We start from the raw sequence: 55,133 nt of genomic DNA, 5'->3' as shown, positions 1-55,133 counted from the left end.
GTCGCAGATCGAGCACATGTCCCAGGCCGCGCAGTGCGCGATGGCCGAGGGCTTCGATGACGAAGTGGTGCTTGCCGCTTTTTTCCATGACATCGGGCACATCTGCGCCGAAGGCGCCGAGAATATGGGCGGCTTTGGCGTGGTCAGCCATGAACGGCTGGGCGCCAATTACTTGCGCAGCGTCGGCTTCAGCGAGCGCATGGCGCGGCTGGTGGAGTACCACGTGCAAGCCAAGCGGTATCTGACGCTGAAAGAGCCGGGGTACTACGAGCGCTTGAGCGAAGCCAGTCGCCGGACCTTGGAGTATCAGGGTGGGGTGATGTCGGCTGCCGAGGCAGAGGCGTTCGAACAAGACCCGCTGTGCACGGTGAGTTTGCGCATGCGGCAGTGGGATGAGATGGCCAAGGAGATGAACGTACCGCTTCTGGATCTCGATATTTTGAAGCGCAAGGCTCTGGGCCTTTTGCCCAAGGTGGCTTGAACGACAAGTACTGCTGAAAAAACCTACACGAGGTAGAGATTATTCGCGCAGAGGGTTTCAGCGGTACGGGATAGCTTGATCACCCTATTTTGATCTGAGCTATCCCCATGCGTTATTTGAAAATCACTGCCCAGGACCGCAGCGCAAACGGCAGGGCTGACACCGTGCTCCTGCATTTCTTCGAAGAGACTAACGGTGCCGAAGATCGGCTCGTTCACAAGGCATATGCACTGGATATCACTGCCGATGGCAAAGTTGATTTTCAGGTTGGCGATGTGAATAACGACGGTAAGGAAAACACTAAGGACGAACGGTTACTCAAATCGTTTTCAGACGCGTTCCTGCGGCTCAATTGGTTCAATCGTGGAACTACCTGGGAGCGTTATCTCAAGATATTTACAGAGGACTTTGCCAGGGACGGCTCGCCAGACACCGTACGCCTGCACTTTCATGAGGGTGTCGGCAAACCTTCAGATCAAAGCATCGCTTACACCGCCTCGGCCTACGACACCAATAACGACGGCAAGCTGGACTGGCTGGTCAATTACGACATGAATAACGACGGCAATCAGGATGCGGTGGACCAACAGCTTGTCATGGTGTTGAGCACCACCTATGTGAAGTTCAACTGGCGCTGATCAACCGCATCAAAGCTGCTGCGCCAACTCCTCAATCTGCTCCTGACGCTCCGCCTGATTCAACTTTGGATGCGCATTGAGCGACGACCACTGCGGGTGCGCCCGTGCCTTGTTCAGCGCTTCCGGCAGTGTGCCCTCGCGCCAGGTCTTGTCCTGGGGCGTGGCGACCTGGATGCTGTCCATCGCCGCATGCCCACGGGCATCCAGCGCTTGCAGCAGTTGCCGTTGGCGCAGCGCCAACAGCCGCAGCACGTTGTCATCGACCGTCAGCTCACGCTGGCCCTTGATCTTGCCCAGCAACCGACTGCCATAACTGCGCACGGTTTGCAGGGCGCCGCCGGCAATCGCACCGGCCAGAGCCGCCGCGCCGAGGGTAATACCGCCGACCAGCAAGTCGACTCCGGCGCCGGCTGCTGCACCGGCCGCGATCCCGCCGCCGACCCGCACGCCCAGTTGCTTGAGGGTTTCCGGGTTGAACAAGTCGTCGCCCCAGCGCCCATCAAGCAGCGGCAAGTCGCTGGCCGCCGCGTCCTGTGGGCGGAAGGCATAGAGCTTGAGCAGGGCTTCGACGCAGCGTTGTTCGCGCTGGCGAACGGCTTTGCGCAATTCGTTGATGGCTTGCTGTTCCTGTTCGGCCTCGCTGACCACGCTGCGCCGGCAGGCGGCGCAATCGATCAACAATTCGGCAATCAAGCGCGCCGCACTTTGCTGGCGCGCCAGGCGTTGTGCCTGTTGATCGGCAATCAACCGCTCAAGCTGTGGACGTGCATGTTCCAACAGCAGCGCGAGGCTTTCATAGAGCCGGCGTTCGCCATCCTCCGGCGGTGCGACGCTGTCGAAGCGCACCAGCGCATGCAAACCCAAACGCGCCAACGCTTCACGCCACGCCGGCTCGCGGTGGTTGGTGCTGCTGACAAAATTCAGCACCGGCAGCAGCGGTTTGCCACAACTGGCCAGCACTTCCAGCTCATCGCGATATTTGGCAAGGACCGGTTCCCGGGCGTCGATCACATAGAGCCCGGCGTCCGACGCCAGCAACTGGCGCAACACCTTGGCTTCCTGTTCGAAGCGCTGCCGGGCTTCGCTGCCCTCAAGAAAACGTGCCAGCCGTGCCGGGCCGTCCAGCCGCTCGCCGGGGCGCTCCAGGCGTTCGAGGTAATCGAGCAGGGCGATGGCGTCTTCCAGTCCGGGCGTGTCATAGAGATCAAGCAAAGGTTCGCCATCTACCGACAACCTCGCACCTTCGACATGCCGCGTGGTGCTGGGACGGTGGGACACTTCGCCGAAACCGACATCGCGAGTCAGGGTGCGCAACAATGAGGTTTTACCGACGTTGGTGTGGCCGACGACCGCGAGTTTCAGAGGCTGCTTCCTGGTGTCAGTCATGGCCCGTCTCCAGCCAGTTCATCGGTGCGCAATCGGCGAACGGCAGCTCAAGCTGTTGCAGCGCCACGTGCCAATCGCCGAGGCGTTCGGCATCCAGCGCTTTACCCGGCGGCGCTTGCAGCAACCAGATGCGGGTCGCGCTGGCGCTGCGGGCCAGTTCGGCAATCAGTGCCAGGCTGCCGCGATCCGGCGAGCGCCGTGGATCGCAAGCGATCGCCAGGCGAGCAGGCGGAAAGCGGCTCAGTTGTTCGAGGAGTTTGTGCCGCGATTCGCGGCTGTCGAGGATGCCGGCATTGCTGACGCTCTTGGGCAGTTGTGGCGGCCACGGGCGGTCGTCGTCCAGTTCGATCGCGACCAATAGCGCGCCATCGCTTTGTTGTTCACTGACGCCGCTTTCCACTCGATGAAGTTGAGCCGGTGCGGCATCGCTGACACCCAGGCGTTCACTGGTAGGCATCAGGCGTTCGCGCAGTTGCGCATAACCGGGCAGGTTCAAATCCAGGCGTAAGGCAGACTTGCCGGTTTTCCAGCGCCACAGGCAAAACACTGCAAGCAGCAGGCGCGGCACGACGCCGTAGACCAGCAGCACGCCCACCAGCCAAGCCGCCCAGGCCTGACGGGCGCTTTCGATATTCAGTGCGGCGTCGCCACTGGCGCGGATCATCTGTTCAGTCGGCACACTGAAACCAAGCAAGGCTGGGAGCGCACCCAGGGCCTGGGTCATGGCAATGAATGTGTCGGCACTGAGGATGGTGGTTTCCCAAACGAAGCCGTAGCGCCGGGTTGCCATCAACGTCAGCAGAATCACCAAAGCACTGAGCATCGCCAACAACCACAGGCCATTGGCCACAACACCGATGGCCCAGCGATTGAGTTTCTGGCGTTGCAGCAACAGCAGCAGGGCCGGCGCCAGTTGTGCGGCCTTGGCGTCCCGGGCGAGTTTTTCGCTTAGCCACAACCACAAGCGGCCGAGGCTGGCGCCGTGTTCGCCAGCAAACACCAGGCCCAAGGCCCAGCTCAACAGCAGGATCAGGTTAATCCCGAGCAGACTGCCCAGCGCCCAGAACACATTCACCGGGTGCAGGCCGTCGCCCATCGCGGCAAAGGCCAAGCCGGTGCCGCTGACCACGGCCAGCACCGCCAATACGATCAGCGCCAGTCGAGCGCCCTGCAGCCAGTGTTTGAGTGCCTCGCTCAAGCCATCGCGTTCCGCCAGCCACAGGGCGCGGCGTTGTATGCGTGCCGGCAGATCGCCGCCGGCGCTGCGGGCCAGCCGATTGGCTTCCAGATCTTCCAGGGGGCCGGCGTGTTCTTCGCGCAGGCGGATGGTTTCTGTCAGCCAGAGATTATTCAGTTCAGTCACGCGGCATCCCGTCGCTTAATTGAACTGTGAGCATAACCGCTGTGGCGCTTATCCGGGTAAGCGCGGCTCTGGTATCCTCGCCGGCATGACTAAATCACTCCCCCTCAGCCTGATCGCAGCCCTCGGTGAAAACCGCGTGATCGGCATCGACAACAGCATGCCCTGGCACCTGCCGGGGGACTTCAAATACTTCAAGGCCACCACCCTGGGCAAGCCGATCATCATGGGGCGCAAGACCTGGGACTCCCTCGGTCGCCCATTGCCAGGTCGCTTGAACATCGTGGTCAGTCGTCAGGCGGGTCTGGTACTCGAAGGCGCGGAGGTCTACCCCTCACTGGAGGCGGCCGTGGTTCGCGCTGAAGAGTGGGCCAAAGAGCAGGGCGTCGATGAGCTGATGCTGATCGGCGGGGCGCAGCTGTATGCGCAGGGGTTGGTGCAGGCAGATCGGTTGTACTTGACCCGTGTGGCACTGAGCCCGGAAGGGGATGCGTGGTTTCCGGAGTTTGATTCGGGGCAGTGGAAGCTGGTGTCCAACATCGAAAACCCGGCTGTGGATGACAAGCCGGCATACAACTTCGAAGTTTGGGAAAAAGCCTAAGAGCTTCGCGAGCAAGCCCGCTCCCACATTTGATCTCGGGTGTTCACAAATGCTGTGCACACCGCAGGAATAATGTGGGAGCGGGCTTGCTCGCGAAGAGGCCCACTCAGCCGCTGAAAGACTTAAGCGTGAGCCAACTCAGAATGCTCATCCGCATCCAACAATTCTTTATCCGTCTGCTGCATCACCTGGCTGGTAATCGCCCCGGCCGTGATCGAACCGCTGACGTTCAACGCCGTGCGCCCCATATCAATCAACGGCTCGACCGAAATCAGCAGCGCCACCAGTGACACCGGCAAGCCCATCGCCGGCAGCACGATCAACGCGGCAAACGTCGCGCCCCCGCCAACCCCAGCCACACCCGCCGAACTCAACGTAACAATCGCCACCAGCGTCGCGATCCACAGCGGGTCTAGCGGGTTGATGCCAACGGTCGGCGCTACCATCACCGCCAACATCGCCGGATACAGGCCGGCGCAGCCGTTCTGGCCAATGGTCGCGCCGAACGAGGCGGCGAAGCTGGCGATGGATTGCGGGATGCCCAGGCGGCTGGTTTGCGCTTCGATGCTCAACGGGATCGTTGCAGCGCTCGAACGGCTGGTGAAAGCAAACGTCAGCACCGGCCAGATCTTGCGGAAGAATCTCAACGGGTTGATCCCGGCGGCCGACACCAGCACGCCATGCACCACAAACATCAAGCCCAGGCCGATATAGGACACCACCACGAAACTGCCGAGCTTGATGATGTCTTGCAGGTTGGAGCCAGCGACCACTTTGGTCATCAGCGCCAACACACCGTATGGGGTCAGCTTCATCACCAGGCGCACCAGACGCATCACCCAGGCTTGCAGTGTGTCGATGGCGTTGATCACTTTCCGACCTTTTTCCACGTCATCCTTCAACAGTTGCAGCGCTGCAACCCCGAGGAATGCGGCAAAGATCACCACGCTGATGATCGACGTCGGCTTGGCCCGCGCCAGGTCGGCGAACGGGTTTTGCGGAATGAACGACAGCAGCAACTGCGGCACATTGAGGTCGGCGACCTTGCCGGCATAGTCGCTCTGGATGGTCTGCAGGCGCGCCATTTCCTGGGTGCCGGCCACCAGGCCCTCGGCGGTCAGGCCGAACAGGTTGGTCAGGCCGATACCGATCAACGCCGCGATGGCGGTGGTGAACAGCAGCGTGCCAATGGTCAGGAAGCTGATTTTTCCCAACGACGAGGCATTGTGCAGACGGGCCACGGCGCTGAGGATCGAAGCGAACACCAGCGGGATCACGATCATTTGCAGCAGTTGCACGTAACCGTTGCCCACCAGATCGAACCAGCCGATCGAGGCTTTCAACACCGGGTTGCCGGCACCGTAGACAGTGTGCAACGCCACACCGAACAGCACGCCAAGCACCAGTGCAAGCAGGACTTTTTTCGCCAGGCTAAATGTTGTGTGGCGGGTTTGTGCCAAGCCCAGCAGCAGGGCGAGGAACACCAGCAGATTGAGAATCAGCGGCAGATTCATTGGAACTCCCATTAGACAGGTGCGAACTGCCTTCCGGGGCAGTTGCGAACCGGCAAGCCTAACAGCTTGAAATCTAATGATTTAATATCAAAAACGTCTTGAAAGTGTCGTTTTTGGAATAAGCGCATGTCGCTTTTGAGAATGTGACTGGCGCGAAAGGTACGTTGACGGTCGCTGACGGATGAGGACTGTCACAGGTATTTGTTAGCGTCGATGTCTTTCAATCAGGGAGATATGAGGATGAAGTTCGCACCGAAATTACTGGCTGCAGCTCTTTGCCTTGGCCTCGTCGGCCAGGTGTTCGCCACGGATCTGAAACACTGGCCCGCCGATCAGGCCAAGGCACTGGATGCGATGATCGCGGCCAATGCCAACAAAGGTAACTACGCGGTGTTCGACATGGACAACACCAGTTACCGCTACGACCTCGAAGAGTCGTTGCTGCCGTTCATGGAAAACAAAGGCCTGATCACCCGCGACAAACTCGACCCCTCCCTGAAACTGATGCCGTTCAAGGACACCGCCGACCACAAGGAAAGCCTGTTCAGTTACTACTACCGCCTCTGTGAACTCGACGACATGGTCTGCTATCCATGGGTCGCCCAAGTGTTTTCAGGCTTCACGCTCCAGGAACTCAAGGGCTACGTCGATGAGTTGATGGCCTCTGGCAAACCGGTGCCCGCCACCTATTACGAAGGCGACGTGGTCAAGAAACTCGACGTCAACCCACCGAAAATCTTCACCGGCCAGCAAGAGCTCTACAACAAGCTGATGGAGAACGGTATCGAGGTCTATGTGATGACCGCCGCCTCGGAAGAGCTGGTGCGCATGGTCGCGGCCGATCCGAAGTACGGCTACAACGTCAAACCGCAGAACGTGATCGGCGTGTCGATGCTGCTCAAGGACCAGAAGACCGGCGAACTGACCACTGCGCGCAAGCAGATCACCGCTGGCAAATATGACGAGAAGGCCAACCTCGGCCTGGAACTGACGCCATACCTGTGGACCCCGGCGACCTGGATGGCCGGCAAGCACGCAGCGATCCTGACCTACATCGATGAGTGGAAAAAACCGGTACTGGTCGGTGGCGATACCCCGACCAGCGACGGCTACATGCTGTTCCACGGCGTTGACGTGGCCAAGGGCGGCATCCACCTGTGGGTCAACCGCAAGGACAAGTACATGACCCAGATCCAGGGCATGATGGCCAAGAACGCCGCGGCCCAGGCCAAGGAAGGGCTGCCGGTGACGGCGGACAAAAATTGGGTGGTCGTCACACCTGCAGAAATCCAGTAAGACCTTTGATTCACTGTAGGAGCGAGCCTGCTCGCGATGGTCGTTAACGATGACGCTGGCTGCCTGATACCCCGCGGCGCTCTGTCGTCCATCGCGAGCAGGCTCGCTCCTACAATTTGATCGGTGTTATTCCCAATCCAGTGTGCAAAGCTGATCCATTGTGGGAGCGAGCCTGCTCGCGATGAGGTCAGTCGGGGCAATGAAAGCCTCTGTTCGATCAACTTCTTCCTACAGTCGCAACCTGCGCATTCTTGCGCAACGGACTACGACTACTTCAGAATCCGCCGACTTGTGCGTCTGGGTGCCGGATTCTATCGTTTCCGCGTCACTGAAAATCAGTGATCGGGTTTGGTAGCCCGTGTTCACCTCGGCGCATTGCGCCACCCGTTGCAGGGTTCGTTTCTGTCTCTGCTCATATGGTGGCCATGCGCAGGGCATCTTCGGACGCGCCGGGTTCCTGGTGACCGGTCTACCAACCTGCGTATGGCCGCCACCCTTCGTTTGGTAGCGAGGGTGATGGCTCCTTTTTTTCACCCGGAGTTCCATCAATGCTCAAAATTACCCCCGACCCACCGGACACTGACAACCTGTCCGCCCGCATCAACGCCACCCCGCACAAACCCAGCCGAACATTCATCATCGCCCCCGGCCTCGACACCGAAACCCTGTTGGCCCACGCCTGCGAATCCCTCGCCTCGGCCAACGTCATGGCCAGCGATTTCGCCGGCCTGCTGGAAGGCTCTCAACGCAGCACGATGCTGGGAATTACCCAGCTCATCATGTTGGGCGAACTGGCAGTAAACCAGGCGCTGGATAACCTCGACCCACAGCAATAACGCGGGCAAAAAAATGCCCCGCACCTGGCCGAGTTGATCGTTCCCACGCTCTGCGTGGGAATGCAGCCCGTGACGCTCCGCGTCACTGGACGCAGAGCGTCCCTTGAGGCATTACCACGCAGAGCGTGGGAACGATCAGCCCCGCACCTGGCGGGGCATTCCCTCGCATTATCTCCAGCATACCGACAACCACATCCAGCCCCATTTCAGAAATGCCCTACATCAATCAAAGAAGCGTCTGATTCTTCCTCCACTTCGACTCTTCTAGCTTTCGTCCTTTCGATCTGACAAGGACACATTTCGCATGAAGCGCTACAACATCACAGTCGGGGCCAAAACCACCGTCGGCGGCACAGTCGTAAGCGGTTGGCATCGAGGCAGCATCAATGGCCAGAATCTGGCCCGCGAAGGCGATCAAGTCAAATGTCCAGAATGCGACAGCACCGGGACAATCATCTGCGTCGGCCCACGCCTGTCGGAGGAGTGGGAAGGGCGCAAGCCCGCCCTCGACGGCGACCTGTGCAAGTGCAAGTGCGATCCATCGCCCAAGTTGATTGCCAATCAGACCATCAGATGCCAAACAATCGAAGGCGGCAACATTGCATCGCCTGCCCGAGCCGCGGCTCAATCCGCCACACCGGTCGAAGCTCGCCAGCCGACAACCGAACCAATTCCCTCCAGCGTCCGTCCTGCAGCGAGCTACGGCGAACAATCGGGACAGGTCTGCCAGAACCTTTGGCGCAGCTATCAGCAAATAGCCGAATCCATCGTGGCACCGGGCGGCATCCTGATCGCCGACCCAAAAGCGCGCAATCGCGCGATCAATGCGGCGTACGCCCGATTGTGGCTGGAGGATAAGCGTTTCCAATGGGCTGGACTCGCGGCCTTCGCCTCCAAGCAGGTGGGTTGTGGCTTGTTGCATGCCACTGATTCGATTGACAAGATCCAGGTTGAACATGACGCGCAATTACGCTGGAAGGATGCAATCAGGAGAGGATTCTCCGGGTTGTTCGACAAGCGAAGCGAGCGTGAACGGCAGCAGAGCGCTCAACGAAGTGAGCAAGCGCGGCAAGAGTACGAACAAGCCCGCCGCAACAACCCGCTTCCTGGCGGTAAGAGGAATGAGGGTGAGTCATTGTCGTTTGTGCAGAAGCAACTCCAGTTCGTACACGACATGCTGGCGCTGGGCAATACCACGCTGTTTTTGGATGTGTTTCCGCTACATGCTTTTTACAAAGAGCGAGGGTTGTGGGCGCTCAAGACTTGCCTGGGCTCTCGTCAAAAAATTTATGGTCATGATCAGGACCCAGTCCTGTGGCCGATCGAGCAGAAGAATGTGAAATTTGGTTATGCTCACAATGAAATCCTGCAAGCCTTCGAGGCTATTGATGCAGGCAACATCGTCGAAAGTGTTGTTTTTCTTGCAGAACATGAACAAAGGAACATCCTGCAGCCAGCAATGTACAGTGACCTGAATCTGGTGGCTTTGCTGCTTGGCAATCAGTTTTCTTATGTTACGAACTTACCGTCCGGCGGCGCTGCAGCCGTCGAACTGACCCTGGCCAGCCAGTGCCGTCCCAGCGAAGACGGACGTACAGTTGGTTTCAGCAGCGGTTACTTTGCCAACCTGGCCGACATCCATCAGCGCATGCCCTTCGTACTCAAGGCCGCGGAGCAATTTGATGAGCTTCTACGGCGCTCTGATCGCCAACTGATCGAGCAGGCGATTCTCGATATAGCCGCAGGCCGGGGCGTGCGATGAATCTGCTGCGACGTATGAAATGGCGACGGAAGGTTTTGGCCATTGCAGTCGCGGCTCTATTGACAATGGCGGTTATGCGAGCGCTATCGGATGACCCGGAAATTGCGCTAGTGATCGGCGAACCTTGGGAAGCCATGCGCCTGCGCTCCAGCGCGGCCATTGATCCGGCTTTTCCAGGGTACTCCTGGTTCAACACTCCCAAGTCCGACGCACGCCTGCGTTTTATCGACGATCAATTCGGATTTTTGACCCCGTTGGCTCGCTTTTTCACGGTTAGTTTCGATCGTGATGGGTTAGTCAGAAGTCTGCGCATGTCCCCGCAAATCGAGCCGCTGTTACTCGACGATACCCTCAAGGTCGTGCTGGATTTGCAGGCGCAATGGCGCCACGGTGGCTGGATACCCATTCGGATCGACGACGACCCACCCTTTGCTGACACTTCCGAATGGCGGGCCCGATTGCGAGACGTGAACAAAGGCGGCACGTCTACCTGGCAAGCGGGTAATCAGTATCAGGTGATGTTGGTGGTCAATCGCTTTAGAGACGACAAGCGTCCCACAGAGGAGCGTTATCTCATCAAGCTACAAGTTGCCAGGCCGTGGGTAAATCCTTGACTCGCGCATCGAGGAACTCAGGAAGGCGGAAACCTATCAGGTCGAGACTTTATTCAGCTCGATGATTTTTTAATGGAGTAAATATACGTGGTGTTACGTATCCTTTGGCCAGTTATGTATCTAATCGGAGGTGTCTTACCTGCTTTTGGATTGGCCCTGCTAAGCTCGTACTTAATGATGTTTGGTGAAGCCCTCGGAATAATAATAGGCATACTTGCCTGGTCGGGAACTACGGGGCTTGCTCTGGCTGCGCTGAATAGACCTAGTGCTGCGGTGTATTACCGCAGACGCATTATATCGCTAATGCTAATGATGGGGCTAATAGCTATCTCCATTCCGCTAATAGGTTCACTGACCCAGCCCGGTAGTAATATCTGGTTTAACGTGGCATTGATTAGCCCCACATTACTGGCGCTCCTCTATCTGGGAGAGATGTTGCGGACATCTAGCTCTTGCGAATAGCGAATCTGACTTATGACTCGGTTCTGAATATTCCTTCGGAATACGCTGGTAAGTTAGAGGCACTGAATAGTTGCTGGAAAAAATACCCCGCACATGGCGGGGCTTTCCATCGCTTTATCGCCGGCCTACCGACGACCGCATCCAGGCCGGGGCGTGCGATGAGGTCAGAATATTTAACTTGGCGAGTTACTTTAATGGAGTAGATGTACATGATGGTACGCATTCTTTGGTCAGCGATATATTTGGTTGGAGGTGTTCTGCCTGCTGTTGGGTTAGCTCTGCTCAGTCTGTTTTTTACGATGTTTGGTGACGTGTTTGGCATATTGCTAAGCACACTCGCATGGCTGGGAACTATCGGGCTTGTTTTGGCGTCGTTCAACTGGCCTAGTGGCCTCAGGCCGTGTCGCAGGTTGGTTATATCAGTAATGTTAATAATAGGTTTGGTTGTAATATTTCCCGTGCTGATATATTCATTAACCCACCATAGTAGCAAGATGTGGTTTGATGCGGTAGTTCTTGGGCCGACATTGTTAGCGCTTCACTACCTGTGGCAAGTTGCGCGGAGCTCTCGCACCGGCGAATGAGGATCTTTGCTTTATAGGTTGTTTTGATATGAAAAGTTAGAAGTGCCAAGGGAGATATGATCGGCTAATAATTGATCCAAAAAAATACCCCGCACATGGCGGGGTATTTTTCGTTCAACGCTTAAGCCTTACAGCCCATCAAGCATCGCCTTGTTACGCACAGCACCCTTGTCGGCACTGGTCGCCAGCAGGGCATAAGCCTTCAACGCCGTGGTCACTTTACGTGGACGCACTTCAACCGGTTTCCAGCCTTTCTTGTCCTGCTCGACGCGGCGCGCGGCCAGTTCTTCATCGCTGACCAACAGGTTGATCGAGCGGTTTGGAATGTCGATCAGCACTTTGTCGCCGTCCTGCACCAGGCCGATCGCGCCGCCGGCAGCCGCTTCAGGCGATGCGTGGCCGATGGACAGGCCCGAGGTGCCGCCGGAGAAACGGCCGTCGGTGAGCAGGGCGCAGGCTTTGCCCAGGCCTTTGGATTTCAGGTACGACGTCGGGTAGAGCATTTCCTGCATGCCCGGGCCGCCTTTCGGGCCTTCGTAGCGAATGATGACGATGTCGCCTTCCTTCACTTCGTCAGCGAGGATGCCGCGTACGGCACTGTCCTGGCTTTCGAAGATCTTCGCGTTGCCTTCGAACACGTGGATCGACTCGTCGACGCCAGCGGTTTTCACCACGCAGCCGTCCAGGGCGATGTTGCCGTACAGCACGGCCAGGCCGCCTTCTTGCGAGTAGGCGTGCTCGACGCTGCGGATGCAGCCGTTTTCACGGTCGTCGTCCAGGGTGTCCCAACGGGTCGATTGGCTGAACGCGGTTTGCGTCGGGATGCCCGCAGGACCCGCCTTGAAGAAGTGATGCACGGCTTCGTCGTTGGTCTGGGTGATGTCCCACTTGGCGATGGCTTCTTCCATGCTGCCGCTGTGCACGGTCGGCAGCTGGGTGTGCAGCAGGCCGCCACGGGCCAGCGAGCCGAGGATGCTGAAGATCCCGCCCGCACGGTGCACGTCTTCCATGTGGTACTTCTGGATGTTCGGCGCGACCTTGCACAGTTGCGGCACGTGACGGGACAGGCGGTCGATGTCGCGCAGGTCGAAATCGATCTCGGCTTCCTGGGCGGCGGCCAGCAAGTGCAGGATGGTGTTGGTGGAACCGCCCATGGCGATGTCCAGCGTCATGGCGTTTTCGAACGCCTGGAAGTTGGCGATGTTGCGCGGCAACACCGACTCATCGTTCTCGCCGTAGTAACGCTTGCACAGCTCGACGATGGTGCGGCCGGCCTGCAGGAACAACTGCTCGCGGTCGCTGTGGGTGGCCAGGGTCGAACCGTTGCCCGGCAGTGCCAGGCCCAGGGCTTCGACCAGGCAGTTCATCGAGTTGGCGGTGAACATGCCGGAGCACGAACCGCAGGTAGGGCAGGCGCTACGCTCGTACTCGGCAACCTTCTCGTCAGAAGCGCTGGAGTCGGCGGCGATCACCATGGCGTCGACCAGGTCGAGACCGTGGCTGGCCAGTTTGGTCTTGCCGGCTTCCATCGGGCCGCCGGACACGAAGATCACCGGGATGTTCAGGCGCAGGGAGGCCATCAACATGCCAGGGGTGATCTTGTCGCAGTTCGAGATGCAGACGATGGCGTCAGCGCAGTGGGCATTGACCATGTACTCGACGGAGTCGGCGATGATCTCGCGGCTCGGCAGCGAATACAGCATGCCGTCGTGGCCCATGGCGATGCCGTCGTCGACGGCGATGGTGTTGAATTCTTTTGCCACGCCGCCAGCGCGTTCGATTTCGCGGGCGACCAGTTGCCCCAGATCTTTCAGGTGCACGTGGCCCGGCACGAACTGGGTAAATGAGTTGGCAATGGCGATGATCGGTTTTTTGAAGTCGTCATCTTTCATCCCCGTTGCGCGCCACAGTGCGCGGGCGCCGGCCATGTTGCGGCCGTGGGTGGATGTTTTCGAGCGGTAATCAGGCATGAAGCACTCCGGGCGGCTAATCAGGTATCAAAAGGGAAGTGAGCTTCTATTGACGTCTGGAACACTCAGAAATGGCCGGGTGTCCGGAAGTTGCCGATAACTTTGCGGGATCGCCGCGCGCTTCAGCTTGAGCTCATAAACCCGCCGGGGATGACTGGCGATGAATGTCGCGATTCTACACGGCTGGCGGCTGGAGGGAATGCCTGCACGTATGCAGTCAGCATCCACAAGACGCACGGACAGCCCCTTGTAGGAGCGAGCATGCTCGCGAAAAACCTGAGAGCGCTGCGGGGTGTCAGGTCTCCAGCATTATCATTGACGACTATCGCGACGGTGCGACGATTCGACAAGCTCGCTCCTACAGGACGGCGGCCGCCCGATCAACGTGTTCAGCCCCAGTCCTGCAATGCTCAAGATCAGGAAACACGAGGCGAGGGCCGTCGTCAGGTCTTCAGACGCGAGATTGATCACCAGGCTGATCACGCCGCCGCACAAGAAGATCATCACACCGCCGACCGAAGTGGATGTGCCTGCATCCTGCGGGTGGAGGGTCATGGCTTTGGAGTTGGCAATGGGGCGGGCAATAGTAGTGCCGGCAGTACAAATCAGCATCGGTATCAGCACGGCTGCGGCCGCCAGCCCGAATTGGCTGGCCAGCAACAGCATGACCAACCCCGACAGCGCGATCAGTCCCAGGCCGACGATGATCTGCGTATTGGCCTGCAGGCGCCGATGCAGCGCACTGGCGACTATCCCGCCAACTATGTAGGCAGCGCCGTACAGCAGCATTACCCAGGCGAATTCGTAGGGCGTGAGTGCCAGGCGCTCCATGAAAATGATCGGCGAGATGACGATGAACGAGAAATGGCAGGCGAAGGCGAGGGCGGAAATCAGCCAATAACCCATGAAGCGTGGGTCGGAACACAGGCGCCAGTAGGCGGCGAAAAAGCGGCCGGGAGACGCACGATTACGTGGGGTTTCCTTGAGCAAAACGCCAGCCTTTATCCAGACAATGACCGCCAGCCCGATAAAGACAAAGAAGCTGCCCTCCCAGCCCAGATGCATTTGCAGCCATGTTCCCAGTAGTGGTGATAGGGAAATGAAGACGCCGCCTGCGGTGGTCATCCAGATTCTGAGGCGCTCCTGTTCCCTGCCGACGAACAGGTCCTGAATCAGCGCCTGCGATAGCACGAAGGAACCACAGCCAATTGCCTGGACAACGCGAAACACCAGGAACCAGCCGTAATCCGGAGTCATCACGCAGCCCGCTGCACCGATTACCGAGATGGCGATACCGATCAGTAGAAGCTGCCTGCGCCCCCATAAATCCGACAGCGGTCCGACCAGCACCACGGATATCCCCAAGCCGATGGCGAACAGGCTGACAGACAGGGCAATGTCGGACGCTGAGGTCTGGAAGTAGTCAGACAGGGCGGGAAAAGACGGCAGGACGACGTCCAGCGGAAATACGCCCAATAGCGTCATGGTCATCAACAGCAGGATGAGCGACGATTTTTTCGCGGTCTGCGGGGCAGGGGTCATCGACAGCGCACTCGGTCCGTGAGGGGTGGTCGAGAGTTGGCTTGATGTGGGGGGAAGTCAATGCATCGAGGCGTAGGACAGTTCTGAATCTACTGTAGGAGCGAGCATGCTCGCGATGAACCCGAGTACGCCGCGGGGCAACAGGTTCCCCGCGTTATCGTTGGCGACCATCGTCGGAACGCCGCCCGGAGCATGCTCGCTCCTACAGTGGTTTGGTGTTGTTAGCTGTTTGGCAGCAACCGGCAGGTGATGCTCTTGATGTAGCGGGTTTCCGGGATGGCCGGGTGCACCGGATGATCCGGGCCTTGGCCGCCACGCTCCAGCATCTGGATATTACGATCCAGGTGGCGGGCGCTGGTCAGCAGGATGTTCTGCAGGTCGTCTTCCGGCAGGTGCATCGAGCAGGAGGCGCTGAACAGGATGCCGTCCTTGGTGAGCAGGCGCATGGCTTGTTCGTTCAGGCGGCGGTAGGCGCCTTCGCCGTTCTTCATGTCTTTCTTGCGTTTGATGAAGGCAGGCGGGTCGGCCACGATCACATCGAAGCGCTCTTCGCTGGCCTTGAGCTCTTTCAGGGCTTCGAACACGTCGCCTTCGATGCAGGTCATTTTCTCGGCGAAGCCATTCAGCGCGGCGTTGCGCTCGACACCGTCGAGGGCGAAGGCCGAGGCGTCGACGCAGAACACTTCACTGGCGCCGAATGCAGCCGCTTGAACGCCCCAGCCGCCAATGTAGCTGTACAGGTCGAGCACGCGCTTGCCCTTGGCGTATGGCGCCAGGCGTGCGCGGTTCATGCGGTGGTCGTAGAACCAACCGGTTTTCTGGCCCTGGATAACCGGCGCTTCGAATTTCACCCCGTTCTCTTCCAGCGCAACCCATTCCGGCACCAGGCCGAACACGGTTTCGACATAGCGGTTGAGGCCTTCGGCATCACGGGCGGCGGAGTCGTTCTTGAACAGGATGCCGCTTGGCTTGAGCACTTGGGTCAGCGCTGCGATCACGTCGTCTTTATGGGCTTCCATGGTCGCCGAGGCGATCTGCACCACCAGGATGTCGCCGAAACGGTCGACCACCAGGCCTGGCAGCAGGTCGGAATCACCGTAGACCAGGCGATAGAACGGCTTGTCGAACAGGCGATCGCGCAGCGACAGGGCCACATTCAGGCGATGCACCAGCAGTGACTTGTCGAGTGGCAACTTGATGTCGCGCGACAGCAGGCGCGCACAGATCAGGTTGTTCGGGCTCATGGCGACGATGCCCAGTGGCTTGCCGCCAGCGGCTTCGAGGATCGCCTGGTCGCCGGCCTTGAAACCGTGCAAAGGTGTAGCGGCTACATCGATTTCGTTGCTGTAGACCCACAAGTGGCCGTTGCGCAGGCGACGGTCGGCGTTGGCTTTGAGGCGCAGGCTAGGCAGGGACATGACGTCGCTCCGGAAAAAAGAGCGGGAGTATACCGTGTTGCGCAAGCCCACGGCGCGGTGGGTGGACATGCGGTGAGTCAGGCCTGGACCAGATGAAACTGCAATCGGCGCACTGGCCCAGGTGTCGGATCCAATCCAGAAAAGTTAGAATCCGCGCCTGACCCAGAGTGTGTACTTATGTCCCAAGAGCTTACCGCCGAACAAATCCAGCAATCCTTGCAAGGCATCAGTGTGCCGGCCCAACCGCAGATCATGGTGGATCTGCAGATGGAGCAGTACATGCCCGACCCGGATCTGGATGTGATCGCGAAGCTGATTTCCCAGGACCCGGGCCTCTCTGGCTCCCTGCTGAAAATCGTCAACTCGCCGTATTACGGCCTGAGCAACAAGATCGCCTCGATCCAGCGCGCGGTGAATCTGCTGGGCAGCCGTTCGATCATCAACCTGATCAACGCGCAGTCGATCAAGGGCGAGATGAACGACGACACCATCGTTACCTTGAACCGGTTCTGGGATACTGCCCAGGACGTGGCGATGACCTGCCTGACCCTGGCCAAGCGCATTGGCGCCCAGGCCGGCGATGAAGCCTATGCCCTGGGACTGTTCCACGACTGCGGCGTGCCGTTGATGCTGCAGCGGTTCCCAAACTATATGAGCGTGCTGGAACAGGCCTATGCCAACGCCGGCCCCGAATGCCGGGTGGTGGACACCGAGAACCAGGCATTCAACACCAACCATGCCGTGGTCGGGTACTACACGGCCAAATCCTGGCGCCTGCCGGATCACGTGTCTGCCGCGATCGCCAATCATCACAATGCCCTGGCGATATTCAGCGATGAGTCGTCGCGCAACAGCGCCCTGAAAAACCTGTTGGCGATCCTGAAAATGGCCGAGCACATTTGTGCGTCCTACCGGGTGCTGGGCAGCCAGCCCGAAGACCACGAGTGGAACAGCATCGGGCATTTGGTGCTCGATTACGTGGGCCTCTCGGATTACGATTTCGAAACCCTCAAGCAAACGATTCGCGACCTCGGCACTCACCGCTGAACGGCGAACCTCTTCTCACCGAGCGCCTGATCCGAGAGCACCATGCCTGAACTCCCAGAAGTCGAAACCACCCGCCGCGGGATTGCGCCGCACCTGGAAGGCCAGCGTGTCAGCCGGGTGATCGTGCGCGATCGCCGTCTGCGCTGGCCAATCCCCGAAGACCTCGATGTGCGCTTGTCCGGCCAGCGCATCGTACTGGTGGAGCGGCGAGCCAAGTATCTGTTGATCAATGCCGAGGTCGGTACCTTGATCAGCCATTTGGGGATGTCGGGGAATTTGCGCCTGGTCGAAGCCGGCCTGCCGGCGGCCAAGCATGAGCATGTGGATATCGAGCTGGAATCGGGCCTGGCCTTGCGCTACACCGACCCGCGACGGTTCGGTGCGATGCTGTGGAGCCTCGATCCGCTCAATCATGAGCTGCTGATTCGCCTGGGGCCGGAGCCATTGACCGACCTGTTCGATGGCGAGCGGCTGTTCCAGCAGTCCCGCGGGCGCTCGATGGCAGTCAAGCCGTTCATCATGGACAACGCGGTGGTGGTCGGCGTTGGCAATATCTATGCGACCGAAGCGCTGTTCGCCGCCGGTATCGACCCACGTCGCGAAGCCAAGAGTATTTCCCGGGCGCGGTACTTGAAACTGGCGATCGAGATCAAGCGCATCCTGGCGGCTGCCATCGAGCGCGGCGGCACCACATTGCGCGACTTTATCGGCGGGGACGGGCAGCCGGGCTACTTCCAGCAGGAGTTGTTCGTGTACGGTCGCGGCGGTGAGCACTGCAAAGTCTGTGGCACGGGCCTGCGGGAAGTGAAGCTCGGGCAGCGCGCCAGTGTGTTCTGCCCGCGGTGTCAGACCTGAAAAGCAAAAGATCGCAGCCTTCGGCAGCTCCTACAGGGGAATGCGATCTCTGTAGGAGCTGCCGAAGGCTGCGATCTTTCAAGCCTTCCCGGTAATCTTGCGGTACTTCTCCATCAACTGCTCTTCAGTCTCTGGATGGGCTTCGTCCAGAGGAATGCAATCCACCGGGCAGACCTGCTGGCACTGCGGTTCGTCGTAGTGGCCGACACACTGAGTGCACAGGTTCGGGTCGATCACATAGATTTCTTCGCCTTGGGAAATGGCGGCGTTGGGGCACTCGGGTTCGCAGACGTCGCAGTTGATGCAATCGTCGGTGATGATCAGGGACATGCTAACTCCAGCCGGGGCGGCAGGCCCGGGCGCAATAAATCAATGCGCTAATTGTGCCGCATTGGCGTCTGCGGTGCACGCAACTACGACGTACTGCAGGAGCCGGCTTGCTGGCGAAGGCGGTGCATCAGGTGCACCGCGTTGTCAGCAAGCCGGCTCCTACGGATCAGGATTATTTCTTGAAGCGCTGTGTGAGGGCGTCCGCCACTATCGGGTGTACGAACTTGGTGATATCACCGCCCAAGGCTGCGATTTCACGAACCAGCGTCGAGGAAATGAACGAATAACGCTCGGATGGGGTAAGGAACAGGCTTTCCACATCCGGGGCCAACTGGCGGTTCATGTTGGCCAGCTGGAATTCGTATTCGAAGTCCGACACTGCGCGCAAGCCACGCAGGAACACATTGGCGTTCGTCTCTTTGGCAAAATGCGCCAGTAGCGTCGAGAAACCGACCACTTCAACGTTCGGCAGATGTTTGGTGACTTCGCGGGCCAGCTCCACACGCTGTTCCAGGGGAAACAGCGGGTTTTTCTTCGGGCTGGCGGCGACAGCAATGATCACGTGATCGAACAGGCGCGAGGCGCGTTCGACCAGATCGCCATGGCCCTTGGTAATAGGGTCGAAGGTACCTGGGTACAACACTCGGTTCATCGCGTCGTCCTGGCGGGAGTGCGTTGGGGATTCGGATGGTATCGCAGCCTAACCGGTCGGCCAAGTCGCCTGTTGGGTAAGAAAGCACTATAGACGATGGAAATAATCGTCTTTTTCACGGGTTTTTTAAACGTTCAGCCAAGGAAGTCGCCAGTTGCGCCGTCAGCCCATAGACCGACAACTGCGGGTTTGCGCCAATGCTGGTGGGGAAGAGCGAACCATCATGGATCGACAAATTACCCAGTTGATGATGCCGGCCAAGGCTATCGGTGACCGCATTTTTCGGGTCTTCGCCCATGCTGCATCCGCCCATCACATGGGCGCTGCCCAAGCGCGTGCGATACAACGCCAGATTGAGCCCGTCGATCAGCGTGCGCGCTTCGCCCAAGGTTTTAACGTAGCGAGCATCGGCGTGCATGGGCATCACGGCCTTGGCGCCCCCGGCGAACTGGATCTCGGCCATGCTGTGGAAGGCCCGGCGCAAGCCGTCCCAGACGTAGGGTGAAATCTGGTAGTCGAGCACTGGTGTAGCGTCACCGCGCAGTTGTACGCTGCCACCGGGACTGTCCGGGTGGAATCCGTCGCGCAGCAACGCCAGCATGGCGTGAGTGTGCGGCAGGTCAGCCATGTGCCGGGCATTTTCCTGGCCGAAGCCACCCAGCAGGGTGGCGGCCAGCGCCGGGTGCAGCGGCGGAACCTCCAGTTTGTAGCCAATCTTGCCGGTGGTGCCATCCTGCCATTGGAAATGGTCGGAATAGATCGACTGTGGCGCGCCATAGAACGGGTTGATGACTTCGTCGAACAAGCCGGCGGACATGTTCACCAGATGCAGAAAGGTGCGTGTGCCCAGCCGCTTGTGCGGGTCGGGCGCGTCGGAGCGCAGCAGCAGCGCCGGGCTGTTGATTCCGCCGCCGGCCAATACGTAATGCTTGGCCTTGACCCTGATACTGCGTCCGGTGGGCTCGACACAGCGCTCGTCCATCGCTACGCAGTGCAGTCCGGTGACGGTCTCGCCACTGATGATGAGTTTTTCCGCGCGGGCCAGATAAAGCAGCTCGCCGCCGTTTTCCAGGGTGGCCGGAATGGTCGTGACCATCATCGATTGCTTGGCGTTGGTCGGGCAGCCCATGCCGCAGTAGCCGAGGTTCCAGCAGCCGCGCACATTGCGCGGGATCACATGCCAGTTGTAACCGAGCTTTTCGCAGCCCTTGCGGATCACTTCGTTGTTCGCGTTGGGCGGGACCATCCACGGGGCGACGCCCAGGCGCTGTTCCATTTTTTCGAACCAGGGCGCCATTTCAGCAGGGGAGTGGCCCTTCACGTTGTGTTCCTTGGCCCAGTGTTCCAGGGTTGGCTCTGGCGTGCGGAAGCTGGAGGTCCAGTTGATCAGCGTGGTGCCGCCCACCGCCCGGCCCTGGAGGATGGTGATTGCGCCATCCTTGCTCATGCGACCGATGCCTTCCTGGTAGAGGCTGGCGTAGGCCTGGTCTTCGAGCAACTTGAAGTCGCTGCTGGTCTTGAGTGGGCCTTCCTCGATCAGCAGCACTTTGTAGCCGGCCGCACTGAGGATTTCGGCCGTGGTCCCTCCACCGGCACCGCTGCCGATGATCGCCACATCCGCTTCGAGGGTCAGGTCCTGGGTCAGTTGCGAGCCATCATGGGTTTTCCAGCCACGGGCCATGCCTTCGCGGAACGGGTCGGGTACGGGCATCTTCGGGTTCTCTTTTTATTGTTGGATGAAGTGGTGAAGCAGCTGGCGCCTTCGCGAGCAGGCTCGCTCCCACATGGGTACGCGATCTCTGTGGGAGCGAGCCTGCTCGCGAAAGCGTCGACGCGGTCTCAAACCGCTGGTGGCCCCGGATACCCGCAATGCGCCCATGACTCCTTGCGCCCATACCAGGCCATCATCACCAGTTGCAGCAATGAACTGTGACCCATGCGCAGCAGGCTCAACGAGCTGTTTTCCCAGCGATCGAGGAAGCGCCGGATATCCTCGGCACTGGCGTTTTCCCAGCTACCCCAGATCCCGGTCAGCGGCCCGCGGGTCACGGCCATGCCCAGCACATCGAACAATTGTCGAGTGAGCTTGAGCATTTCCGGAGACAGGTGGTCGAGGTTGTAATCGAGGCTTTTCAGGGTGCCCTCGACAGCCTCCGGCATGTTCGCGGCCGTGACTGCACCGTCGAGCATCACTGGGACAAGGGCGCGCAAAAACAGCAGGTCGCTACTGCGCAGTGCCGTGAAGCCACTGGCAGGCGCGCTCGATGAGCAGCCGCTGAGGCTGGCCCCCAACCCGGCAGTGGCAAGAAAGGCGCTGGCGCCGAGGCTGAATTTGAGCAGGCCGCGCCGTGACAGCGCGGGTGTTTCGGACAGGCTTGGGTGCATTATTGTTATTACCCGGCGGTGGCTATCGTTAGCGGATAAACAGCTTCTGGATCATTTTCTGAATGGCTTTGCCATAGGGCGGATAGATCAGCTTCGCCGCGTTGAAGCGCTGCTTGACCAGCACACCCTTGGCCTTGCTGAACGTCAGGAAGCCTTCGTGTCCGTGGTAATGGCCCATGCCCGAAGGACCGATACCGCCGAACGGCATGTCATCCTGGGCCACGTGCAGCAGGGTGTCGTTGAGGCAGACGCCTCCGGAGTGGGTCTCGTTCAGCACACGGTTTTGCTCGCGCTTGTCGTAGCCAAAGTAGTACAGCGCCAGTGGGCGAGGCCGCTGGTTGATATAGGCGAAGGCCTGGTCCAGATGCTTGTAGGGAACGATCGGCAACAGCGGGCCGAAGATTTCGTCCTGCATCACCGTCATCTCGTCGTTGACGTTAAGCAGCAGGCTATGCGCCATGCGACGGCCTTGGCCTTGCTCGAACACTGGAATCAGCAGGGCACCCTTGCTGGTGGCATCGCTGACATAGCCCTTGAGTCGCGCCAGTTGTCGGTCATTGATGATCGCGGTGTAGTCCGGGTTGTCGGCGAGGGTCGGATAAAAACCGCGAACCGCCTGTCGATAGGCCTCCACGAACGCGCCGACACGATCTTCCGGCACCAGCACGTAATCCGGGGCCACGCAGGTCTGGCCGGCATTGAGGGTCTTGCCGAAAGCGATGCGTTCAGCGGCATCCTTGAGCGGTACGTCATGGGAAACAATGGCCGGGGACTTGCCGCCCAGTTCCAGGGTGACCGGCGTCAGGTTTTCCGCCGCCGCGCGCATCACGTGTTTGCCAATGCTGGTGGCGCCGGTGAACAGCAGGTGATCGAAGGGCAGGCGTGAAAACGCCACGCCGATATCGGCTTCGCCCAGCACCACGCAAACCAGGTCTTCGGGGAAGATTCGCGCGAACAACGCCTTGATCAGCAAACCGGTGGCCGGGGTCGATTCGCTGAGTTTGAGCATCACCCGGTTACCTGCCGATAACGCGCCGACCAAAGGCCCGATGGCCAGGTACAACGGATAGTTCCACGGCACGATGACCCCGACCACGCCCAGTGGCTGGTAGACCACCTTCGCCGACGCCGGCTGAAACGCGATACCGACTTTGCGCCGCGACGCGCGCATCCAGCCCTTGAGGTGGCGGCGGGCGTGGTGAATGCCGTGCAGGCTGGGCATCAGTTCGGCGAGCAAGGTTTCATCGGCACTGCGGTTGCTGAAATCCTGGCTGATCGCATCGATCAAGGTCTGGCGTTCGTTGTCCAGCAAATCACGTAGCGCCTTGAGCCATTGCTGGCGCTGGGCCGCGGGCGGCATCGGGTTGGCAGCATAGGCCGCGCGCTGTGCGTCGAACAGGGTCTGAAGCTCTTGCAGGGGCTGCTGGAGATTTTGCAGGTAGGAAATGTCAGCAGTCATGGTCGGCTCCGGATTTGTTGTAGTGAGAGCATTTCTAGAGTCTATACTCTAAAAAGTCAAATACCATCCTCGGCACCGCTTTGTTTTATCGCTCGCGGATAGGCCGTAAGATGCCCCTCATCGCACTCTGAATTTAAGCTCAAGCCATGGCCCCAAGGATAAAAACCAGCGAGCGCATCGTGCAGAACAGCCTGGAGCTGTTCAACCAGCAGGGCGAGCGCAGCATCAGCACCAACCACATCGCCGCCCACATGGAGATTTCTCCGGGCAACCTGTACTACCACTTTCCTAACAAGCAGGCGATCATCGCCGTGCTGTTCGGTGAGTATGAGAGCCTGGTGGACAGCTTCCTGCGTCCGCCACAGGGGCGCGCCGCCACGGTGGAAGACAAGCGTTTCTACCTCAAGGAGCTGTTGTCAGCCATGTGGCGCTACCGGTTCCTGCACCGGGACCTGGAGCACTTGCTCGACAGTGACCCGGAACTGGCGGCCCGCTACCGGCGCTTTTCCCAGCGCTGCGTGATTCAGGGCGCCGCCATCTACGAAGGTTTTGTTGCCGCCGGCATCCTGAAGATGGATCGGGTGCAGATCGAGTCCCTGACGATCAATGCCTGGATCATCCTCACCTCCTGGGTGCGTTTTTTGTGCACCACGCGGGAAAACTCCAGCCACCTCAGCGAACAAGCCATCAAGCGCGGCGTGTACCAGGTATTGGTGCTGGAGGCGGGTTTCGTCACGGATCAAGCTCGCGACGCGGTCGATGCGCTGTTTGAAGAGTTTTACGTGCCGTTGGCCCAGGCATTGGAAGAAGTATGAAATAACGAATGCTGCAGGATCGAAAATAGCCCATCACAGGAGCCCGTTATGCCCATTGCGCAACTGATCAGCCCGCAAGCACTGGACCTGAAAAAGGACCAGCCGGGGTTGGTGATTCTTGATTGTCGTTTTGCTCTCGAAGACCCGGATTACGGCCAGCGCAGCTACGCACAAGGGCACATCGCCGGCTCGTCTTTTGCCGATCTTGAGCGCGACCTGAGTGGCAAAGTGGTCAAGGGCGTGACCGGGCGCCATCCATTGCCCGAGCCGGCGGACTTGATCGAACGCCTGCAGGCGTGGGGCATCAACGCCGACAGCGAAGTGGTCTTGTACGACGACGGTCCGGGTGCCTTTGCAGCGCGGGCCTGGTGGTTGCTGGCCTGGTTGGGCAAGCGTGACGGCGTGTTTATCCTCGACGGCGGGCTTAAGGCCTGGCACGCGGCGGGCTTGCCCCTGAGCCTGGACCCACCGTCGAGTAGCCGCGGCACATTTACCGGAGTGCCGGACAACGCGCTGATCCTCAGTGCCGAGCAGTTGCAGGAGCGCCTGGCCCAACCCGCGCTGACCTTGCTCGATGCCCGTGCCTTGCCGCGCTTCAAGGGCGAGGTTGAACCGATCGACCCGATTGCCGGCCACATTCCTGGTGCGCAATGTGCGGCCTTCACCGACAACTTGGGCAGCGACGGGCGTTTCCTGCCAGCCGATCAGCTCAAGCAGCGGTTTGCCGCAAAACTCGGCGAGCGCTCGCCGGCCGATCTGGTGGCGTATTGCGGTTCCGGTGTGACGGCGTGCCATAACCTGTTCGCCCTGTGCCTGGCGGGTTATCCGTTGGGGTCGTTGTATGCCGGGTCGTGGAGTGAGTGGATCAATGATCCTGCGCGGGGCGTTGCCACCGGCGAATAAGCCCTACCCCCTGTGGGAGCGAGCCTGCTCGCGAAAGCGAAATATCCGCCGACTGATAAGTTGATTGACACACCGCTTTCGCGAGCAGGCTCGCTCCCACAGGGGTAACGGGTTTTCTTGAGCGTTAATAAAGGCGCGCGCTGCGATACGCTCCAGGTCCAACCCCATACACCTGCTTGAACTGCCGGCTCAGATGACTCTGGTCGGCAAACCCCAGCTGTGTCGCGACGTCCAGCGGCAAACAACCACCCTGCAGCAACGCCCGCGCCCGAGCGATGCGTTGCTGCATCAGCCATGTGTGTGGCGGCATGCCGGTGGCGCGGCGGAACACCCGTGCGAAGTGGAAAGGCGACAAGTTCACCGTCGCCGCCAGTTCTTCCAGCGAAGGCGGCGCCGCCAGTTGTGCCTGCAGCAGCTCCTTGGCCAAAGTCACTGCCCGGTGCTCCTTGCCCGGTTTGCCGGCAACGGGAACCGCTGCGTGGCGTTGCAGCAGTGACAGCATCAGCTCCCGCCAGGCAGTCTGCTGCTGCAGGGCTGTGGCGGGGCTTTCCAGCAAGCGATGTAACTGACAAAAGCCGTTGACCAGGTCCTGGTCGCGATACAGCGTGGCGCCGAATGCCGGCAGGTGATGGGTCGGCAGTTCCAGCTCGGCCAACAGTGAAAGAATCTGCTCGCTGTCGGGATAAAACGCCCGGTACAACCAGCCGTCTTCCGTACCCTTGTGGCCTGTGTGCAGTTCATCAGGGTTGATCAGCACCAGTGTGCCACTGCCTGCCAGGTGTTCGGCACCGCGATAGCGGTAACGCTGGGCGCCGGCCATGATCATGCCGATCACATAGCCATCATGCACATGGGGGGCGAAACGGTGTTCGATGTAGCGTGCCGACAACAGCTCGATCCCGTCTAACGGCGCCGTTTGCCAGAAGTGGATGGACTCGCCCTGGGTGTTGCCCATGGCCTAGCCGCGTCCCACGGTAGTCAGCCACTGCGGAATGCGCCGCTCCAGGTAGTACCCTGGTTGGCGGAACGAGCCATCGACAAATCCGACATGCCCGCCCCGGGCCTGCAATTCGAATTGCGTGCAGGCTGACAACTCGTCAGCCTGCGGCAGGCTGTGGGGAAAAACGAAGGGGTCATCGGCAGCCTGAATGATCAGGGTGGGTGTACAGATTTCGCCGAGGAAGTAGCGGCTCGATGCGCGACGATAGTAGTCCTGGGCATCCGCGAAACCATTGAGGGGCGCGGTCACCCGGCCATCGAAATCCCAGAACGTGCGCATGTTTTCCAGCGAGCCCAGCGCAGCGAGTGCCGCGAGACCCTCCTCGCGCCCGTCATGCTGAAACTGGCGTTGCTTGTTCTTGATGTAGGCCAGCATCTCGCGCATGAAATGCGCCTGATAGACCTTTGAGAAACCCTGGCCGATGCGGTCGGCGCACTGGTCCAGGCGAAACGGCACCGACACCGCCACCGCGCCGAGCACGCCGCTGGCACTGCCGGTTTCACCCAGATGCTTGAGCAGCACATTGCCGCCCAGGGAATAACCGACGGCATACAACGGTGCGAGTGGACGCTTTGCCCGCAGGTGCCTGATGGTTTCGGCCAGGTCTTCACTGGCGCCGGAATGATAGCTGCGCGGCAACAGATTGGGTTCGCCGGAGCAGCCACGCCAGTTCAGCGCGACACTGGCCCAGCCCTGGTCGCCCAGCGCTTTCTGTATGCCGGCAACATAAGGTGAATTCGACGAACCGGTCAGTCCGTGCAACACCAGGACCAGAGGCGCATCGACAGTGTGCGGGCCATGCCAGTCAAGGTCGAGGAAGTCGCCATCCTCGAGCCACAGGCGTTCACGCTCGCGTTGCAGGTGGGTGGTTTTGCGCCACAGCGGCCCCCACAAGGTCTGCAAGTGCGGATTGCCGAGGCCGAAGGCTGGTCTGAAGGCGGGCGGTTCAGTGATCGTGTGGCGGGGTTGCACATCCGTTCTCGTTAAAGGTCTTCGTGAAACCGCACAATGACGCGGCCGGCTTGCGCCGCGACCGCGTCGTCATGGGAAATCTAACTTGCCACAATCTCGTCGGTTTCGCGACAGATGCCATTGGCCGCACTTTCCATAGGGGCTGGTAGCGGTTGCTGGTCGGCCTTGGGCCCCAGGATGACTGTGCTCCATTGCTCGCTGTCGAGATGTCGGATAAGTGCGTTCTTGACCGATGCGAGGTCCAATGCCAAGGCTTTTTCAGTGGAAAAGTCGAGGCTCAATGGTAAGTCGTTGACAGCGATGTCGCGCAGCTGCCCCACGATCTGTGTATTGGTGGTGCTGTTCAATGGCGCGCTGCCGGCCAGTCGCGTTTTGGTGTCATCGAGTTCTTCCTGGGTGGGGCCGTGGATCAGGAAGTCACGAGACATCTCCTTGATTTTTGTCATTACCCCATCGGCGACTTCCGGTCTGGTCTGCAGCTCGATTGTCATGATGCCTTGCGCCTGAAGGGTAGAAAGCCCGGCTTGAACGTCATAAGTGAGACCACGAAGCTCACGAAGTTCATGCATCAGCCGATTTGTGAAAATCTGGCTCGCCATCTGCAATGCAACATAGTCTGGACTGGCGCGCAGGACGCCTGGCTGGGCAAGGCGCACGTAAGCCTGGTTCGTTGGCCTTTGCAGCTGCAGAAAACCTGGAGAGGCGGGACTGTCCGGGGCTTTGATCGTGGCAACGGTGGGTCCCAGGGGTAATGCACTGGAAATCTGTGCGCCAATGCGCTGGGCTTCGTCCTCCGTAAGGTCGCCGACCAGCGTTATCATCGCGTTGCCTGCTGCGTACCCGTGGCGATGGAAGTCCTGGACCTGATTGTGGGTGATGGCGGCAAGACCGTCCCTGGTCCCATACACGGACTGTACATAACCGTGTCCGGGGGACAGCAATCCTTGTAGGGCTTTATTGGCCTGGTAGGCATGGGACTGGTCCTCAGTGTCGAGGAAGTGCAGTAGCTGGGACTTCGCCACAGGCAGGGACTGTTCCGGCAATGAAGGTTTGCCAAGCATCTGGGCAAACAGCGCCAAGGCAGGAACACGTTGGGCTTCATCGCTCAAGCTGCGCAAGGAAAAGTTGGCCCGATCCTGAGTGATACCCATGCCCAGTCTGGCTCCCAGTTGGTCGAAGCTTTCCAGAATGGCATTGAGGTCCTTGCCATCCACGCCTTCATTCAAAAGGCTGTAGGTCAGGGCTGCCAGGCCAGGTTGATGGGGGGTGTGAGCGCTGCCGGCGGCAAAGCTGACATGCACGTCGAACATGGGCAGGCCGGGGGTGCGAATGAACAGGACCTTGGTTCCGGAAAGGGTCTTGTATCCCTTGATCGGTAGCGACCGCGCAACCGATTGGGCCTGAGGCTCATTCAGTGATTGCAACATGACTTTTTGTGGTGCGGTCATTGTGGTGGCAACAGCCGTAAGCGCCTGCCCGCTCATCAGCACGCCAGACAGTATTAGCCATATGCCTTTCATGAAGGGTGTGAACTTATCCATTGTTCTTCTCCGGCAGGATCCGGGCGATGCTCATCCGTTCGCGTGTCAGGTAAGTGATTGCAGCGTTTTGAATATCCAGGGGAGTGATCTTGTTCAGCTCATCCGTGTCCTGATCCGCCAACTGCCAGTCGAGGCCAATGCTTTCCAGCAGGCCGAGTGTACTGGCTTGGCCTTCCAGATCATCTTGTGCATAAACCGTGTTGGCGATCAGGATGGTTTTGGCCCGATCCAGTTCGGCCTTTTCCGGTGCCTTGCCTTTCAGTTCATCAATCGTTTGCCACAGGCGCGCAAGTGCCTGGTCTGGACTCGTGACCTTGTCGAGGTTGAGTTGAGTGCTGATGGTCAGCAACGAATCGCCGCGAGTGAAGGCGTCGTACCCTGACTGGACCTCGGAAAATATCGCTTCGCCAAACTGCAGTTGCTGTTTGATTCGTGCACTGTTGGAACCTGCCAACAGGATTTCGAGCAGGCGCAGGGCATGAGCGGTCCCGCGCTCTTGCGCAGTGGCCAGGCCAGGAATGTTGAAACTCATGATGAGCTGCGGAGCCGATATCGGGGCGTACAGGGTCAACGACCTTTCGCCGGGTGTGGACAATTCGACAGGTACGACGGCAACCGGCGTCGTGCGTCGATCCAGGTGATCGAAGTATTTCTGTGCCAACGCCTTGACCCCGTCAGGGGTGACATTGCCAACGACCACCAGCGTCGCATTGTTGGGTGCGTACCAGGCCTGGTACCACTGCTGCAGTTGAAGGGCCTCCAGCCGCTGCAGGTCGTGCATCCAGCCTATGACCGGGGTGCGATAGGCGCTGCTCAGGTAGGCGAGGCTTTCCAGGCGTTCGAGGCTCAGGGCTGAAACATGGTCGTCGATACTATTGCGACGCTCCTGCTTTATAACCTCCAGCTCCGTGGTGAAATCTTGCTCACGCAACCTGGCCGTACTCATCAGGTCGGCCATGATTTCGAACGCAACAGCCAGCCTGCCGGGGGCAAGTGTCTGGTAATAGACGGTGTAGTCCTTACCGGTAAATGCGTTTTCGTTGGCCCCGAGTTTCTCCAGTATTGCGGGAAACTCTCCGGCGCAGGCTTTGCTGCTGTCTTTGTAGACCATGTGCTCGAGGGCGTGGGACAGGCCGGACTGGCCAGGCGTTTCGTAGCTTGAACCGACTTTCAGCCAGAGTTGGGCGGTGACGGCTGCAGATCGATGATCTTCACGCACGACAACCTTAAGTCCATTGTCCAGGGTGAAAGCTTGAGTCAAAGGGGGTGATGCGGCGACAGCCAAGAGCGGCAGCCACCCGATAAAGAGCAACAGACATGTGCTGCAGGAGATGTTCATCCGTGTACATCCTCAGTGGTTTGCAGGTATTTGCACAAACCACTGTGGATTATCTGGAGGGTCGTCTGGCGGTAACTATGTAGCGCGTATTCAGGGTAATTGCGGGGCGGTCATGTCACAGGGATTCAGGCGCTGCGTTGCCACAACGAGTAGTAGACACGTCCGGACTTCTGCTCCCGGTGCAGGCGCCAGTTCTCAGGCAGGCCGAGGGTCGAGGGTGCGCTTTCGCTTTCGGTGTACACCCAGGCATCTTCGGCCAGCCACTGGCGCTCTTCTAGCAGCGTGCAAACGGCGGGCAGCAAGTTCTGGTTGAACGGCGGGTCGAGGAACACCAGGTCGTAGGCAATCGCTGGCTGGGTTTCCAGATAACGCAGGGCATCGGCGGTCTGGACCTGGCCGGTGGTGCAGCGCAGCGTGCCCAGGTGCTCCTTGAGGCTGGACACCGCAAGGCTGCTGGCATCCAGCGCCTGGCCCATGGCTGCGCCACGGGACAAGGCTTCGAGAAACAGCGCGCCGCTGCCGGTGAACGGATCGAGCACCTTGGCGCCCGGGACGTAGGGTGCGAGCCAGTTGAACAGGGTTTCACGCACCCGGTCCGGCGTCGGGCGCAGGCCTGGAGCGTCGGGGAAGCTCAGTTTGCGGCTGCGCCATTCGCCGCCGATGATGCGCAGCTGGTTCACACCGTTATGCACGTTGTGGACAGGTTTTTTCGGGCGAGAAGTGGCCATTAATGCTCCGGAACCCCGAGCGGTTGCTCGGCGGGTTTATCAGTAGGGGCCGGCAACGGCTTTTGCGGCACGGTTGGGCCAGCGCTGACGATGACCAGCTTGTCCGTACTCAGGTGTTTGTTCATTGCTGTCTTGACCTGCTCGACGGTCAGGTTCTGCGACTGCTGCATGAAGTCTTCCAGATGACTGAGTGGCAAGCCATAGAAGCCAATCGCGCCCAACTGGCCGACGATATCGGCGTTGCTGGCGGTGGACAGCGGGAAGCTGCCAGCCAGTTCGCGCTTGGCGTCGTCGAGCTCTTTTTCGGTCGGGCCGGTCTTGAGGTAGTCGGCGAGTACATCCTGCACCAGTTTCAGGGTGCCTTCGCTCATTTCGGCGCGGGTCTGCAGGTTGATCATGAACGGGCCACGTGCCTGCATCGGGCTGAAACCTGAGTACACACCATACGCCAGGCCACGCTTTTCGCGCACTTCGCTCATCAGTCGAGTACCAAAACCGCCACCACCGAGGATCTGGTTGCCCATGGACAGTGCCGCGTAATCCGGATCGTCGCGGTCGATGCCCAGTTGCGCGAGCATCAGGTTGGTTTGCTTGGACGGGAACTCGATATGGCCGATGCTGGCCTTGGGTTCGGCGGGTTGCTCGATCTTCGGCAGGGCCGGACCTTTGGGCAGGGCGGCCGATACCTGCGCGGCAATGGCTTCGGCTTCGGCGCGGGACAGGTCGCCGACCAGCGCGATCACCACGTTGCCTGCGGCATAGGCTTTCTGGTGGAACGCGCGCAGTTGCGCAAGGGTGACGGCCGGAACGGTATGCGCCGTGCCATCGCTGGCGTGCGCGTAGGGGTGATTACCGTACAAACGGTTCATCAACTCGAGGCTGGCGAGTTTGCCGGGGTTCTGTTTCTGGTATTCGAAACCGGCGAGCATCTGGTTCTTGATGCGGGTAAACGAGTCGGCGGGGAAGGTCGGTTTGCCGACCACTTCGGCGAACAGCTTCAAGGCCGGTTCACGTTTGTCCGCTGCGCTGAGACTACGCAGCGAGGCAACCGCCATGTCTTTGTAGGCACCGTTACCGAAATCGGCCCCCAGGCCTTCGAAGCCCTGGGCAATGGCGCTGACATCCTTGCCAGCCACGCCTTCATTAAGCATGGCGTTGGTCAGTAGCGCCAGGCCCGGAGCGTCACCGTCCTGGCTGCTGCCGGCGGCAAAGATCAGGCGCATGTCGAACATCGGCAGCTCACGGGCTTCGACGAATAACACCTTGGCGCCTTCTGCAGTGTTCCAGGTCTGCACATCGAGCTTACGGTGGCTCGGGGCCTTGCCGTTGAGTTCGGTCAACGACTGCAGCTTCTGGCTGGCCTTGGCCTTGTCCAGCGCTTCGCTGGCATTGGACGGGTCGGTCTTGGAAAAATAGAACGCGGCCGACCCGATCAGGGCGACAGCGATCAAGCCAAGCAGGGCGAGGCGCGGTTTTTTAGGCTCACTCATGAGTCGTCTCCTCCGGCAGAACATGGGCGACGCTGAGACGTTCGCGGGTGAAATACAGCTTGGCGGCGTCCTGGATATCTTGCGGTGTCACGCTTTCCAGTTCGGCGAGTTCGGTGTCCATCAGTTTCCACGACAGGCCGACGGTTTCCAGCTGGCCGATGGCGGTGGCCTGGCTGGTGATCGAGTCGCGCTCGTAGACCAACCCGGCGATGACCTGCGCCCTTACGCGTTCCAGTTCTTCGGCGGTCGGCGCGGTGGTTTTCAGTTGTTCAAGCAGCTTCCACAAGCCGGCTTCGGCCTGGGCGATGGTCTTGTTCTTCTGGCTATTGGGCGTTGCCGACAGGGTAAACAGGCTGTCGCCGCGGGTGTAGGCGTCGTAACTCGACGAGCCGCCGGACACCAATTCTTCGCCACGCTCCAATTGAGTCGGAATGCGTCCGCTGTAGCCGCCGTCGAGCAGGGCCGAGATCAGCCGCAGGGCGTTGACCAGGCGCTTGTCGTCAGTGGTGGCGATGCTTGGCACGTTGAAGGCCAGCATCAGGCTGGGCAATTGGGTCTTCACATGCAGGGTGATCTTGCGTTCACCGGGCTCGGCCAGTTCCAGCGGAATCTTCGCCGACGGCACCTCACGCCGGGCGATCGGACCGAAGTAGCGCTGGGCCAGGGTCTTGACCTCGTCCGGCGTCACGTCGCCGACCACCACCAGCGTGGCGTTGTTGGGCACGTACCAGGATTGGTACCAATGACGCAGCTCTTCGACTTTCATGCGGTCCAGGTCTGCCATCCAGCCAATGGTCGGCGTGTGATAGCCGCTGGCCGGGTATGCCATGGCCTTGAAGCGCTCGTAAGCCTTGGACATGGGTTTGTCGTCTGTGCGCAGGCGCCGCTCTTCCTTGATGACTTCGATCTCGCGAGCGAACTCGTCGGGCGGCAGGCGCAGGCTGGCCATGCGATCGGCCTCCAGTTCGAAGGCCACGCCCAGGCGGTCGCGGGCCAGGACCTGGTAATAGGCCGTGAAATCGTCGCTGGTGAAGGCGTTTTCTTCGGCGCCGAGGTCGCGCAGGATCAGCGACGCTTCGCCAGGGCCGACTTTTTCGCTGCCCTTGAACATCATGTGTTCCAGGGCATGGGACAGGCCGGTCTGGCCGGGCGTCTCGTAGCTGGAGCCAACCTTGTACCAGACTTGGGAAACCACCACCGGGGCGCGATGGTCTTCGCGCACGACGACCTTCAAGCCGTTGTCGAGGGTGAATTCGTGGGTCGGTTGCGGGTCGGCCGCAAGGGCCGAAAGGGGCAGGCAAAGTGTGCTGAGCAGCAGGCCTGCAGCGCGGCGGGCTAGGGCATTCATTCGTTTTTAAACCTTTGGGGCTGCCCGCTTGTTCTTAGCTTCAGCGGGCGAGAGGGTGCTAGGATACTGATCCGTTTTACTGGCGGCCACGCCTATCAGGCCTTTACGTTTGATCAGGTTGTTTGGGTTTGCGGCAGTAAGCTGTGGTTTATCAACTAAACTCTGCTTTTTCGCCGATTTTCCGCCATCAGTCCTTAGTGAAATCGTTTTTGCAGGGTGCCTTTTGCACCTCGACAAAATGTTGCGCATGAACAAGCTGGGTCAATCGCAGTCTGTTCTGCATCGAATATTCATTTGCCGGGGCGCCCGTTGGCGCGTCGCTACCGTGAGATAGCCGTCCTCCATGTTTGGTTCCAACGACGACAAGAAGACCCCAGCTGCGGCTGGTGAAAAGAAAAGCCTGTTCGGATGGCTGCGCAAAAAGCCGCAGGAACCCGTCGTCGAACAGCCACAACCACTACCTGAGCCAACGCCCGCGCCGGTAATAAACGCCGAACCTGCGCCGGTTGTGTCGCCGATCGCCGAGCCGGTGCTGCAACCGCTTGTCGAAACAGCGACTGAAGTCGTCGCCGAATTGCCGCTGACCCCGGTCACCGAGCCCTGGTTGACCTTGCCAGTGGCGGAAGAGCCGGTGGCGCTGGTCGAAGATGACTTGGCGCCGCACGTGACACCACCGATTCCGGCGCAGGCGGTTTCTGCGCCTGAGCCGGTTCAGGCACCCGTGGTCGAGCCGGTCGTTGCGCCCGTCGTCGAGGCTGCACCGCCACCCGCGGTCGCTGCATTTGTCCCGCCGGTTGCACCGATTGTCCAGGCGCCAGAGCCTGCACCTGCACCTGTTATTGCTCCTGTTGTCGCTGCCCCTATCGAAGTTCCAGTCGAGCCGGTACGCACCGAAGAAACCAAAGCCGGTTTCTTCGCCCGCCTCAAGCAAGGCCTGTCCAAGACCAGTGCCAGCATCGGCGAAGGCATGGCCAGCCTGTTCCTGGGCAGGAAAGCCATCGATGACGAACTGCTCGATGACCTCGAAACCCGCCTGCTGACCGCCGACGTTGGTGTCGAGGCTACGTCAGTGATCATCCAGCGCCTGACCCAGAAGGTCGCGCGCAAGGAACTGGCCGATGCCGATGCGCTGTACAAATCCCTGCAAGCCGAGCTGGCGGCCATGCTCAAGCCCGTCGAGCAACCGCTGAAAATCACCTCGCAGAACAAGCCTTTCGTGATCCTGGTGGTGGGCGTCAACGGCGCCGGTAAGACCACCACGATCGGCAAGCTGGCGAAGAAACTGCAGCTGGAGGGCAAGAAAGTCATGCTGGCCGCCGGCGACACCTTCCGCGCTGCCGCGGTCGAGCAATTGCAGGTATGGGGCGAGCGCAACAAGATTCCAGTCATCGCCCAGCACACCGGGGCCGATTCGGCTTCGGTGATCTTCGACGCCGTCCAGGCCGCCAAGGCCCGTGGCATCGATGTGCTGATCGCCGACACCGCCGGTCGCCTGCACACCAAAGACAACCTGATGGAAGAGCTGAAAAAGGTTCGCCGGGTGATCGGCAAGCTCGATGCCGACGCGCCGCACGAGGTGTTGCTGGTGCTCGATGCCGGCACGGGGCAGAACGCCATCAACCAGGCCAAGCAATTCAACCAGACCGTCGAACTGACCGGCCTGGCGCTGACCAAGCTCGACGGGACCGCCAAGGGCGGGGTGATTTTCGCCCTGGCCAAGCAGTTTGGCCTGCCGATCCGCTACATCGGCGTCGGTGAGGGCATCGACGATTTGCGCACTTTTGAAGCTGAACCCTTTGTCCAGGCACTGTTTGCCGAACGGGAGCGTTCATGATTCGTTTCGAACAGGTCGGTAAACGCTACCCGAACGGTCACGTCGGCTTGCATGAGCTGAGCTTTCGAGTCCGTCGGGGCGAATTTTTGTTTGTAACGGGCCATTCCGGTGCCGGCAAGAGCACCTTGCTGCGACTGTTGCTGGCCATGGAGCGTCCGACCAGCGGCAAGCTGCTGCTGGCTGGGCAAGACCTGAGCACCATCAGCAACGCACAGATTCCATTCCTGCGTCGGCAGATCGGCGTGGTGTTCCAGAACCACCAACTGCTATTCGATCGCACGGTGTTCAATAACGTCGCGCTGCCGTTGCAGATCCTCGGTTTGTCCAAGGCCGAAATCGCCAAGCGCGTGGACTCGGCCCTGGAACGCGTGGCGCTGTCGGACAAGACCGACCTGTATCCCGGCGACTTGTCCACCGGTCAGCAACAGCGCGTCGGCATCGCCCGTGCGATCGTCCATCGCCCGGCCCTGCTGCTGGCGGACGAACCGACCGGCAACCTCGACCCGCGTCTGGCGGCGGAAATCATGGGTGTGTTCGAAGACATCAATCGCCTGGGCACCAGCGTGCTGATCGCCAGCCACGACCTGGCCTTGATTGCGCGCATGCGCCATCGCATGCTGACGCTGCAACGCGGCCGATTGATCGGCGATGGGGAGGCCGGCGAATGAGTGCTACTCGCAGTCCAAAGGTTTCCGAGCGCGTGGCCCCCAAGGCCGCCGACCCGCAACCGCAGAAGAAAAAACACGACGACGATGATGGCCCGGATTTCGCCACGCTGTTGCGCGCCTGGATCGAAAGTCATCGCGCCAGCCTGCTCGACAGCTTGCGTCGCCTGGGCAAGCAGCCTATCGGCAGCTTTTTCACCTGCATGGTGATGGCGGTTGCCTTGAGTTTGCCCATGGGCCTGTCACTTTTGCTAAGTAACGTTGAGCGCCTTGGTGGTTCCTGGCAACGCGCGGCGCAGATCTCCCTGTACCTGCAACTCGAGGCCAGCGCGACGGATGGCGAGGCGCTGCGCGAACAGATCAAGGGGATCCCTGGGGTGGCCGATGCCGAATACGTCGGTCGGGAACAGGCGCTGGAAGAGTTCCAACAGCAGTCGGGCCTGGGTGAAGCGCTCAAGGAACTGCCGGAAAACCCGCTGCCTGGCGTGGTGTTGGTAACGCCGACCGAAGTCGACAAGCCGGCTCTTGAAGCATTAAGACAAAAACTTTCCGAACTGCCGAAGGTACAACAGGCGCAGCTTGATCTAGTCTGGGTCGAGCGTCTGGCAGCCATCCTCAAGCTGGGCGACCGATTTGTCTTCGGTCTGACCGTGCTTCTGGTTTCTGCATTACTTTTGGTGATAGGCAATACCATTCGTCTTCATATTGAAAACCGCCGCACAGAGATAGAAGTGATTAAACTCGTAGGCGGCACTGACAGCTATGTGCGCAGACCCTTTCTCTACATGGGAGCGCTGTATGGTTTCGGTGCGGGGATTCTTTCCTGGGGCGTATTGGCGTTCGGCCTGAACTGGCTGAACGATGCGGTGGTCGGCTTGGCCGGGTTGTACGGCAGTGATTTCGCACTGGCCGGCGTACCGGTTGCCGACGGTCTGTCTCTCTTGCTTGGCGCGGTGCTGTTGGGTTATATCGGTGCATGGATTGCAGTCGCACGTCATCTCAGGGAGCTTGCGCCGAAGTAGAATCTTTTTTGCGCGTATTGACCTTGCAGTTTTTAAGGGAACTTGTCTTTCGGTTTCCGGTCAATTTTCGCAGTGCCAATGGCACGAGTATGTAAGTGGGAGGTTTTTTCGTATGACCAATTCTTTGCAGCCTGCATATGCTCTGGTCCCGGGTGCGAACCTGGAGGCCTATGTGCACACCGTCAACAGCATTCCATTGCTGACGCCGGAGCAGGAGCGTGAACTGGCCGAGAGTCTCTATTATGAGCAGGATCTTGAGGCGGCTCGGCAGATGGTGCTCGCCCACCTGCGTTTTGTCGTACATATCGCCCGTAGCTATTCCGGCTACGGCCTGGCCCAGGCTGACCTGATCCAGGAAGGTAACGTCGGCCTGATGAAGGCCGTGAAGCGCTTCAACCCGGAAATGGGCGTGCGCCTGGTGTCCTTTGCCGTGCACTGGATCAAGGCGGAGATCCACGAATTCATCCTGCGTAACTGGCGGATCGTGAAAGTCGCGACCACCAAGGCCCAGCGCAAGCTGTTCTTCAACCTGCGCAGCCAGAAAAAACGCCTGGCGTGGCTGAACAACGAGGAAGTCCACCGTGTGGCGGAAAGCCTCGGGGTGGAGCCGCGGGAAGTGCGCGAGATGGAAAGTCGCCTGACCGGTCACGACATGGCCTTCGACCCGGCGGCCGAAGCCGATGACGACAGTGCCTTCCAGTCACCGGCCAACTATCTGGAAGACCACCGGTACGACCCGGCCCGTCAGCTGGAAGATGCCGACTGGAGCGACAATTCCAACCACAACCTGCACGAAGCGCTCGAAGTGCTGGACGACCGCAGCCGCGACATCCTCTACCAGCGCTGGCTGGCAGAAGAAAAGTCCACGCTGCACGACCTGGCACAGAAGTACAACGTGTCGGCCGAGCGTATTCGCCAGCTCGAGAAGAGCGCGATGAACAAGCTCAAACTGTCCATCGCCGCGTAACCCGCGCGAAAGGCAATAAAAAACGCCCCGGTCATTGATCGGGGCGTTTTTGTTGGTGCTGCCAATGAATCTACCGCACTGCCAAACCAATGTGGGAGCGAGCCTGCTCGCGAAAGCGTCAAGTCAGCCAGCACAAATTTGAATGATCAATCGCTTTCGCGAGCAGGCTCGCTCCCACAGTGGGGGGGCATCAGTGTCCGGAAAAATCGTGATCGTCTATTGTTCCCAAGGTGCCCGACGCGAATCATTGAGCCCCACCAGGTAGCTGTCTCCACCCAACTGACTCATCTGCCGCCGAATCCAGCCCGCACGCCGTGCCACGTAAGCGGTTGGATGGCTGGCACTCCATACTCGCGGATTCGGTAATACGGCCGCCAGCAAGCTCGATTGCTGGCGACTGAGACCTTTTGCGCTGGTGCCAAAGTGGTGTCTGGCCGCCGCCTCTGCCCCAAACACCCCGTCATCCCACTCGACGCTGTTGAGGTACACCTCAAGAATCCGCTGCTTGGGCCAGAACACTTCGATCAACCCGGTAAACCAGGCTTCCAGGCCTTTGCGCAGCCAACTGCGGCCGGACCACAGGAACAGGTTTTTCGACACCTGCTGGCTCAGGGTGCTGGCACCCCGGATGGTGCCGCCGAGCTCGTTGTGGGCCAGTGCTTTCTGGATCGCGCCGAAGTCAAAGCCCCAATGCTCGGGAAATTTCTGGTCCTCACCGGCAATCACCGCGACTTTAAGGTCGTCGGAGATTTCATCCCAAGGTTTCCAGGTACGTTGCAGGTCGATGGGCTCGCCATCGAACCAGGATTCGATCTTGCGCTCGACCATCAGCATTGTCCCGGGCGGCGGCACCACGCGGAAAATCAGCACCAACACTACACTGGCACCCATGAACCAGAGCACGGCCTTGGCGAAACGACGGAAATAGATACGCAGCATAGAGATGGCTTGGCCGAACCCGTTGAGCGGGCCATTATACAGACCCTGTGGATCGAGACTGACTGGAGTTCTTCATGCTGCGTGGCTTTTTGATGCTGGCCGCTTTTTTCGGCTTCACCGGTGTCGGTCTCGGGGCGTTTGCCGCGCACGGCCTGAAAAACCGCCTGAGCGCCGAATACCTGGCAATTTTCCATACCGGCGTCACCTATCAACTGGTGCACACCCTGGCATTGCTGGGCGTGGCGTTGCTGGCTACGCAGATTCCGGGTCGCCTCGTTACCTGGGCCGGCGCATCCTTTGCCATCGGCATTGTGCTGTTCTCCGGCAGCCTGTACGTGCTGACGCTGACGGGAGTCAGCAAGCTGGGCATCATCACCCCGTTCGGTGGCCTGGCGTTCCTGATCGGCTGGCTTTGCCTGGGCCTTGCCGCCTGGCGCTTGCCGTTGACCGCTTGACGCTTGTTGCTGACCTTTAGGTCATGATCGGGCTAGAATGCCAGCCCCAAAAAATGATGGCGGCATTCGACATGCGCATTCAGTTGAACGGCGAATCCTTTGAACTGCCCGACGGTGAAACCGTTGCGGCCCTGCTGACCCGTCTGGACCTGACCGGACGCCGGGTGGCGGTCGAACTCAATCTGGATATCGTCCCGCGCAGCCAGCATGCCGATACCACGCTCAACGACGGTGACAATGTCGAAGTCGTGCACGCCATCGGCGGCGGCTAGTCGCCCGGCCTGCAAGGGCACAGAATTCTGCAAGACCCTCACCCTTAAAGAGGATTCCCCATGAGCATCGTTCGCAGCGACAAGCCTTTTGTTCTGGCCGGTCGTACTTACCAGTCGCGTTTGCTGGTGGGTACCGGCAAGTACCGTGACATGGAAGAAACCCGTCAGGCCATCGAGGCCTCGGGTGCCGAGATCGTCACCTTCGCCGTGCGCCGCACCAACCTGGGCCAGATTGAAGGCGAGCCGAACCTGCTCGAAGTGCTGTCGCCGGATCGCTATACCTTCCTGCCAAACACCGCCGGTTGCTACGACGCCATCGAAGCCGTGCGCACCTGCCGTCTGGCCCGTGAGCTGCTCGACGGCCACAATCTGGTCAAGCTGGAAGTGCTGGCCGACCAGAAAACCCTGTTCCCCAACGTGATCGAAACCCTCAAGGCCGCCGAAACGCTGGTCAAGGAAGGCTTCGACGTGATGGTCTACACCAGCGACGACCCGATCATCGCCCGTCAACTGGCGGAAATCGGCTGCATCGCGGTGATGCCGCTGGCCGGCCTGATCGGTTCTGGCCTGGGGATCTGCAACCCGTACAACCTGCAGATCATCCTCGAAGAAGCAAAAATCCCGGTGCTGGTGGATGCCGGTGTCGGTACCGCTTCCGACGCCACTATCGCCATGGAACTGGGCTGCGATGCGGTGCTGATGAACTCGGCCATCGCTCACGCCCAGCAGCCGATCATGATGGCCGAAGCCATGAAACACGCGATCGTCGCAGGCCGCCTGGCCTACCTCGCCGGCCGCATGCCGAAAAAACTCTATGCCAGCGCCTCTTCGCCGCTGGATGGTCTGATCAAGTAAGAGCCTTTGATGACTGAATCGAACGACACGCCAATCCAGACGGAAGAAGGCGACGAGCGCCAACACCGCCGCATCAAGAGTTTCGTGATGCGCGCCGGGCGCATGACCGAAGGCCAGCAACGTGGCCTGGACCAGGGTGCGCCGCTGTTCGTGCTGCCCCTGGCCGACGCGCCGGTGGACTTCGACCAGGTGTTCGGTCGCTCGGCACCGCGTTCGCTGGAGATCGGCTTCGGCATGGGACATTCGCTGCTGGAAATGGCCGCGGCTTCGCCGGAGCAGGATTTCATCGGCGTCGAGGTTCACCGTCCAGGTGTTGGCGCGCTGCTCAATGGCGTATTGACCCAGGGTTTGACCAACCTGCGGGTTTACGATTGCGATGCCATCGAAGTGCTCAACCGCTGCGTGGCCGATAACAGCCTTGATCGCCTGATGCTGTTTTTCCCGGACCCATGGCACAAGAGCCGTCACCACAAGCGTCGTATCGTCCAGGCGTCCTTCGCCGAACTGGTGCGTAGCAAGTTGAAGGTCGGCGGTATCCTGCACATGGCCACCGACTGGGAACCGTACGCCGAGTACATGCTGGAAGTGATGAACGTCGCACCGGGTTACCGCAACCTCGCCGAAGACGGCAAGTGCGTGCCACGCCCGGCCGAGCGCCCGATCACCAAGTTCGAACGCCGTGGCGAACGTCTTGGGCATGGCGTGTGGGATCTGAAGTTCGAAAAGCAGTCCTGATCGACTGAGTCTGTACTGATCGTTCCCACGCTCTGCGTGGGAATGCAGCCCGGGACGCTCTGCGTCCCCTCTAAAGCCGAACGCGGAGCGTCCGTTGAGGCATTCCCACGCAGAGCGTGGGAACGATCAATGACCAGGGAGTCAGCGGCGGTCGGCGACTACGCCGATAAGCACCAGCACCACCAGCAACACCGGCGCCAGGCTGTAATTGTTGAACTGGCTCAAGCCCTTGACGATCCACGGCGTGGCGTAGATCAGCGCCGCACCGCTACCCACCATGCACAGCAACGACATCAGTGGTACGCGCAAGGCGCCGGCGATGCTGCCCAGGCGTTGCTCGACCCAGCCTTTGAAATCCGCACCGAACAGCACCAGCAGGCAACCTACCAGGGCGAGGGCGATTTCCGAGAGATTGCTGCGGCTCCAGCGAGACGCGGTGGCGAGCAGGTCGAGTACCAAATCCATTCGATTTCCTTATGTCAGAAATTTCTGCAGCAAGTCGTTGAGGAAGAGTTGTCCGCGCTCGGTAGCCGCCAGACGTGACGGTTCGACCTGCAACAGGCCGCTTTGTTCGGCTTCGCGACGGCTTTCGGTGAGGCTTTCCAGGGTCATTCCAGTGCGTTCCGGATAAAGCCGCGCCTCGACACCTGCGGTCAGGCGCAGGGCGTTCATCAGGAACTCAAACGGCATTTCTTCATTGCTCAACGCTTTTTCGCCAGCCTGGAAGCGCTTTTTCGGGTTCAGGTAGTCCTTCGGCAGGCGGGTCTTCCAGGTGCGGATAATGCGTCCATCCGGATGGCTGAGCTTGCCGTGGGCACCGGCACCGATGCCGATGAAGTCGCCAAAGCTCCAGTAATTGAGGTTATGCCGAGCCGGGCGACCCGGCTGGGCATAAGCCGAGACTTCATACTGCGCGTAACCGTGTTCAGCCAACAGCGCCTGCCCGGCTTCCTGGATATCCCATAGGGTGTCGTCTTCCGGCAGCGTCGGGGGCTGGTTCCAGAATACGGTGTTCGGCTCCAGGGTCAGCTGATACCAGGAGAGGTGGGTCGGCTTCAGGGCGATGGCTTGGCGCAAGTCGCTCAGGGCGTCTTCCAGCGATTGATCGGGCAAGCCATGCATCAAGTCAAGGTTGAAGTTATCGAACCCCGCTTGACGAGCCATGCCGGCGGCGCGTACGGCCTCATCACCGTTGTGGATACGACCCAAGGCATTGAGTTTTTCTTGCTGGAAACTCTGGATGCCAATCGACAGGCGATTGATGCCCAGCGCTCGGTAGGCGATGAACTTCTCTTGTTCGAAGGTCCCCGGATTGGCTTCCAGAGTGATCTCGATGTCGCTGGCAAAGGCAATGCGTTGCTCCACGCCTTTGAGCAGGCGACCTAAGGCCTGGGCACTGAACAGGCTGGGCGTGCCGCCACCGAAAAAGATCGAGCTCAGCTCACGGCCGTAGACAGCGTGCAGGTCCTGATCGAGGTCAGCCAGTAATGCGTCGACATACTCTTCTTCCGGGAGCACGGGGCTGGCGGTGTGGGAGTTGAAGTCGCAATAAGGGCATTTACGTACGCACCACGGGATGTGGATGTACAGCGCCAAGGGCGGCAGCACAGGCAGGGCGGCCCGAGGCGATTGCGCGGCGCCGCCGAAGATCAACGACGACGCGGAGGATTCACGGGTCATTTCAAGCCCAGTCGCTGGCGCAGCAGATCCATTGCACGGGCGCGGTGGCTGATCTGGTTCTTGTCGCCCGGACTGAGCTCGGCGCTGGAGCAATCACGCTCCGGCACCCAGAACAACGGGTCGTAGCCGAAACCGTGTTCGCCGCTGGCCTGGGTCAGGATGCGTCCGTGCCACAGGCCTTCGCAGAGAATCGGCAGCGGATCGTCGGCATGCCGCACCAGCGCAAGCACGCAGACGAACTGGGCGCCACGTTCAGCTTCAGGCACGTCTTTCAACACATCGAGCAGCTTGGCGTTGTTCGCCGCATCGCCCTTGCCATCGGCATAACGCGCCGAGTAGATGCCTGGCGCACCGCCAAGGAAATCCACCGCCAGCCCGGAATCGTCCGCCAGGGCCGGCAGGCCGGAAATGCGCGCGGCATTGCGGGCCTTGAGGATGGCGTTCTCGACGAACGACAGACCGGTTTCTTCAGGCTCCACGCTGCTGAACTCGCCGATCGAGCGCAGTTGCACCGATTCGCCGAGCATGGCCTGGAGTTCCTTGAGTTTGCCGGCGTTATGGCTGGCCAATACGAGTTGCGTGAAGTTGATCATTCGCCGGGGAAGAGCTCTTGGTTGAAATTGATGGTGTTGATTTTGTCACCGGTCTGCACCTTGATCTCGAAGGTGCGGGTTTCCTGCTGCGGGACCGGGTATTGGGCGATGTAGTAGATCGCGCCTTGCTCGGTAATCTGCTTGAAGTTCAGTGGCACGCTTTGGCTGGTCAGGTCCTTGACCGTGCCGCTGACTTGAGCCATCTGCGGCTTGCCGTCCTTGAGCACGGAAACGTTGATCACGCCCTGGTTCTTGCTACGGGTTAGCTCCGCGGCCTTGGCGATGTCCGGCGTCAGGAACGTGGAGTTGAAGGTGTTGTAGTGCACTGTCACGTCGCCGAATTTTTCCTGGCGATCACCTTTGATCGCATCGGCGGCCATGGCCGTGAAGCTCAGGCAAGCAGTAAGAAGAAGCAGCGCTAGACGACCCATGATCGTTCTCCTCGAAATGTGGTGATTCAGACTGCAACCTTGTGGTCTGCAAGCCCCGGGCTGCTGACGCGGTATATACCGATCTCACCTAACAGATTAGGCCAAAGCTTACTGGCCCACCCGTGCCGATGCTGTTGATCCACTGCCAGCCGATCAATGACCTTGGCTTCACGTTCGAGACACAAGGCTTCAAAATCGGCGAAGGTGCAGAAGTGGATGTTCGGCGTGTTGTACCAGGTGTAGGGCAGGAACTCGGAAACCGGCATCCGGCCCTTGCTCGCCAAGTACCAGCGGCAGCGCCAGTGACCAAAATTCGGGAACGTGATGATGCACTGGCGACCGACGCGCAGCATTTCGTCGAGGATCTTGTCCGGGTAGTGCACCGCTTGCAGCGCCTGGGTCATGACCACGATGTCGAAGCTGTTGCTGGCGAAGTTGCCCAGGCCCTTGTCCAGGTCCTGCTCGATGACGTTGATGCCCTTGGCCACGCACTCGGCAATATTGTCCGCGTCGTTTTCCAGGCCATAGCCGGTGACCTGTTTGTTGTCGCGCAGCCAGGTCAGCAGTTCGCCGTTGCCGCAACCGAGGTCGAGCACGCGGCTGCCCGCGGGGATCCATTCCTGGATGATTTCCAGATCAGCTCTCATGGCTATCTCACAACGTAATGCGGTTCATGTAATTGCCGAACGCCTGCAAGTAGCGCGGAATCGGAATCAGGAAGGCGTCGTGGCCTTGCGGCGCGTCGATTTCCAGGTAGCAGACGTCCTTGCGTGCGGCCATCAGTGCGTCCACCAGTTCCCGCGAACGGGCAGGGGAGAAACGCCAGTCGGTGGTGAACGACATCACGCAGAACTTGGCGGTGGCGTTGGCGAAGGTTTTCGCCAGGTCATCGTCGAAGTTGGCCGCCGGATCGAAGTAGTCCAGGGCCTTGGTCATCAACAGGTAAGTGTTGGCGTCGAAACGCCCGGAAAACTCCTCACCCTGATAGCGCAGGTAGCTTTCCACCTGGAACTCGACGCTGTGGAAATCGTAGTTGAGCTTCTCGCTTTTCAGGCCGCGCCCGAATTTCTCGCCCATGGAGTCGTCGGACAGGTAGGTGATGTGCCCAACCATGCGCGCCAGCATCAGCCCGCGCTTGGGGATCACGCCTCGTTCCTGGAACGAGCCACCGTGGAACTCCGGATCGGTGAGGATTGCCTGGCGTGCTACTTCGTTGAAGGCGATATTTTGCGCCGACAGCTTGGGTGCCGAGGCGATGGCCAGGCAGTGGCGGATGCGATCAGGGTAGGTGATGCTCCATTGCATCGCCTGCATGCCGCCGAGGCTGCCGCCGATCACAGCGGCGAATTGCGCGATGCCCAGCCGGTCCGCCAGGCGTGCCTGGCTGTGCACCCAATCTTCAACGGTTAGCACCGGGAAATCGGCACCGAACGGCTTGCCTGTCTCCGGGTTGATGCTGCTCGGGCCGGTGGAGCCATTGCAACCGCCAAGGTTGTTCAGGCTGACCACGAAGAACTTGCTGGTGTCGATGGGCTTGCCGGGGCCGATGCAGCTGTCCCACCAACCGGGTTTACGGTCGTCGGGGCTGTGATAGCCGGCGGCATGGTGGTGGCCGGACAAGGCGTGGCAGATCAGCACGGCGTTGCTCGCCGTGGCGTTCAGGGTGCCGTAGGTCTCGTAGACCAGGTCATAGGCCGCGAGCGAACGGCCGCAGGCCAACGCCAGGGGTTCGCTGAAGTGCGCCACTTGCGGCGTCACCAGACCAACAGAATCGGGGGGAAAGGCAGCTGGCATCGACCCTGCTCTCGTTGAAATGAGGCGTAAGTCTAAAGACCGCTGCCCATAGCAGCAAGCGACTAGCCGAGATGATCGTTCCCACGCTCTGCGTGGGAATGCAGCCCGTGACGCTCCGCGTCACATCCAGAGCCGGACGCGGAGCGTCCGTTGAGGCATTCCCACGCAGAGCGTGGGAACGATCACCGTCGTGCAGCAGGATCAGATCAGGCCAAACAGTTCTTTTGGCATCAGCGCGTAGTAAGCCAGGCGCGGAATCAGCCAGCTCTGCAGCAACTGCAGTGCGATGAAGGCGAAGATCGGCGAGATGTCGAGGCCGCCCAGGTTCGGAATGATCCGGCGGAACGGCGCGAGCACCGGTTCAGTGATCTGCTGGACCAGTTCTGCGCCTGGATTGTGGCTTCCCGGAGCGACCCAGGACAGAATCACGCTGATGATCATTGCCCAGAACAGGATCTTCAAAAACAGCGCGAAGATGCCGATCAGCGCCCAGGGGGCCAGGAACAGTACATCGACCGAGTAACCACTGAGCAGCAGGATGACCGCGAACAGCACCATTTGCACGATCAGGGCCAGCACCAGCGAGGACATGTCCAGCCCGAACATGCTCGGGATAACCCGGCGCAGCGGCTTTAGCAGGGGTTGCGTGGCCTTGACGGCGAATTGGCAGAGCGGGTTGTAGAAGTTCGCCCGCACCAATTGCAGGATGAAACGCAGCAACACGATCAAAAGATACAGGCTGCCCAAGGTCTGGATCACAAAAATGGCAGCGTCATTGAGTCCGAGCATTGTTGATTCCTTATTAAGTGCTGATTAGCGACCGAGTTGCTCAGCCATCTCGGCCGAACGATGCGCGGCGGCGCCCAGGGCTTTTTCGACCAGTGCTTCGAAGCCATTGGCCTGGAACGATTTGATCGCGGCTTCGGTCGTGCCGGCAGGCGAAGTGACGCGGCGACGCAGCTCGGCGGCGTCTACGTCGCTGGACACCGCCATGTGGGCGGCGCCCAAGGCGGTTTGCAGGGTCAGTTGCGCGGCGATGTCTGCCGGCAGGCCGAGTTTCACGCCGGCGGCGGTCATGGCTTCGATCAGCAGGAAAAAGTACGCAGGGCCCGAGCCGGAAACGGCGGTGACCGCATCCAGCTGTTGTTCCTCGTCCAGCCACAGGGCAACACCAACCGCCGATAGCAGCTCTTGAGCGTGCTGGCGCTGTTCGGCGGTCACCTGATTGGTGGCGAACAGGCCGCTCACGCCCTGACGCAGCAGCGCCGGCGTGTTGGGCATGCAGCGCACGATCGGCTGGGCGCCGAGCCAGTTGTTCATGCTGGCGCAGGTGATGCCGGCGGCAATCGATACCACCAGTTGCCCGGGTTTCAGGCTTGGGCGAAGGGCTTCACAGACAGCCTTCATCGCCTGGGGCTTGACCGCCAGCACGACCACATCGGCGCCCTCGATGGCCTGGGCATTGTCGGCGAATACTTCGATGCCGTGTTCGGCGCTCACGCGGGCTCGGGTTTCTTCTCCCGGATCGCTGGCGCGGATCTGCGCCGCTTCCAGGCCTTTGGCCCGCAGGCCGCCGATCAGGCTGGCGGCCATGTTGCCGGCACCGATAAAGGCAATACGTGTCTTGCTCATGTCAGGTCCTTATGAAGGGGGTCAAGGTTGACCGTAATCTCTGGCGCCAAACAGGGCCGTACCGACACGGACCCAAGTGGCACCTTGGGCGATAGCTGACTCAAGGTCGTGGCTCATCCCCATGGAAAGTGTGTCGAGTGGCAAGTTCAGGCTGGCCTGCAAGCTTTGCACGGCAGCAAAAGCGGCATCCTGGGCAGCACGATCTTCGGTCGGTTCGGGAATTGCCATCAGCCCGCGCAACTTCAGGCGCGGCAAGGCGCTGATGGCATTGGCCAAGGCCGGCAGGTCCTCCGGTGTGCAGCCGGACTTGCTGGCTTCACCGCTGACGTTGACCTGGATGCAGATGTTCAAGGGCGGCAGATCGGCGGGGCGTTGTTCGGACAGGCGTTGCGCAATTTTCAGGCGATCCACGGAATGCACCCAGGCGAAGTGCTCGGCGATTGCGCGAGTCTTGTTCGATTGAATGGGGCCGATGAAGTGCCAGATCAAGGGCAGGTCGGTCAGTTCCGCCTGCTTGCCCAATGCCTCCTGCAGGTAGTTCTCGCCAAAATCGCGCAGGCCCGCGGCATAGGCTTCACGCAGCGCCTGGGCGGGTTTGGTCTTGCTGACGGCCAGCAACTGGACGCTGTTTTCATCGCGGTGGGCGGCGAGGGCGGCGGCACGAATACGTGAACCAACCCGTTCAATGTTGTCTGCTATCGTGGACATTCAAGAGGCGCCAGCGGTCTGAGGTTGGCGGCATTCTACTGGAATTGAGGGGTGCTATGGATATCACTGAGTTGCTGGCGTTCAGCGCCAAACAAGGCGCATCCGACCTGCATTTGTCGGCAGGCCTGCCGCCAATGATCCGTGTCGATGGCGATGTGCGGCGCATCAACTTGCCGGCCCTGGAGCACAAGGAGGTGCAGGCACTGATCTACGACATCATGAACGACACCCAGCGGGTGGCCTTTGAGAAGCACTTGGAAACCGACTTTTCCTTTGAGGTGCCCGGCGTCGCGCGATTCCGGGTCAATGCCTTCAATCAGAGTCGAGGCGCTGGAGCGGTTTTCCGCACGATCCCGTCCAGGGTCCAGAGTATGGAAGAGCTGGGCATGGGCGAGGTGTTCCGCAAGATGACCGACGCGCCGCGTGGCCTGGTCCTGGTGACAGGCCCGACGGGGTCCGGCAAGTCCACCACCTTGGCAGCGATGATCGATTATCTGAACAACCACCGCCATCACCACATCCTCACTATCGAAGACCCTATCGAGTTCGTTCACGAATCGCGCAAATGCCTGATCAATCAGCGTGAAGTTCATCGTGATACCCGCAGTTTCGCCACCGCCTTGCGTTCGGCCCTGCGCGAAGACCCGGACGTGATCCTGGTGGGGGAAATGCGTGACCTGGAAACCATCCGCCTGGCATTGACCGCCGCCGAGACTGGCCATTTGGTGTTCGGCACGCTGCACACGACCTCGGCGGCGAAAACCATCGACCGGATCATCGACGTGTTCCCCGGGGACGAGAAGTCGATGGTGCGTTCGATGCTTTCCGAGTCATTGCTGGCGGTGGTGTCCCAGACCCTGGTCAAGAAGATCGGGGGAGGGCGGGTCGCAGCCCACGAGATCATGCTCGGGACATCGGCAATCCGTAACCTGATCCGTGAAGACAAGGTGGCACAGATGTATTCGTCGATTCAGGCGGGCGGGTCGCTGGGGATGCAGACGCTGGATATGGGTCTGAGGGACCTGGTGACCAAGGGCTTGGTCAGTCGCGAGCAGGCGCGGGAGAAGGCGCGGTCGCCGGATAATTTCTGATGGCGTTTAAAGCAAAAGATCGCAGCCTGCGGCAGCTCCTACAGGGAAACGCGAGTCCCTGTGTAGGAGCTGCCGCAGGCTGCGATCTTTTGATCTTGCTTCAGGTTAGCGCTGAACAACCTGCAACGCTTTCTGGTCTTTCGGCAGAACCCGCTTGGCCACGACGTAGTGTTTTTCCCAGTACGGTTTCTTCAGGGTGTCGATGCTCACCGACTTGCCACGGCGTGGCGCGTGGATGAAGCGGTCGTTGCCCAAATAGATGGCAACGTGATTGACTCGACGACTCTTGATGTTGAAGAAAATCAGGTCGCCGGGCTTCAAGTCGTTGCGATCGACTTTCTCGCCGTGGCCGCTGGCCATGGCATTGGAGGTGCGTGGCAGGTCAAACGTGGCGTCGTTGAACGCGTATTTCACCAGGCCGCTGCAGTCGAAGCCTTTGCTCGGGCTGCTGCCGCCCCAACGGTACGGTGTACCCAGGACGTTAACGGCGCGGCTCAGCACGTTGCTGCTTTCCCGGGTCGCCATTGGCGGCACCAGGCTGCTCTTGCTGGCCAGCTGTGGAGCCAGCTTTACCGATTTCTTGCTTTTGCTCGAAGGAGCAGCCGCATGGGATTTTGGGGTGTAACCATTAACGTTCGGAAGACGTTGCTCACGATTGGTGGCGTGGGCGGCCAGTGGCAATAATAGGCAAATGGTTAGCCATGTCTTGAAAAATGGACGCATTAGGCAGGGCTCGTATGTGTTAGCGCGCAACTTTATAACAGCTTTTTTTGGCATTCTGAGGCCGTTGGTCGATTCCATCGGGGTCTAACGGAACCAAATAAGCGGTAAATTGACGCGATTGTCCGACAGAAGTCAGGTGCTATAAGGGTTTGGCGAGAGTGACGGTAGCATTTGCCATACGTCGGCTGCTCGAAAAAAAGTCACAAAGATTTAAAGAATATTTATCTATCGCGTGAATCGAGGTCATCCATGAACACCTATCAACCCCCCGTCCCGCATCAGGACACGCACAGCAAGGTGATTGGTTACCTGCTGTGGATTTTTGGATTTACCGGTGCCCATCGCTTTTATTACGGCAAGCCGGTGACCGGGACGATCTGGTTCTTCACCTTCGGTTTGCTGGGGATTGGCTGGTTGATCGACCTGTTCCTGATTCCGACCATGGACCGTGAAGCAGACCTGCGATTTACTGCTGGACCGATTGAATACAACGTGGCGTGGATTCTGCTGACGTTTCTTGGGGTGTTCGGCGTGCACCGGATGTATCAGGGGAAGTGGATCAGCGGGTTGCTGTACCTGGTGACGGGTGGGTTGTTCTTTCTGGGGGTGTTGTATGACTTCTGGACGCTGAATGACCAGGTGTCCATTCGCAACGCGCAGAACAGAGGCGCCTTCCAGTAAGTCTTCGCGAGCAGGCTCGCTCCCACAGGATTGATGCGGTCCTTGTGGGAGCGAGCCTGCTCGCGAATGCAGGCGACGCGGTTTTAAGCCTGGTGGCTGATCCGGCCATCCACCAGGGTGTAGCGCACCACACCCGGGAGGCTGTGGCCAATGAATGGGCAGTTCTCGCCTTTGGACAGCCAGGTCTCCCCGGCCACGGTCGAGGCTGCAGGGTCGAATAGCACGATATCCGCTGCGCCGCCCACCGCCAGCTTGCCCGCTGGCAGGCGCAAGGCCTCCGCAGGGCCGGCACTGAGTCGCGCCAGCAGCGTCGGCAGGTCGAGCAAGCCGTCTTCCACCAGTGTCATCGCCAGCGGCAGCAGCAGTTCAACACTGCTGATGCCGGGCTCGGTAGCCCCGAACGGTGCCAGTTTGGCGTCCCGTTCGTGGGGTTGGTGATGGCTGGAAATGGCCGAGACCACGCCGGACTTCACGGCTGCGCGCAAACCCTCACGGTCGGCGCGGGTGCGCAGCGGCGGCTGCACGTGATAGAGGCTGCTGAAATCGATCAGCGCTTCGTCGGTCAGTATCAACTGGTACAGGGCGACATCCGCCGTGACCTTCAGGCCGCGTTGCTGGGCTTGGGCGATCAGCGCTACACCACGTGCGCTGGTCAGCTGGCTGAAATGCGCACGCACGCCCGTCTGTTCGACCAGCAGCAAGTCCCTGGCCAGGGCCACGGTTTCAGCGGTTTCCGGAATGCCCGGCAGGCCGAGGAAGCTCGCGGTCGGTCCTTCATGAGCCAGGCCGCCTTCCGCCAGGTCGTGGTCCTGGGAGTTGAAGATCACCGTGAGATCGAAGGTGGCCGCGTAATCCAGTGCCCGGCACAGGGTGCGGGTGTTGCGGAAGCTCTCCAGGCCGTTGCCGAAGGCCACGCAGCCGGCATCGCGCAAGGCAACCAGCTCTGCAAGCTGTTCGCCGTCCAGGCCTTTGCTCAGTGCGCCGATCGGGAACACTTTAGCGTTACCGGCTTCGCGGGCGCGGTCGAGGATCAGCTCGGCCACGGCCGAGGTGTCCAGGACCGGTTTGGTCTTTGGCGGGCAGCACAGGCTGGTCACGCCACCGGCAGCGGCGGCGCGGGTTTCGCTGGTAATCGAACCTTTGCGGCTGTAGCCCGGTTCACGCAGGGCGACATTGAGGTCGACCAGGCCAGGGGCGGCCACCAGGCCTTTGGCATCGAGGGTGTCGACAGCGACAAAACCGGCTGGGGCGGCGCCAATGGCGACGATCTTGCAGGCTTCAATGTGGATATCGGTGACTTGATCCAGGCCGCTGGCCGGATCGATGACGCGGGCCCCGAGAATGCTGAGCTTCACTGAACGTTCTCCTGCTCGAATTGGCGTTGCGCAGTCTGACCGCTCATGGCCATGGACAGGACGGCCATGCGAATCGCGATGCCGTAGGTCACTTGGTTGAGGATCACCGAGTGTGGACCGTCGGCTACCGCCGATTCGATTTCCACCCCTCTGTTGATCGGCCCCGGGTGCATGACGATGGCATCGGGTTTGGCGCCAGCCAGGCGCGCGGTGGTCAGGCCGAACAGGCGGTAGAACTCGCCCTCGCTCGGCAGTAGGCCGCCGGTCATACGCTCACGCTGCAGGCGCAGCATGATCACCACGTCGACGTCTTTGAGGCCTTCGGTCATGTCGGTGTAGACCTTCACGCCGTATTGCTCGATGCCGATCGGCAGCAGGGTCTTCGGCGCAATCACGCGGATGTCCGGGCAACCCAGGGTTTTCAGGGCCAGCATGTTCGAGCGTGCAACCCGCGAGTGCAGGATGTCGCCGACGATGGCCACCGAAAGGTTTTCGAAGCCGCCCTTGTGCCGGCGGATGGTGAGCATGTCGAGCATGCCCTGGGTCGGGTGAGCGTGACGGCCGTCGCCGCCGTTGATGATCGCCACCTGTGGGCAAACATGTTCGGCGATGAAGTGTGCAGCGCCGGAATCACCGTGGCGCACGACGAACATGTCGGCGGCCATGGCCTCCAGGTTGCGCAGCGTGTCGAGCAGGGTTTCGCCCTTGCTTGCCGACGATGTCGACACGTTCAGGGTGATCACGTCCGCCGACAGCCGTTGCGCCGCCAGTTCGAAGGTGGTGCGGGTGCGGGTGGAGTTTTCGAAGAATACGTTGCACACGGTCTTGCCGCGCAGCAACGGGACTTTCTTCACTGCCCGTGCGCCAACTTCGAGGAACGAGTCGGCGGTGTCGAGGATTTCCGTCAGCAGCTCGCGGCGCAAACCGTCGAGCGAGAGGAAGTGGCGCAGCTGGCCCTGATCATTGAGCTGCAGCGGGCGCTTGGTATCTAGAGGCGTCATCGCGAGGGGGACTCTCAATAGGGCGAATTAAAGGGCGAGGTCTTGCAGTTCGAGCTTGAGTTCCGGCCCCGACAGTTTCACCCGCTCGTGGGCTGCCAGGGACAAGGTCGCGCCCAGTACGTTGGGGCGGATCGGCAGTTCACCGGCATCCAGGTCCAGCAGGCATACCAGGGTCACGCTGGCCGGGCGGCCGTAGTCAAACAGTTCGTTCAGGGCGGCGCGGATGGTCCGCCCGCTCATCAACACGTCGTCGATCAGCACCAGGTGTTGGCCTTCGATCTCAAACGGCAGGGCCGACGGCCGCACTTGCGGGTGCAGGCCGTTCTGGCTGAAGTCGTCGCGGTAGAAGGACACGTCCAGTGTGCCAAGCGGTTCGGCGCTGCCCAGCTCCTTGAGCAGGGCCTGGGCAACCCACACGCCACCGGTACGAATGCCGATGTAGCGCGGTTCGCTGATGCCACGGTGTTCCAGGTGTGCCTTGAGATCAGTCGCCATCTGGCTGATCAGTTCGGCGGGATTGGGCAGGCTCATGGTTGCTCCTTCTTGGGCCCGAGCCGGATCGTTGCGGGAGGTGGCTCGGGTTGTAGCTAAAAGAGACGGGTGACGGCTCTTCAGGATTAGGATTGGAACAATGCGCTGTTCTCGTCGAGCCAGCCTTGCAGCAGCAGGGCGGCGGCGATGGCATCCACCGGGTTATCGCGGTAGCTGCCTTTCTGTCCGCCCCGGGCCAGGCGTTCGCCCTTGGCTTCGAAGGTGGTCAGGCGTTCATCGTGGGTATAGAAGGGCAGGTTGAAGCGACCGTTCAGGCGTCGGGCGAATTTTTCCGCGCGGGCGCACATGTCGCTGGGTGTGCCGTCCATGTTCAGCGGCAGGCCGACCACCACGGCGTCGGGCTTCCACTCCTTGATCAGCGCTTCAACCTGATCCCAGTCGGGAATACCGTTTTGTGCCTTCAAGGTGCACAGCTCGCGGGCCTGGCCGGTAATGACCTGGCCAACCGCAACGCCGATCTGCTTGGTGCCGTAGTCGAATCCCAGAATCAACCGCAGGGCCATCAGGCGTGCCCCGCCTGGCTGGTGAGCAGGCTGAGATTGACGCCCAGGTGCTTGGCTGCCGCTTCCAGGCGCAGCTCGCTGCTGGTGTTGAACAGGATGTCGGCGTCGTACGGGCAAGTCAGCCAGGCGTTCTGGGCCAGTTCGGCCTCCAGTTGCCCGGCTTCCCATCCGGCATAACCCAGCGTGATAACGCTTTTCGCCGGGCCGACGCCATCGGCAATGGCGAACAGCACGTCCTGGGAGGTGGACAGGGACAGCTCGCCTTCCAGATCAACGGTCGCTTGAAAACTCTGGCCCTTGGGGTGCAGGACAAAACCACGATCGGTCTGTACCGGACCGCCGATGAAGATCGGCACGTGCTGGCAGAGCGCGGGCGGCTCGATGTCCGGACGCAATTGCTCGAGGATATCGGCCAGGTTGAGGTCCTGCGGACGGTTGACCACCAGCCCCATGGCACCATTGGCCGTGTGCTCGACGATGTAGGTCAAGGTGTGCGCAAAGTTCGGGTCGACCATGTGAGGCATGGCGATCAGGAAGTGATGCTTGAGGTAGCTGGGGCTGACGTTTTTCATGAACGCTAGTGTGGCGTTGGAGGGACGAACTGACAAGCTGGGGATGCAAATCTGACACGATTCCCTGTAGGAGCGAGCATGCTCGCGAAAAACCTGAAAACCCCTCGGGGTATCAGGTTTCCCGCGTTATCGTTGACGACCATCGCGACGGTGCGACGATTCGACATGCTCGCTCCTACAAGGGGTGCTGGTCAGTTACTGGAGAGGCGGTCGCCGCGTGCAAATTTCCACGTGCGGATGATTTCCAGGCGATCGATGTCCGACAGGTCCCCGGTAAAGGGGGCGAACGGCGCTGCCAGGCGCACGATGCGCTGGGCCGCCTGGTCCAGCAGCGGTTGTCCGGACGACTCCAGTACCAGCACCTCATACAGCGAGCCATCGCGGTTGATCGAGACCATCAGGCGCAAGTTGCCGTAGATCTGCTTGCGCCGGGCTTCGTCAGGGTAATTGAGGTTGCCGATGCGCTCGACTTTTTTACGCCACTCGTCTTTATACCAGGCGCCCTTGTCGCGCATGGTCGAGGCGGCGCTCAGGCGGTGGATGCGCGGGCGCTTGGCGTACAACTGTTGTTCTTGGGCCAGTTCGGCTTCGAGGCTGGCGATGTCGCTGGACAGCTGTTCGCTGTCGAATGTCGGTGCCGCCACCACAGGTTTGGTGACGGGCTTGGGCTCCTCCGTTTTTGTCGGGGCTTTCTTTGGCTTGGGTGCGACGGTGGTCACGGCTGCCTTGGGCGGGGCGTCCTTCT

Annotated in this window: 56 protein-coding genes (2 of these 56 cut by a window edge); 21 read left to right on the top strand and 35 right to left on the bottom strand. The window is 60.2% G+C overall.

The annotated features are described in order from the left end of the window. Window positions 1-481, top strand: the 3' portion of a protein-coding gene (locus HGP31_RS29605; RefSeq protein WP_020797336.1) for a phosphonate degradation HD-domain oxygenase. The gene continues 83 nt to the left of window position 1, outside the view; 481 of the gene's 564 nt are visible here — the last part of the coding sequence; the start codon falls outside the window, past its left edge; its stop codon occupies window positions 479-481. A 107-nt stretch (window positions 482-588) separates the two neighbouring features. Beyond that, window positions 589-1,119, top strand: a complete 531-nt coding sequence (locus tag HGP31_RS29600; RefSeq protein WP_168759088.1) for a hypothetical protein — start codon at window positions 589-591, stop codon at window positions 1,117-1,119. 9 nt (window positions 1,120-1,128) lie between these two features. Here the strand turns inward: HGP31_RS29600 and HGP31_RS29595 are convergent, their stop codons facing one another. After that, complete coding sequence (locus HGP31_RS29595; protein ID WP_020797338.1) at window positions 1,129-2,505, bottom strand: GTPase/DUF3482 domain-containing protein; 1,377 nt, start codon at window positions 2,503-2,505, stop codon at window positions 1,129-1,131. Next, entirely contained in the window at window positions 2,498-3,868 is a 1,371-nt protein-coding gene (locus tag HGP31_RS29590) for a DUF2868 domain-containing protein (protein ID WP_033043522.1), read from the bottom strand. The genes HGP31_RS29595 and HGP31_RS29590 overlap by 8 nt, the downstream gene beginning before the upstream one ends. 85 nt (window positions 3,869-3,953) lie before the next feature. Between HGP31_RS29590 and HGP31_RS29585 the strand changes: the two genes are divergently transcribed. Continuing rightward, a complete protein-coding gene (locus tag HGP31_RS29585; protein WP_168759087.1) occupies window positions 3,954-4,466 on the top strand; it encodes a dihydrofolate reductase in 513 nt (170 codons plus the stop codon). Between the two features lie 122 nt (window positions 4,467-4,588). Here HGP31_RS29585 and HGP31_RS29580 read toward each other — a convergent pair whose 3' ends face one another. Then, on the bottom strand, window positions 4,589-5,980 hold the full coding sequence (locus tag HGP31_RS29580) for an L-cystine transporter (RefSeq protein WP_033043519.1): 1,392 nt from the start codon (window positions 5,978-5,980) through the stop codon (window positions 4,589-4,591). Between the two features lie 240 nt (window positions 5,981-6,220). Between HGP31_RS29580 and HGP31_RS29575 the strand changes: the two genes are divergently transcribed. The 4 genes from HGP31_RS29575 (at window position 6,221) to HGP31_RS29555 (ending at window position 10,488) form a co-directional block, all read left to right on the top strand. Next, on the top strand, window positions 6,221-7,276 hold the full coding sequence (locus tag HGP31_RS29575; protein ID WP_020797342.1) for an HAD family hydrolase: 1,056 nt from the start codon (window positions 6,221-6,223) through the stop codon (window positions 7,274-7,276). Between the two features lie 548 nt (window positions 7,277-7,824). Continuing rightward, a complete protein-coding gene (locus tag HGP31_RS29570; protein WP_168759086.1) occupies window positions 7,825-8,112 on the top strand; it encodes a DUF6124 family protein in 288 nt (95 codons plus the stop codon). A gap of 304 nt (window positions 8,113-8,416) precedes the next feature. Further along, on the top strand, window positions 8,417-9,874 hold the full coding sequence (locus tag HGP31_RS29560; RefSeq protein ID WP_240963513.1) for a PAAR domain-containing protein: 1,458 nt from the start codon (window positions 8,417-8,419) through the stop codon (window positions 9,872-9,874). Further along, window positions 9,871-10,488, top strand: coding sequence for a hypothetical protein (locus HGP31_RS29555; RefSeq protein ID WP_168759085.1), 618 nt, complete (start codon window positions 9,871-9,873; stop codon window positions 10,486-10,488). The genes HGP31_RS29560 and HGP31_RS29555 overlap by 4 nt, the downstream gene beginning before the upstream one ends. 1,174 nt (window positions 10,489-11,662) lie before the next feature. On the opposite strand, the gene ilvD is transcribed toward HGP31_RS29555, so the two are convergent. The 3 genes from ilvD to HGP31_RS29540 all read right to left on the bottom strand — a co-directional run bounded on the left by ilvD (window position 11,663) and on the right by HGP31_RS29540 (window position 16,464). Continuing rightward, window positions 11,663-13,504 carry a dihydroxy-acid dehydratase gene (gene ilvD / locus HGP31_RS29550; RefSeq protein ID WP_033044264.1) on the bottom strand — a complete coding sequence of 614 codons (1,842 nt, stop codon included), beginning with the start codon at window positions 13,502-13,504 and terminating at the stop codon, window positions 11,663-11,665. Between the two features lie 312 nt (window positions 13,505-13,816). Next, a complete protein-coding gene (locus tag HGP31_RS29545) occupies window positions 13,817-15,046 on the bottom strand; it encodes a multidrug effflux MFS transporter (RefSeq protein WP_168759084.1) in 1,230 nt (409 codons plus the stop codon). Between the two features lie 221 nt (window positions 15,047-15,267). Then, window positions 15,268-16,464, bottom strand: coding sequence for a class I SAM-dependent rRNA methyltransferase (locus HGP31_RS29540; protein WP_008065056.1), 1,197 nt, complete (start codon window positions 16,462-16,464; stop codon window positions 15,268-15,270). A 231-nt stretch (window positions 16,465-16,695) separates the two neighbouring features. On the opposite strand from HGP31_RS29540, the gene HGP31_RS29535 reads away from it, so the two are divergent. Both HGP31_RS29535 and mutM read left to right on the top strand, forming a co-directional pair. Then, on the top strand, window positions 16,696-17,511 hold the full coding sequence (locus tag HGP31_RS29535; RefSeq protein WP_177326139.1) for an HDOD domain-containing protein: 816 nt from the start codon (window positions 16,696-16,698) through the stop codon (window positions 17,509-17,511). 42 nt (window positions 17,512-17,553) lie between these two features. Then, window positions 17,554-18,366 carry a bifunctional DNA-formamidopyrimidine glycosylase/DNA-(apurinic or apyrimidinic site) lyase gene (mutM, locus tag HGP31_RS29530; RefSeq protein ID WP_020797347.1) on the top strand — a complete coding sequence of 271 codons (813 nt, stop codon included), beginning with the start codon at window positions 17,554-17,556 and terminating at the stop codon, window positions 18,364-18,366. Window positions 18,367-18,444: 78 nt separating this feature from the next. Here mutM and HGP31_RS29525 read toward each other — a convergent pair whose 3' ends face one another. The 5 genes from HGP31_RS29525 to HGP31_RS29505 form a co-directional block, all read right to left on the bottom strand. Beyond that, window positions 18,445-18,696, bottom strand: coding sequence for a YfhL family 4Fe-4S dicluster ferredoxin (locus HGP31_RS29525; protein WP_003195146.1), 252 nt, complete (start codon window positions 18,694-18,696; stop codon window positions 18,445-18,447). 172 nt (window positions 18,697-18,868) lie between these two features. Next, the gene (gene coaD, locus HGP31_RS29520; RefSeq protein ID WP_008065062.1) at window positions 18,869-19,348 is read right to left on the bottom strand and encodes a pantetheine-phosphate adenylyltransferase; all 480 of its coding nucleotides are present in this window, start codon (window positions 19,346-19,348) and stop codon (window positions 18,869-18,871) included. A gap of 115 nt (window positions 19,349-19,463) precedes the next feature. Continuing rightward, entirely contained in the window at window positions 19,464-21,059 is a 1,596-nt protein-coding gene (locus tag HGP31_RS29515; RefSeq protein ID WP_033043047.1) for a GMC family oxidoreductase, read from the bottom strand. 128 nt (window positions 21,060-21,187) lie between these two features. Further along, the gene (locus tag HGP31_RS29510) at window positions 21,188-21,733 is read right to left on the bottom strand and encodes a hypothetical protein (protein ID WP_020797349.1); all 546 of its coding nucleotides are present in this window, start codon (window positions 21,731-21,733) and stop codon (window positions 21,188-21,190) included. 28 nt (window positions 21,734-21,761) lie between these two features. Beyond that, on the bottom strand, window positions 21,762-23,192 hold the full coding sequence (locus tag HGP31_RS29505; RefSeq protein ID WP_168759083.1) for a coniferyl aldehyde dehydrogenase: 1,431 nt from the start codon (window positions 23,190-23,192) through the stop codon (window positions 21,762-21,764). Between the two features lie 146 nt (window positions 23,193-23,338). Between HGP31_RS29505 and HGP31_RS29500 the strand changes: the two genes are divergently transcribed. Next, window positions 23,339-24,007 carry a TetR/AcrR family transcriptional regulator gene (locus tag HGP31_RS29500; protein ID WP_020797351.1) on the top strand — a complete coding sequence of 223 codons (669 nt, stop codon included), beginning with the start codon at window positions 23,339-23,341 and terminating at the stop codon, window positions 24,005-24,007. 48 nt (window positions 24,008-24,055) lie between these two features. Then, entirely contained in the window at window positions 24,056-24,910 is an 855-nt protein-coding gene (locus HGP31_RS29495) for a sulfurtransferase (protein WP_168759082.1), read from the top strand. A 124-nt stretch (window positions 24,911-25,034) separates the two neighbouring features. On the opposite strand, the gene HGP31_RS29490 is transcribed toward HGP31_RS29495, so the two are convergent. The 7 genes from HGP31_RS29490 to HGP31_RS29460 all read right to left on the bottom strand — a co-directional run bounded on the left by HGP31_RS29490 (window position 25,035) and on the right by HGP31_RS29460 (window position 33,328). Beyond that, window positions 25,035-25,865, bottom strand: coding sequence for an AraC family transcriptional regulator (locus HGP31_RS29490; RefSeq protein ID WP_168759081.1), 831 nt, complete (start codon window positions 25,863-25,865; stop codon window positions 25,035-25,037). Between the two features lie 3 nt (window positions 25,866-25,868). Beyond that, window positions 25,869-26,864 (bottom strand): hydrolase, encoded by a 996-nt coding sequence (locus tag HGP31_RS29485; protein ID WP_033043051.1) that lies wholly within the window; start codon window positions 26,862-26,864, stop codon window positions 25,869-25,871. 98 nt (window positions 26,865-26,962) lie between these two features. Beyond that, window positions 26,963-28,423: a M16 family metallopeptidase gene (locus HGP31_RS29480; RefSeq protein ID WP_151143684.1), complete on the bottom strand. Its 1,461-nt coding sequence runs from the start codon at window positions 28,421-28,423 to the stop codon at window positions 26,963-26,965. Further along, window positions 28,416-29,762, bottom strand: coding sequence for a M16 family metallopeptidase (locus HGP31_RS29475; protein ID WP_168759080.1), 1,347 nt, complete (start codon window positions 29,760-29,762; stop codon window positions 28,416-28,418). The genes HGP31_RS29480 and HGP31_RS29475 overlap by 8 nt, the downstream gene beginning before the upstream one ends. 125 nt (window positions 29,763-29,887) lie before the next feature. Then, window positions 29,888-30,490, bottom strand: a complete 603-nt coding sequence (gene rsmD / locus HGP31_RS29470) for a 16S rRNA (guanine(966)-N(2))-methyltransferase RsmD (RefSeq protein ID WP_020797357.1) — start codon at window positions 30,488-30,490, stop codon at window positions 29,888-29,890. Continuing rightward, window positions 30,490-31,980, bottom strand: coding sequence for a M16 family metallopeptidase (locus tag HGP31_RS29465; protein WP_020797358.1), 1,491 nt, complete (start codon window positions 31,978-31,980; stop codon window positions 30,490-30,492). Before HGP31_RS29465 ends, rsmD begins: the two co-directional genes overlap by 1 nt. Beyond that, on the bottom strand, window positions 31,973-33,328 hold the full coding sequence (locus HGP31_RS29460; protein WP_020797359.1) for a M16 family metallopeptidase: 1,356 nt from the start codon (window positions 33,326-33,328) through the stop codon (window positions 31,973-31,975). Before HGP31_RS29460 ends, HGP31_RS29465 begins: the two co-directional genes overlap by 8 nt. A 343-nt stretch (window positions 33,329-33,671) precedes the next feature. On the opposite strand from HGP31_RS29460, the gene ftsY reads away from it, so the two are divergent. The 4 genes from ftsY to rpoH all read left to right on the top strand — a co-directional run bounded on the left by ftsY (window position 33,672) and on the right by rpoH (window position 37,816). Continuing rightward, on the top strand, window positions 33,672-35,162 hold the full coding sequence (ftsY, locus tag HGP31_RS29455; RefSeq protein ID WP_033043039.1) for a signal recognition particle-docking protein FtsY: 1,491 nt from the start codon (window positions 33,672-33,674) through the stop codon (window positions 35,160-35,162). Continuing rightward, window positions 35,159-35,830 (top strand): cell division ATP-binding protein FtsE, encoded by a 672-nt coding sequence (ftsE, locus tag HGP31_RS29450; RefSeq protein ID WP_008065082.1) that lies wholly within the window; start codon window positions 35,159-35,161, stop codon window positions 35,828-35,830. The genes ftsY and ftsE overlap by 4 nt, the downstream gene beginning before the upstream one ends. Further along, window positions 35,827-36,849 (top strand): permease-like cell division protein FtsX, encoded by a 1,023-nt coding sequence (gene ftsX / locus HGP31_RS29445; RefSeq protein WP_168759079.1) that lies wholly within the window; start codon window positions 35,827-35,829, stop codon window positions 36,847-36,849. The genes ftsE and ftsX overlap by 4 nt, the downstream gene beginning before the upstream one ends. Window positions 36,850-36,961: 112 nt before the next feature. Then, the gene (gene rpoH, locus HGP31_RS29440) at window positions 36,962-37,816 is read left to right on the top strand and encodes an RNA polymerase sigma factor RpoH (RefSeq protein ID WP_008065085.1); all 855 of its coding nucleotides are present in this window, start codon (window positions 36,962-36,964) and stop codon (window positions 37,814-37,816) included. Between the two features lie 216 nt (window positions 37,817-38,032). Here the strand turns inward: rpoH and mtgA are convergent, their stop codons facing one another. Further along, the gene (mtgA, locus tag HGP31_RS29435; protein ID WP_033043036.1) at window positions 38,033-38,755 is read right to left on the bottom strand and encodes a monofunctional biosynthetic peptidoglycan transglycosylase; all 723 of its coding nucleotides are present in this window, start codon (window positions 38,753-38,755) and stop codon (window positions 38,033-38,035) included. 74 nt (window positions 38,756-38,829) lie between these two features. Between mtgA and HGP31_RS29430 the strand changes: the two genes are divergently transcribed. The 4 genes from HGP31_RS29430 (at window position 38,830) to trmB (ending at window position 41,072) form a co-directional block, all read left to right on the top strand. Next, on the top strand, window positions 38,830-39,210 hold the full coding sequence (locus HGP31_RS29430) for a DUF423 domain-containing protein (protein ID WP_020797364.1): 381 nt from the start codon (window positions 38,830-38,832) through the stop codon (window positions 39,208-39,210). A gap of 71 nt (window positions 39,211-39,281) precedes the next feature. Beyond that, a complete protein-coding gene (thiS, locus tag HGP31_RS29425) occupies window positions 39,282-39,482 on the top strand; it encodes a sulfur carrier protein ThiS (RefSeq protein ID WP_007953386.1) in 201 nt (66 codons plus the stop codon). 60 nt (window positions 39,483-39,542) lie between these two features. Next, window positions 39,543-40,337 (top strand): thiazole synthase, encoded by a 795-nt coding sequence (locus HGP31_RS29420; protein ID WP_020797366.1) that lies wholly within the window; start codon window positions 39,543-39,545, stop codon window positions 40,335-40,337. A 9-nt stretch (window positions 40,338-40,346) separates the two neighbouring features. Then, complete coding sequence (gene trmB, locus HGP31_RS29415; protein ID WP_083349857.1) at window positions 40,347-41,072, top strand: tRNA (guanosine(46)-N7)-methyltransferase TrmB; 726 nt, start codon at window positions 40,347-40,349, stop codon at window positions 41,070-41,072. A gap of 141 nt (window positions 41,073-41,213) precedes the next feature. On the opposite strand, the gene HGP31_RS29410 is transcribed toward trmB, so the two are convergent. From HGP31_RS29410 to HGP31_RS29370, 9 genes are all read right to left on the bottom strand, one after another. After that, window positions 41,214-41,537, bottom strand: coding sequence for a DUF3392 domain-containing protein (locus tag HGP31_RS29410; RefSeq protein WP_020797368.1), 324 nt, complete (start codon window positions 41,535-41,537; stop codon window positions 41,214-41,216). A 9-nt stretch (window positions 41,538-41,546) separates the two neighbouring features. Then, on the bottom strand, window positions 41,547-42,752 hold the full coding sequence (gene hemW / locus HGP31_RS29405) for a radical SAM family heme chaperone HemW (protein ID WP_033043030.1): 1,206 nt from the start codon (window positions 42,750-42,752) through the stop codon (window positions 41,547-41,549). Continuing rightward, window positions 42,749-43,345, bottom strand: a complete 597-nt coding sequence (gene rdgB / locus HGP31_RS29400; protein ID WP_033043028.1) for an RdgB/HAM1 family non-canonical purine NTP pyrophosphatase — start codon at window positions 43,343-43,345, stop codon at window positions 42,749-42,751. The genes hemW and rdgB overlap by 4 nt, the downstream gene beginning before the upstream one ends. After that, a complete protein-coding gene (locus HGP31_RS29395; protein WP_033043027.1) occupies window positions 43,342-43,776 on the bottom strand; it encodes a DUF4426 domain-containing protein in 435 nt (144 codons plus the stop codon). Before HGP31_RS29395 ends, rdgB begins: the two co-directional genes overlap by 4 nt. Before the next feature lie 26 nt (window positions 43,777-43,802). After that, window positions 43,803-44,423, bottom strand: a complete 621-nt coding sequence (metW, locus tag HGP31_RS29390; protein WP_008063505.1) for a methionine biosynthesis protein MetW — start codon at window positions 44,421-44,423, stop codon at window positions 43,803-43,805. 7 nt (window positions 44,424-44,430) lie between these two features. Continuing rightward, complete coding sequence (gene metX, locus HGP31_RS29385; RefSeq protein WP_168759078.1) at window positions 44,431-45,570, bottom strand: homoserine O-succinyltransferase MetX; 1,140 nt, start codon at window positions 45,568-45,570, stop codon at window positions 44,431-44,433. Window positions 45,571-45,771: 201 nt separating this feature from the next. Next, window positions 45,772-46,359: a YggT family protein gene (locus tag HGP31_RS29380; protein ID WP_020797373.1), complete on the bottom strand. Its 588-nt coding sequence runs from the start codon at window positions 46,357-46,359 to the stop codon at window positions 45,772-45,774. Between the two features lie 24 nt (window positions 46,360-46,383). Then, window positions 46,384-47,202: a pyrroline-5-carboxylate reductase gene (gene proC / locus HGP31_RS29375; RefSeq protein WP_168759077.1), complete on the bottom strand. Its 819-nt coding sequence runs from the start codon at window positions 47,200-47,202 to the stop codon at window positions 46,384-46,386. Window positions 47,203-47,223: 21 nt separating this feature from the next. Next, window positions 47,224-47,910, bottom strand: a complete 687-nt coding sequence (locus HGP31_RS29370; protein ID WP_020797375.1) for a YggS family pyridoxal phosphate-dependent enzyme — start codon at window positions 47,908-47,910, stop codon at window positions 47,224-47,226. Window positions 47,911-47,966: 56 nt separating this feature from the next. On the opposite strand from HGP31_RS29370, the gene HGP31_RS29365 reads away from it, so the two are divergent. Next, on the top strand, window positions 47,967-49,001 hold the full coding sequence (locus HGP31_RS29365; RefSeq protein WP_020797376.1) for a type IV pilus twitching motility protein PilT: 1,035 nt from the start codon (window positions 47,967-47,969) through the stop codon (window positions 48,999-49,001). A gap of 105 nt (window positions 49,002-49,106) precedes the next feature. On the opposite strand, the gene HGP31_RS29360 is transcribed toward HGP31_RS29365, so the two are convergent. Next, window positions 49,107-49,724, bottom strand: a complete 618-nt coding sequence (locus HGP31_RS29360; protein WP_020797377.1) for a C40 family peptidase — start codon at window positions 49,722-49,724, stop codon at window positions 49,107-49,109. Between the two features lie 249 nt (window positions 49,725-49,973). On the opposite strand from HGP31_RS29360, the gene HGP31_RS29355 reads away from it, so the two are divergent. Beyond that, window positions 49,974-50,405, top strand: a complete 432-nt coding sequence (locus tag HGP31_RS29355; protein ID WP_033045275.1) for an NINE protein — start codon at window positions 49,974-49,976, stop codon at window positions 50,403-50,405. A gap of 83 nt (window positions 50,406-50,488) precedes the next feature. On the opposite strand, the gene HGP31_RS29350 is transcribed toward HGP31_RS29355, so the two are convergent. The 6 genes from HGP31_RS29350 to HGP31_RS29325 all read right to left on the bottom strand — a co-directional run. Then, window positions 50,489-51,760, bottom strand: a complete 1,272-nt coding sequence (locus tag HGP31_RS29350) for a dihydroorotase (RefSeq protein ID WP_020797379.1) — start codon at window positions 51,758-51,760, stop codon at window positions 50,489-50,491. Next, window positions 51,757-52,761, bottom strand: a complete 1,005-nt coding sequence (locus HGP31_RS29345; RefSeq protein WP_020797380.1) for an aspartate carbamoyltransferase catalytic subunit — start codon at window positions 52,759-52,761, stop codon at window positions 51,757-51,759. Before HGP31_RS29345 ends, HGP31_RS29350 begins: the two co-directional genes overlap by 4 nt. A 27-nt stretch (window positions 52,762-52,788) precedes the next feature. Continuing rightward, window positions 52,789-53,292 carry a bifunctional pyr operon transcriptional regulator/uracil phosphoribosyltransferase PyrR gene (pyrR, locus tag HGP31_RS29340; protein WP_020797381.1) on the bottom strand — a complete coding sequence of 168 codons (504 nt, stop codon included), beginning with the start codon at window positions 53,290-53,292 and terminating at the stop codon, window positions 52,789-52,791. 86 nt (window positions 53,293-53,378) lie between these two features. After that, entirely contained in the window at window positions 53,379-53,816 is a 438-nt protein-coding gene (gene ruvX, locus HGP31_RS29335; RefSeq protein ID WP_020797382.1) for a Holliday junction resolvase RuvX, read from the bottom strand. Then, on the bottom strand, window positions 53,816-54,388 hold the full coding sequence (locus tag HGP31_RS29330) for a YqgE/AlgH family protein (RefSeq protein ID WP_008063482.1): 573 nt from the start codon (window positions 54,386-54,388) through the stop codon (window positions 53,816-53,818). Before HGP31_RS29330 ends, ruvX begins: the two co-directional genes overlap by 1 nt. Before the next feature lie 191 nt (window positions 54,389-54,579). After that, window positions 54,580-55,133, bottom strand: the 3' portion of a protein-coding gene (locus HGP31_RS29325) for an energy transducer TonB (RefSeq protein ID WP_020797383.1). It continues 346 nt past the right edge of the window; the window shows 554 of its 900 coding nt (coding positions 347-900); its start codon lies beyond the right edge, outside the window — the gene reads right to left on this strand; it ends in the stop codon at window positions 54,580-54,582.

It is taken from the genome of Pseudomonas umsongensis, from assembly GCF_012647205.1.
Taxonomy (GTDB): Bacteria; Pseudomonadota; Gammaproteobacteria; order Pseudomonadales; family Pseudomonadaceae; genus Aquipseudomonas; species Aquipseudomonas umsongensis.
The sequence above is the reverse complement of the archived record's forward strand: the minus strand, read 5'-3'. Positions and strand labels throughout refer to the sequence as shown.

Excerpts from the sequence above, each read along its gene's own strand:
- metX (WP_168759078.1), bottom strand. The coding sequence starts at position 45,570 with ATGCCAGCTGCCTTTCCCCCCGATTCTGTTGGTCTGGTGACGCCGCAA.
- ftsE (WP_008065082.1), top strand. The coding sequence starts at position 35,159 with ATGATTCGTTTCGAACAGGTCGGTAAACGCTACCCGAACGGTCACGTC.
- HGP31_RS29545 (WP_168759084.1), bottom strand. The coding sequence starts at position 15,046 with ATGACCCCTGCCCCGCAGACCGCGAAAAAATCGTCGCTCATCCTGCTG.
- ilvD (WP_033044264.1), bottom strand. The coding sequence starts at position 13,504 with ATGCCTGATTACCGCTCGAAAACATCCACCCACGGCCGCAACATGGCC.
- HGP31_RS29515 (WP_033043047.1), bottom strand. The coding sequence starts at position 21,059 with ATGCCCGTACCCGACCCGTTCCGCGAAGGCATGGCCCGTGGCTGGAAA.
- pyrR (WP_020797381.1), bottom strand. The coding sequence starts at position 53,292 with ATGAGCCTGCCCAATCCCGCCGAACTGATCAGCCAGATGGCGACTGAT.
- HGP31_RS29395 (WP_033043027.1), bottom strand. The coding sequence starts at position 43,776 with ATGGGTCGTCTAGCGCTGCTTCTTCTTACTGCTTGCCTGAGCTTCACG.
- ftsX (WP_168759079.1), top strand. The coding sequence starts at position 35,827 with ATGAGTGCTACTCGCAGTCCAAAGGTTTCCGAGCGCGTGGCCCCCAAG.
- HGP31_RS29410 (WP_020797368.1), bottom strand. The coding sequence starts at position 41,537 with ATGGATTTGGTACTCGACCTGCTCGCCACCGCGTCTCGCTGGAGCCGC.
- hemW (WP_033043030.1), bottom strand. The coding sequence starts at position 42,752 with ATGACCCGTGAATCCTCCGCGTCGTCGTTGATCTTCGGCGGCGCCGCG.
- ruvX (WP_020797382.1), bottom strand. The coding sequence starts at position 53,816 with ATGGCCCTGCGGTTGATTCTGGGATTCGACTACGGCACCAAGCAGATC.
- HGP31_RS29495 (WP_168759082.1), top strand. The coding sequence starts at position 24,056 with ATGCCCATTGCGCAACTGATCAGCCCGCAAGCACTGGACCTGAAAAAG.
- coaD (WP_008065062.1), bottom strand. The coding sequence starts at position 19,348 with ATGAACCGAGTGTTGTACCCAGGTACCTTCGACCCTATTACCAAGGGC.
- HGP31_RS29460 (WP_020797359.1), bottom strand. The coding sequence starts at position 33,328 with ATGAATGCCCTAGCCCGCCGCGCTGCAGGCCTGCTGCTCAGCACACTT.
- ftsY (WP_033043039.1), top strand. The coding sequence starts at position 33,672 with ATGTTTGGTTCCAACGACGACAAGAAGACCCCAGCTGCGGCTGGTGAA.
- rsmD (WP_020797357.1), bottom strand. The coding sequence starts at position 30,490 with ATGGCCACTTCTCGCCCGAAAAAACCTGTCCACAACGTGCATAACGGT.
- HGP31_RS29490 (WP_168759081.1), bottom strand. The coding sequence starts at position 25,865 with ATGGGCAACACCCAGGGCGAGTCCATCCACTTCTGGCAAACGGCGCCG.
- HGP31_RS29380 (WP_020797373.1), bottom strand. The coding sequence starts at position 46,359 with ATGCTCGGACTCAATGACGCTGCCATTTTTGTGATCCAGACCTTGGGC.
- HGP31_RS29500 (WP_020797351.1), top strand. The coding sequence starts at position 23,339 with ATGGCCCCAAGGATAAAAACCAGCGAGCGCATCGTGCAGAACAGCCTG.
- metW (WP_008063505.1), bottom strand. The coding sequence starts at position 44,423 with ATGAGAGCTGATCTGGAAATCATCCAGGAATGGATCCCCGCGGGCAGC.
- HGP31_RS29475 (WP_168759080.1), bottom strand. The coding sequence starts at position 29,762 with ATGAACATCTCCTGCAGCACATGTCTGTTGCTCTTTATCGGGTGGCTG.
- HGP31_RS29365 (WP_020797376.1), top strand. The coding sequence starts at position 47,967 with ATGGATATCACTGAGTTGCTGGCGTTCAGCGCCAAACAAGGCGCATCC.
- HGP31_RS29560 (WP_240963513.1), top strand. The coding sequence starts at position 8,417 with ATGAAGCGCTACAACATCACAGTCGGGGCCAAAACCACCGTCGGCGGC.
- HGP31_RS29465 (WP_020797358.1), bottom strand. The coding sequence starts at position 31,980 with ATGAGTGAGCCTAAAAAACCGCGCCTCGCCCTGCTTGGCTTGATCGCT.
- proC (WP_168759077.1), bottom strand. The coding sequence starts at position 47,202 with ATGAGCAAGACACGTATTGCCTTTATCGGTGCCGGCAACATGGCCGCC.
- HGP31_RS29575 (WP_020797342.1), top strand. The coding sequence starts at position 6,221 with ATGAAGTTCGCACCGAAATTACTGGCTGCAGCTCTTTGCCTTGGCCTC.
- HGP31_RS29330 (WP_008063482.1), bottom strand. The coding sequence starts at position 54,388 with ATGAAAAACGTCAGCCCCAGCTACCTCAAGCATCACTTCCTGATCGCC.
- HGP31_RS29510 (WP_020797349.1), bottom strand. The coding sequence starts at position 21,733 with ATGCACCCAAGCCTGTCCGAAACACCCGCGCTGTCACGGCGCGGCCTG.
- HGP31_RS29430 (WP_020797364.1), top strand. The coding sequence starts at position 38,830 with ATGCTGCGTGGCTTTTTGATGCTGGCCGCTTTTTTCGGCTTCACCGGT.
- HGP31_RS29580 (WP_033043519.1), bottom strand. The coding sequence starts at position 5,980 with ATGAATCTGCCGCTGATTCTCAATCTGCTGGTGTTCCTCGCCCTGCTG.
- HGP31_RS29540 (WP_008065056.1), bottom strand. The coding sequence starts at position 16,464 with ATGTCCCTGCCTAGCCTGCGCCTCAAAGCCAACGCCGACCGTCGCCTG.
- rpoH (WP_008065085.1), top strand. The coding sequence starts at position 36,962 with ATGACCAATTCTTTGCAGCCTGCATATGCTCTGGTCCCGGGTGCGAAC.
- HGP31_RS29525 (WP_003195146.1), bottom strand. The coding sequence starts at position 18,696 with ATGTCCCTGATCATCACCGACGATTGCATCAACTGCGACGTCTGCGAA.
- mutM (WP_020797347.1), top strand. The coding sequence starts at position 17,554 with ATGCCTGAACTCCCAGAAGTCGAAACCACCCGCCGCGGGATTGCGCCG.
- HGP31_RS29420 (WP_020797366.1), top strand. The coding sequence starts at position 39,543 with ATGAGCATCGTTCGCAGCGACAAGCCTTTTGTTCTGGCCGGTCGTACT.
- mtgA (WP_033043036.1), bottom strand. The coding sequence starts at position 38,755 with ATGCTGCGTATCTATTTCCGTCGTTTCGCCAAGGCCGTGCTCTGGTTC.
- HGP31_RS29345 (WP_020797380.1), bottom strand. The coding sequence starts at position 52,761 with ATGACGCCTCTAGATACCAAGCGCCCGCTGCAGCTCAATGATCAGGGC.
- HGP31_RS29570 (WP_168759086.1), top strand. The coding sequence starts at position 7,825 with ATGCTCAAAATTACCCCCGACCCACCGGACACTGACAACCTGTCCGCC.
- HGP31_RS29595 (WP_020797338.1), bottom strand. The coding sequence starts at position 2,505 with ATGACTGACACCAGGAAGCAGCCTCTGAAACTCGCGGTCGTCGGCCAC.
- rdgB (WP_033043028.1), bottom strand. The coding sequence starts at position 43,345 with ATGATCAACTTCACGCAACTCGTATTGGCCAGCCATAACGCCGGCAAA.
- HGP31_RS29360 (WP_020797377.1), bottom strand. The coding sequence starts at position 49,724 with ATGCGTCCATTTTTCAAGACATGGCTAACCATTTGCCTATTATTGCCA.
- trmB (WP_083349857.1), top strand. The coding sequence starts at position 40,347 with ATGACTGAATCGAACGACACGCCAATCCAGACGGAAGAAGGCGACGAG.
- thiS (WP_007953386.1), top strand. The coding sequence starts at position 39,282 with ATGCGCATTCAGTTGAACGGCGAATCCTTTGAACTGCCCGACGGTGAA.
- HGP31_RS29355 (WP_033045275.1), top strand. The coding sequence starts at position 49,974 with ATGAACACCTATCAACCCCCCGTCCCGCATCAGGACACGCACAGCAAG.
- HGP31_RS29480 (WP_151143684.1), bottom strand. The coding sequence starts at position 28,423 with ATGGATAAGTTCACACCCTTCATGAAAGGCATATGGCTAATACTGTCT.
- HGP31_RS29505 (WP_168759083.1), bottom strand. The coding sequence starts at position 23,192 with ATGACTGCTGACATTTCCTACCTGCAAAATCTCCAGCAGCCCCTGCAA.
- HGP31_RS29600 (WP_168759088.1), top strand. The coding sequence starts at position 589 with ATGCGTTATTTGAAAATCACTGCCCAGGACCGCAGCGCAAACGGCAGG.
- HGP31_RS29370 (WP_020797375.1), bottom strand. The coding sequence starts at position 47,910 with ATGTCCACGATAGCAGACAACATTGAACGGGTTGGTTCACGTATTCGT.
- HGP31_RS29585 (WP_168759087.1), top strand. The coding sequence starts at position 3,954 with ATGACTAAATCACTCCCCCTCAGCCTGATCGCAGCCCTCGGTGAAAAC.
- HGP31_RS29555 (WP_168759085.1), top strand. The coding sequence starts at position 9,871 with ATGAATCTGCTGCGACGTATGAAATGGCGACGGAAGGTTTTGGCCATT.